The sequence below is a fragment of the Gemmatimonadota bacterium genome (assembly GCA_026702745.1).
Classification (GTDB): Bacteria; JAAXHH01; JAAXHH01; order JAAXHH01; family JAAXHH01; genus JAAXHH01.
This window is the reverse complement of sequence record JAPPBT010000068.1, coordinates 1-57,671: the sequence shown is the minus strand read 5'-3', so window position 1 is coordinate 57,671 and position 57,671 is coordinate 1. Positions and strand designations below refer to the sequence as shown.

The following is a 57,671-nucleotide window of genomic DNA, read 5'->3' as shown; positions in this document are numbered from 1 at the left end:
GCCCATCGTGGCGCCTTATCCTTACAACGCGCTGTACGATCCCGCCGACTCCCCCGCCCCGAACCGGTCTCCGGAGGAACTGGAGCGTCCCCATCCCTTCCACGTCCCCTTCCGGATCGAACGGGGCGGCGTGGCCTACGACGACGAAGACGTGTGGCGGCAGCGAAGGGCGACCTACTACGGATTGATCACGGAGATCGACGACCACCTGGGCAGGCTGTTCGGTTTCATGAAGGACCGGGGTCTCTGGGAGGACACGCTGATCGTCTTCACCTCCGACCACGGCGAATACGTGGGCGACCACTGGATGTTCGAGAAGGAACTCTTCTACGACGAAGCATACAACGTGCCCTTCATCGTCCGCGATCCCCGGTCCTGCGCGGACGCCACGCGCGGGAGGGTGATGGACGAGTTCGTCGAGTCCCTGGACGTCCTGCCGACCTGCCTGGAGGTCTGTGGAATTGGCGGACCGGACGGCGCCGGTGGATGGGACGGTGCCGGCGGATCCAGCGAACCGGGCGGGTCCAGCGCACCTGGCGGATCCAGCGCACCGGGTGGGTCCAGAGCAACGGGCGGGTCCAGCGCAACGGGCGGATCCAGCGCACCGGGCGGATCGGGCATGCCGCCCGCTCTGCAGGGCCGGTCCCTCGTTCCCTTCCTGAGGGGCGAACGCCCGGCCGACTGGCGCGAAGCGGTCTTCGCGGACTGGGATTTCCGGTTCTACTGGACGCCGAAGAAGCTCGGCATCCCGCCGGAGAAGTGCCGGGGATGGATGGTACGGGACGATCGGTTCAAGTACTGGCATTTCAACGGCATGCCGGACGTGCTCTTCGACCTGGAAAGGGATCCCGGTGAACTTCGTAATGTGGCCGGAGATCCGCGTTATGCTGACGCGGTCCGGGACCTCCGTGTGAGACTGCTTGACTGGCGCATGTCCAACGAGGACGTGAGCCGGGTCGCGTGGACCTATGCGCGCCGCCCCGGATTCGGGCGCGATCCCTTCACGGCGTAGGCGGTCGGCCTGGTCCGCCTGGTCCGCGAGGCCCGACCGATCCGCCTGATAAGGTAACGGAGCTGATATGAGCCGGTTGTTCTTCCTCGCCAGAAGATTCGTCGCGGGAGAATCCCTCGAGGCCGCGGTCGAAGTCGTCCGGTCGTTAAACGACGACGGGCTCGACGTGACCCTGAACATGCTCGGCGAAGCGACCCGTGAACGGGAAGAGGCGGACGAGGCCGTCAGCCAGTATCTCGTCATGCTGGACCTGATCCGGGACGGCGCGCTCCAGGCCAATATCTCCGTCAAGCTCACCCACCTGGGACTGGATATAGACGAGGCGTACTGCGTAGACAATCTGGGACGGATCCTGGAAGCCGCGAAGGAACGGGACATCTTTGTCCGGCTGGACATGGAGGGCTCGCCCTACACGCAGCAGACCCTGGATACCTTTTATAGCCTGTACGAAAGTCACAAAAACTCCGGCGTGGTGATCCAGGCCATGCTGCTGCGCAGTCCTCACGACATCTTCGTGCTCAACAAGATCGGGGCCCGCGTTCGGCTGTGCAAGGGATCCTACCGGGAACCCTCCGACCTGGCACTTCAGCGGATGCCCAACATCCGCGGCGCGTTTCTTTCTATGGCTGAACAGCTTCTGCGAGACGGCCATTTTCCCGCTTTCGCGACGCACGACGATTACCTGATCGAGGGCGTGATACGGTACGCCGAGCAACTGGAGGTCCCGCGGGATGGATTCGAGTTCCAGATGCTCTACGGTCTGCGTCAGGGGTTCCAGAAGGAAATGCGAGGAAGGGGATTCCGCATGCGCGTCTACGTGCCCTTCGGAACGGAGTGGATGCCCTACTTCTACCGGAGGCTCAGGGAACGCAAGGAAAACGTATGGTTCGTCCTGCGCAACCTGGTCCGAAGCTGAGACCGGTCCCGCGAGACGATTCGGGTCTGCCTTCCCGCGGCTCACTGTGGCCCGTGCGCCATTTCCGCCGTATAATCATTGACAACGTCGCGTCCGTGATACCATAATTTGTAAACAATTCGCGGCAGTTTCATATTTCGCGGCGATCGTGTACAAGGCCTGGGCGCGCACCAGTCCGGTATGAGGATTTAACTTCCGCATCGACAACGGCGACATCCGTTTCGGCAGACCACGGCGCAGTCTCAGAAGTGAGCCGATCGAGGGGCCATGCACATCCTCGGAATCGATACCTCCTGTGATGAAACCGCGGCCGCCGTCGTACGCGATGAAACGACCGTCCTGTCCAACGTGATCTCCTCGCAGGGCATACACGTCGAATACGGGGGCGTCGTGCCGGAATTGGCCTCCCGGGCCCACCTGGCCCTTCTGCTGCCCGCGATCGAATCGGCCTTGCAACAGGCCTCCTGCGAACCCGACGGCCTGGACGCCATCGCCGTGACCTATGGCCCCGGTCTGGCGGGCTGTCTGCTGATCGGACTTTCCACGGTCAAATCCATCGCGATGGCCATGGGGAAACCCCTGGTCGGCGTAAACCACATCGAGGGCCACGTGTTCGCGGGGCGTCTGGCCGACGGGGAACTCGCCCCGCCCTTCATCGCGCTCGTCGTATCCGGCGGACACACGCAACTGGTGCTCGTCGAGGACTGGGGCCGGTATCGCATCCTGGGCAACACGCGCGATGACGCGGCCGGCGAGGCCTTCGACAAGGTCGCCAGGCTGATGCGGATCGGGTATCCCGGCGGCCCCGTCATCGACCGGTTGTCGCGCGACGGAGACCCCGGGTTCCTGGACTTTCCCCGGACCTATCTGGATCCGGACGGTTTCGAGTTCAGTTTCAGCGGCCTGAAGAACGCCATACGCATGTATCTTTCGGGACAGACCGAAGCGGAGATCGACCGCGACCGCGCCCACATCGCCGCGTCCTTCCAGGAAGCCGTCGTAGACGTGCTGGTCGACAAGGCCGTGGCCGCCGCCTCGGCCGCCGGCGTAGACGCCATTCTGATCACGGGAGGCGTGGCGTGCAACAGCCGGCTGCGCGAGCGGATGACGGAAAAAGGCGCCGAATCGGGGCTCCGGGTGGTCTATCCCCCGCCCATTCTGTGCACGGACAACGGCGCCATGATCGCGGCGGCCGGGGCCTACCGGTTTCGCAACGGGCAGCGGGACGGACTCTCGATTTCCGTCCAGCCCCGCGCGCGCCTGGCGGATGTAAACGGCGCAGGGCCGAACGGTGGGACAGGGCGGCCATGAACCGTATCGCGACATTCTTCAGGTTCGACGAACACAACACGGACTGGCGGACCGAGGCCACCGGCGGCCTGACCACCTTCATGGCGATGGCCTACATCGTGGCGGTAAACCCCGCCATGCTGTCGGAGGCGATAGGCCAGGACTTGTTCGGAGAACTCCTGTTCGCCACGTGCGCGTCCGCCGCCATCGGCACGCTTTTGATGGCGCTGCTGGCGAACTACCCCTTCGCCCTCGCGCCCGGCATGGGGCTCAATGCCTTTTTCACCTATACCATCGTGCTGGGCATGGGGGTGGACTGGCGCATCGCGCTCGCCGTGGTGCTGGCGTCGGGTCTCCTTTTCCTGTTGTTGACCGTACTGCGCGTGAGGGAAGCCATCATCACGGCGGTGCCCGAACCCCTCAAGCGCGCGACGGCGGCCGGTATCGGGCTGTTCATCGCGTTCATCGGTCTCAGGAACGCCGGCATCATCGTGGACGATCCGGTCACCCTGGTCGACCTGGGGGCCGTGCGTTCCTGGCCGTTCGTGCTTACGCTCGTCGGTCTGGCGGGTATCGGCGTCATGCTCGCCCGGGGCATTCGCGGCGCGATCCTGCTGGGTGTCGCCGGGGTCGCCATCCTGGCCATGGTCATCGGTGTGGTGCCCTGGCCTGCGGGCGTGCTCAGCCTGCCCGCCTGGCCGGCAACCCTCTTCGGGGAGGCGATCGTCCACCTGCCGTATACCCTGGACACGATGTTTCTCCATCTCGTCTTCGCCTTCCTGTTCGTGGACCTGTTCGATACCATGGGCACGCTGGTCGGCCTCTCGGAACGTTCAGGTTTCCTGGACCGACAGGGCCGGCTGCCCCGGGCCAACCGCGCGCTGCTTGCGGACTCCGTCGGGACGGTTTTCGGCAGTGTGCTGGGCTCATCGACCGTGACCACCTACATCGAGAGCGCTACCGGCATATCTTCCGGGGCGCGGACGGGATTCGCCAGCCTGGTCGTCGCCTTCCTGTTCCTCGGCACGTTGTTCGTGGCGCCCCTGGTCGAATCCATACCGGTTTTCGCCACCTCGCCGGCCCTGATCGTAACGGGCGTGCTGATGATGGCCGCGGCGGCGCGGGTGAACTGGAGCGACGCGACAGAAGCGGTCCCCGTATTCCTGACGTTGATTTCGATACCATTGACGTTCAGCATCGCCGACGGGCTGGCCGTGGGTTTCGTCGCCTATCCGGTCATCAAGAGACTGAGCGGCAGAGGCGCGGACGTGCATCCGCTCGTCGACGTCCTGGCGCTTGTCTTTATCGCACGTTACGTTTTTATGGAGTGATCTGAAGTTTACGGGCCTGTACCAGTGGCCTCCAATCACCATCAGCTACCGTGGGGAGGTATACATCATGCGCATTACGAGCGTGGTTCTGCTCTTGCTGTTCAGTGTATGGCCGGCGGCGGCCCAGGAAACCGGCAGCCTGGCCGGCAGAATCGCCGCCGATGACGGCATGGCGCTGTTCGGCGCCAATATCACTGTCGCAGGCGATGCGATCGAAGGATTGCGGGGAACGACGACCGACGGCGAAGGGGCGTTCCGCATCGACGGCCTGCCGCCCGGTGTCTATGAGGTGACCGCTTCCTTCCTCGGTTACGAATCCGTCACCACGGCCGGCGTGATGATCCGCGGCGGCCAGACCACCACGCTGGACGTCGGCCTTGCGGCTACGACGCTGATCGGCGAGCAGGTGGTGGTTTCCGCGTCGCGCAAGCAGGAGAAGCTGCTCGACGCGCCGGCCTCCATTTCCGTGGTGGAGCTGGACGAGATCATGAACCGGCCTTCCCTGTCGGTAACCGACTATATCAAGGACCTGGGCGGCGTGGACCAGGCCAAGGTCGGCGTTTCACAGAGCTCAACCGTGATCCGGGGATTCAACCGCACCTTCACCGGATCCCTTTTGCAGATGGTGGACAACCGGATCGCGCGCATCGCCTCGCTCCGGCTCAACATGGGCAGCGCCATTCCCTTGACGAGCGAGGACATCCAGCGCATCGAGGTCGTCCGCGGGCCGGGGTCCGCCCTCTACGGTCCCAACAGCGCGAACGGGGTGATGCACATCGTGACCCGCTCGCCCATCGGTTCGGAGGGCAACGCCGTCTCCCTTTACGGCGGCGAACGCAGCCTGCGCAAGGCGACCTTCCGACACGCCAGCAGCGTCGACGGCAAAATAGGATTCAAGGTCTCCGGCGAATACTCGAAGGCCCGGGAGTGGGAATACGAAGACGCCCTGGAAGTCATTCCCCGGGACAACGACAACGAACGCCTGCTCGGGGAAGTCCGGATCGACCTGCGTCCGACCGACGACTTGTCCATCATCGGGTCGGCGGGGTATTCCCGGATCAAGGCCATCCAGATGACCGGGCAGGGCGCGGCCCAGGCCGTCGACTGGTCCACCCGGTTCTTTCAGGCCCGCTCGCAGTACAAGGGATGGTTCGCGCAGATCTTTCTCAACATGAACGACGCGGGCGATACCAAGCTCCTCCGGACCACCCAGCCGATCGTGGACACCTCGAGGTTGACCGTGATGCAGCTTCAGCACAACCTCGCGCTGGGTGACAGGCAACAGTTCACCTATGGAGCCGACGTGCTGCTGACCCGGCCGAACACCGGGAACACGACCCACGGTCAGTTCGAAGACCGCGACAACCTGGACGAATACGGGCTGTACGTGCAGAGCGAAACGACCCTGAACGACCAGGTCAGCCTGATGCTGGCCGGCCGGCTGGACGAGCACAGCAAGATCGAGGACCCGGTGTTCTCGCCCCGGGCGGCTCTGGTTATCAAGCCTTCGCCGGAGAGTACGCTCAGGTTGACGTACAACCGGGCCTTCGGCACGCCCAGTTCCGTGCATTACTTCCTCGATCTGATCGCGGGTTCCGATCCGTTCGGCCTGGGCGCGAACTTCGCCGCCCTGGGCCTGGGGCCGGACCGCACCATCGATCTGCGCACACAGGGCGTCAACTCGCAGTTCACGTTCCGGCGCGGAGACAACGGCCTGCCCATGTACCGGTCGCCCTTCGCCCCCGTGGCGGGGCTGCCCGCGGACACCTATCTGCCCATGAACGATCCGGCCAGTACCAATCTCCTCTGGGGCGTGGCCCGTGGGGCCGTGCTGGCGCAGCTTACGCCGCAGCTCCAGGGGCTGGCGGTCCCCATCATCACGCAGTACCTGATTTCGCTCGGTCTTCCGGCACCGAACGCCGCGCAGCTCGCGGCCCAGCAGGCGGCAGGGCTGGCCGCCGCGTTCCCGGGCGTCATCCCGTCCGCCCTGCCGGGGCTCACGAATGCACTGGGCGTACTGGACACGGGGACGGGTACATTCAATCCCGTAGACCCGGCATCGGTCAGGGACGTAGACCCGATGAGACCGTCCATTACCGAGACGTTTGAAGTAGGTTACAAGGGCGTCGTCGGCAACAAGCTGGTGCTGACCGCGGATTTCTACCGGAACAAGATCCACGACTTCATCAGTTCCATACACATCGTGACCCCCAACGTGTTCCTGGATCCCGGTCCGCTGGCCTCGGCCCTGGGCGCCGGTATCGCGCAGCAACTGGCCCTGCCTGAGAACGCGCAGCTGGCCGGGGCGCTCGCGGTGCTCGATGATCCGGCCACCGGCGTGGGCGGCGACGGAAGCGGGTCGCCGGTAGACGAGCTGACCCGGATCTTCGTGAGTACGGCGGCCGCGATCCCCTACGGCACGGTGACCCCGGAGGAAGCCACCGACCCCAATGCCGTGATGCTGACCTACCGCAACTTCGGTGAAGTTTCGTACTACGGTACGGATCTCGGGTTCTCCTATTATCCCAACGATATCTGGAACCTGTCGGGCAGCTATTCCTTCATCAACGAGAACCTGTTCGAGAAAGTGGACGGCATCGACGACATTCCATTGAACGCGCCAAAGCACAAGCTGTCCCTTGCGCTCGGCCTGAAGCCGTCCGGCCTGCCGCTCAACCTCGGCGCCCGCATGCGTTACCGCGGCGCTTTTGAAATGGCCGACGGCGTCTACGTCGGCGACGTGGAATCCCATACCGTCGTGGACGTGAGCGCTTCCTATGATTTCTCGAAGGTTACGTTCAGCGTGGAGGCCAGCAATCTGCTCGACAAGCAGTACCAGGCCTTCGTCGGAGCGCCGATGATCGGGCGCCTGGTCATGGCAGGTCTCGCGGTGCGTTTCTGACCGCAATCGACCGATAAATCGCTTGACAAATCCGCGTATTTTCTTATTCTATAAGTAATTACGCACACAAGTAAAGACCGACCGCGCCGACGCGTAACGGTAGTTGAAACCGCATCGGCGCGGGGTCTATAATACCCCCGGCCCTTACCGGCAGGAAGGAACCGTTCCGATGCGACTGGCAGGCGTTATTCTGGCCGTGATCATGACGGCGATGACGGAGATCCCGGTGGCGGCGCAGGAAACGGGCAGCCTGACCGGCAGGATCGCTTCGGAGAACGGGGTGTCGCTTTTCGGCGCCAACGTCGTGGTCAAGAGCCCAACGATCGAAGGGCTGCGGGGATCGACGAGCGACAGCCGGGGCATGTACCGCATAGACGGACTTCCCGCCGGGGAGTACGAGGTCACCGTTACGTTCCTGGGTTACGTATCGGAAACCGCGACTGGGGTCATGGTGCAAGGCGGCGCGCGCACGGAACGGGATTTCGTCCTGGCCGCTACGGCGCTCGTGGGCCAGGAGGTCGTGGTCTCGGCTTCCCGCAAGCAGGAAAAAGCGCTGGACGCCCCGGCATCCGTCGAAGTGGTCGAGATGAAGGATATCCGGGATTCGCAAGCGCTGTCCTTCGACGAGCACATCAAGAACCTGAGCGGCGTGGATCATGCGAAGACGGGCATCGTACAGGCCAGCACGGTGATCCGCGGCTTCAACAAAACGCTGTCGGGCCTCCTGCTCACCATGGTGGACAACAGGCTCGCACGGATCCCGTCGCTGCGGATCAATTCCTTCCACATCATTCCCATCACCAGCGAGGACATCGAACGGATAGAAATCGTCCGCGGTCCCGGTTCGGCGCTCTACGGTCCCAACAGCTCCAACGGTGTGATGCACATCATATCCCGGTCCCCCATCGGTTCGGAAGGCAACTACGTGTCCCTCTCCGGGGGCGAACGAAACCTGCGGAAGGCGTCCTTCCGCCATGCCAGCAGCGTAAACGACATGATCGGTCTCAAGATCTCGGGGAAGTACCTGAAGGCACGGGACTGGGAACACCACGATCCTGCCGAGGTCGTGCCGCGCAATCTCGACGTCGGGGGCCAGTACGGAGAGATCAGGGTCGACATCCGTCCATCGGAGGAACTGACGTTCATCGGTTCGGCGGGGTATTCCAAAAGCTCCAGCATCCAGATGACGGGCCAGGGATCGGCCCAGGGCAAGGACTGGGTGTACAGCTATTACCAGGGCCGCATGCAGTACAGGGGCTGGTTCGGCCAGTTCTTCTACAACAAGAGCGACGCGGGGGCTACCGAATTGCTGCGCACCGGCGACGGCGTGGTGGACAAGTCGTCGTTGACCGTGATGCAACTGCAGAACACCTCGGATATCGGCCTTCGACAGCAGTTCATCTACGGCGTGGACCTGCTGCTTACCCGACCACAGACCGAAGGGACCATCCACGGAGCCTACGAGGACGATGACGACACCGACGAATTCGGGGCCTACCTCCAGAGCGAGACCCGGTTCACCGACCAGGTGAGCCTGATGCTCGCCGGCCGCCTCGACCGGCACAGCAGACTGGACAACCCGGTATTCTCGCCGCGCGCGGCCGTAGTGATGAAGCCCAATCCGGAGAACACGTTCAGGGTCACCTACAACCGGGCGTTCAACACGCCGACAGTGACCACGATGTCGCTGGACATCAGGGCGGTTGTCGACGCGTTCGAATTCGGCGATTATTTCGGAGGACTGGGCCTGGGTCCGGACAACTCCATCGACATCCGGTCGTACGGCGCGCGCAATCCCTTTACCTTCCGCCGCGACGAGAGCGGCCTGCCCATGTACCGGTCGCCCTTCGCCATCACGGCCGGGCTTTCAAGGGATACCTACCTGCGGCTCGACGATCCGGAAGCCAACAACCTGCTGTGGAGCGCGGCAAGGGAACTCGTGGTCGAGGAGTTGATCCAGCAGCTGGGTAACGACAGTGGCGGCCTGGTCACCCCCGAGCTGGCTGCCCAGTTCACCGGCGTGATACCCGAGCGGCTCCACGGCCTGACGAACAGCCTGCAACTGCTCAACCCCGAAACGCAGGGATTCGATCCATACGACGTCTCGGAGGTCCAGGACATCGACAAGATCCGGCCGACCATCTCGCAGACCCTCGAGTTCGGGTACAAGGGCATTGTCCGGAACAAGCTGGTGCTCGCGGCCGATTTCTATCGCACGCAGATGAACGACTACACCTTGCCGCTCTGGATCTTCACGCCCTCGGTGTTTCTCGACGAAGGTTCCCTCCGAAGTGCCTTGAACCAGGGCATCGCCGACTACCTGGCGGACCCCGCGAACGTACAACTGGCCGGCCTGATCCGGTTTCTCGACACGGCCGCTTTCGGCGGCAACGGGAATGGCGACTACACGGACGAGATCGACCGGTACATCGACCAGATCGCGGACGGCGCCGCGTTGATTCCCTTCGGTACCGTTACGCCGGAGCAGGCGTCCGACCCGACGGCGGTCGCCCTGACCTACCGGAATTTCGGCGACGTCACGGTCTACGGCGCCGACCTGGGGTTATCCTGGTTCCCCAACCGGTCATGGCACATTACGGGCAGTTATTCGTATATACACCGGAATCTGTTCGAGAACGTGGAGAACCTCGGCGACGTTCCCTTGAATTCCCCGAAGCACAAGTTCAGCGGAGGCATTACGTACCGCCCCTCCGGGATGCCGCTGACCCTGGGCGGCAAGATCAGCTACCGCGGTTCCTTCCCGATGCTGGACGGCGTCTACGCCGGTCCTGTTGACGCCTACGCCGTGGTGGACGCCAACGCCGCCTACCAGTTTTCCGCGATCACCTTCAGCGTGGAAGCCAGCAACCTGCTGAACACGAAGTACCGTGCCTTCGTCGGCGCCCCGGAAATCGGCCGGCTGCTTTCCGCGGGCGTGGCCGTGCGGTTCTGACGGACCTCACTTGCACCGGCGGCCGCTTTTCGGGTTTCCGCGCGGCGCGCATGCCGAAGCGCTTCCATTAAATCGAAACTATATCCGTGGTATTTCGTGCAATCCAATATGGACGCGTACGCGTAAATGGACGCGCGCGGAATGGGCTCCCTCCTGCGTGCGGGACGCGGGACCCGGTCCAATATTGGCTTGACACGGAGTGCGGCCGACCGTATGATGTGTCCATCCTCAAGGAGACCTGAAATGCCTCATCGGTTGCGGTTTATACTGGCGATTCTGTGCCTGCTGGCCACTCCTGCGGCCGTGCTCGCCCAGGGAGAGTACTTCGGCCGGAACAAGGTCCAGTACCGCGACTTCCAGTGGGAAATCATCTCCACGCCCCACTTCGAAATCTACTACTACCAGGGAGAAGAAGAGGCCGCCTACGATGCCGCCAGGATGGCGGAACGTTCGTATAACCGCCTGAGCCGCATCCTGCAGCACCGGTTCAGCGACAAGGTTCCGATCATCCTGTACGCGTCCCATACCGATTTCCAGCAGACCAACGTCCTGCCCGGATTTATCAGCGAGGGCACCGGCGGCGTGACGGAATTCAACAAGAACCGCATACTGCTGCCCTTCACGGGATCCTACGCGGAACTGGAACACGTACTCACCCACGAACTCGTTCACGCCTTCCAGGGAGACGTGATCTACGGCGCTGGACCAGGGGTCTCCATCCTCAATCCCATGGCCTTCGTCGCTCCGCTGTGGTTCATGGAGGGCATGGCCGAATACCTGTCGCTCGGGCGCATCGACGCCTATACCCACATGTGGCTGCGCGATGCGGCGCTGCAGGGCTATCTGCCCCCGTCCATCCCCGCCATGGACTACAGTTTCGGCGTCTACCGGTTCGGCCAGGCGCTGTTCGCCTACATCGGCGACCGGTACGGAGATCGGAAGATCGGCGAGATACTCCGAAAGACGGCCCGCATGCGAAACGTGAACGAAGCCTTCCGCTCGTCCATCGGCAAGGACATCGAGCGGCTGTCCGACGAGTGGAACGAGCACGTGCGCAAGACCTACCTGCCACAGATCGAGGACTACGAAAAGCCGCAGGCCTTCGCCCGGCAACTGACCGACGTCCGGGAATCCAGGGCGGGCCTGCACCTCGCCCCGGCGATTTCGCCGCGGGGCGACAAGCTGGTCTTCATATCCAACCGAAGCCTGTACAACGATATATACCTGGCCTCCGCCATCAACGGCGAGGTCATCTCCAAGCTGGTCGAAGGCGAACGCTCGGCCGACTTCGAGTCCCTCCGGTTCTTTTCCACGTCCATATCCTGGTCGCCCGATGAGCAGTACATCGCCTTCCCGGCCAAGGTGGGGGCGCGGGACGCCCTGTATATCATGGACGTCAGAAAGAAAAAGGTGATCCGGCGCATCAGGGTCAATCTCGACGGCGCCACGTCACCGAGCTGGTCGCCGGACGGCGAAAAGCTGGTCTTCGTCGGTCTCCAGGGAGGGCAGTCCGACCTGTACGTGGTGGATTCCGCGGGCGGGAACCTGAAGGCCCTTACCCGGGACCGGTACACGGACCGGGACCCCGTATGGTCGCCGGACGGCAAGACAATCGCCTTTTCCACGGACCGGGGCGACGTGACCGATTTCCGTACGCTCACCTTTGGATACCAGCAGCTCGCGCTGTACGATCTGGAAACGGGAGAGGTCGAGAAGGTCCCGGATCAGATCGGCAAGAGCATTTCGCCGCAGTGGTCGGCGGACGGCAGCAAAATCGCGTTCATTTCCAATCGCACCGGCGTGTCCAACATATTCATCCGGGACATGGAGAACGGCGAGACCTACCAGATTACCAACGTACTGACCGGGGTGACCAACGTAACGGCCGCCGGACCCGCCATCAGCTGGGCGCAGAAGTCGAACCGCATGGTCTTCTCCGCCCTGTCCTGGGGGGGATTCGACCTGTTTTCCATCAGCGACCCCGAGTCGTTGATGAAGGAGCCCTATGATCACGAAAAAGCGGCGACGCCCGGTGCGTCGCCCGATGCGCAGCAACTGGCGCCGCCCCTGAGAACCGAACCACCGGATGTACCCCTTGCCTCCGGGGATGCGGAAGGATCATCGGAAGAATCGGCCGCCGGGGTCGCGGAGGGATCATCGGAAGAAACAGCCTCCGGGGACGTGGCAGGTACTTCGCCGGCGGCGACGGTGGACACCGCGCCGACCACTTCGCCGGACACCGCCTCTGAGGCGGGACCACCGTCCGGGACCCCGGAACGGGAAAAGGTGACCACGATCCAGACCGTGCTTACCACGCCGCCGGACACGACGTCCGCCACGGAGTCGGCCGCGCCCGGAGAGTTGCCCGAATCGTATACGGGTTCGGGCCTCCTGGAGACGCCGCAGTTCCCCTTCGGACCCATAGCCGGGGGCATCGGTCCCGGGGGTGAGTTGCCGGATACCACCGCCTGGACCGACGGCACGTTCAAGAAGCGGAAATACTCCCCCCGTTTCGGACTGGACTACCTGGGGGGAAATGCCGGCTATTCAACACACGTCGGACTCGTGGGCAGTTCCGTCCTTTCCTTCAGCGACATACTGAACAACCACAAGATACTCGTCGGCGCCAACGTTTTCGGGTCCCTGACGGACGCGAACCTGCTGCTCCAGTATACCAATCTGACGCGGCGCATCAACTGGAGCGTGGCGGCGTTCCAGTACAGCTACGACCTGTTCCGCGCTTACCAGAGTCCCTGGATTTCCCAGGTGACCACCCAGATCAACCGCGGCGTCCAGTTCTACCTGAGCCGTCCTTTCAGCAAGTTCAACCGGTTCGAACTGGGGATCCAGGGCGTCAATCGTTCCCGTGAACTGGTGGACATCAGTTTCAATTACTTCGGCATCCGGCGGAACAGGCGCGGAAGCCTTGGAAGCGTCAACTTCATCCAGCCCACCGCCGCCCTGGTCACGGATCACACGCTGTACGGGCCAACCGGTCCGATCGCCGGCGCCCGCGGCCGCATCGAAGTGACGCCGACGTTCGGTGAGCTGCAGTTCACGCGGACCATCGCGGACTACCGCGTCTACTACAACGTCCTGCAGCGTTACGCCTTCGCCTTTCGCCTGTACGGACTGAGCAGCGACGGGCGGGACCAGGAACTGTATCCTTTCGGCGGTCCCTTCAACTTCCGTGGGGCGGACCACTGGTCCGTCTGGGGGAGCAAGGTCGCGCTGGTCAACGCAGAGTTCCGGTTTCCCCTGATCGAGGTCCTCGCCTTCGGCTGGCCGCTGCCGCTGGCCTTCCAGCAGATCCGCGGATCGCTGTTCGTGGACGCGGGCGCCGCCTGGGACCAGACCACCAGTTCGACCCAGGCCAACCAGTATGCCGGCTATCCCAACGTGGGTCAATTCGTCGACGGCACCCTGGTGCGGGACAACGGCCTGGGGCCGCGCACGATGGAAGAGCTGTCGGGCGGACCGCTCGCGGTGGCCTATGGCATCGGCATGCGCTCGCGTGTCGGCTTCCTGATCCTGAAGTTCGATATCGCCCGCCAATTCGACCTGGGAAGGCGGCCTGCATGGTACAACAACGAAAACGTGGCCAACGTCCCCCGGGGGCTCGAGTCCGAGTTCCCCGGCACGCGTTCGTACCGGCTGAGGCATGCGCTGAACGATACCCAGTTCTTCTTTACGATCGGAGCCGATTTCTAGGACGCTCCCCGCAAACCGGCCGGCCGGCCGGTTTAATCCCTCGTTGGTTCACCTTTGCCTGAACGCGGAGATACGGCAGGTATACATGCTTACGTCAGAAGAGATCAGGGCCTTAAGGGAGCAACACTATAACGCCACGCTGACTGAAATCCAGGAACTGAATCCCGAACTCTGGATCATCCGGGTGAAACCGGACGAAGAACTTCCGCCGTACAAGCCCGGTCAGTACACCACGCTCGGCCTGGGTGACTGGGAACCCACCAACGATCCCGAACACAACGAGGACGTTAACGAGAACCTCAAGACGAAACTCGTCCGCCGCGCCTACTCCATGTCTTTTCCCATGTACGAGGACGATCCCCGCCAACTGATGGATCCGGCGGACATGGACTACTACGAGTTCTACATCACGCTCGTGGCCCGCGACGGCGAAGAAGGCCAGGACCCCTCCCTCACGCCGAGGCTGTGGATGCTGAAGGAAGGCGACCGCCTTTGGATGGGGCCGAAGGTGACCGGCCACTACACGCTGGAACACGTTGGTCCGGACGACCAGGTCATCTTCGCCGCGACCGGCACCGGCGAAGCGCCCCACAACTGCATGATCGCCGAACTGATGCGCAACGGCCACAAGCCGGAGATTATTTCGGTGGTGTGCGTGCGATACGCCCGGGACCTGGGTTACCAGTCCACCAACGAGCGCCTGGAACACCTTCATCCGAACTACCATTACATCACGCTGACCACCCGGGAAGCCCACAACCTAAACCGCAAGGTGTATATACAGGATCTGGTCAGCACCGGGGAGTTGGAGGATCATACCGGGATCGCCCTGGATCCTGAAAGGACCCACGTGTACATCTGCGGAAACCCCGACATGATCGGCGTGCCCAACTATACCAGGGAGGGCGACAAGTCGTACCCCTCGCCCACCGGCATGGTGGAATTGCTGGAATCCCGTGGATTCAAGGCGGATCATCGCAGGGACAAGGGCAACATTCACTTCGAGGAATACTGGTAGTCCACGGTCCGGCTCGTCGGGTCGCATCCTGAATGACGAAGAGGACGAAGAGGCCGCCATGCAAACACTGACGCTGGATGCGGAGGGCAAACCCGAGGTATCCAGCGGACCCGTACCCGCCTGCAACGACGAGGACGTACTGGTCAAGGTGCGGGCATGCGTGCTGTCGCGCCGGAGTGCCGTGGATAGCGGGGCCGATCCGTCATCCACCGCCAACGGCGCCCACGGAGCCATCAGCCGGAGCTTCACGGGCATTATCGAGTCCACCGGTCGGCTTGTGGATATGCCCGGCGGGCGCGTGGATTCACTCGGCCGGGGCGACCGGGTCGTTGCCTGTCACACCGACGGCGGCTTTTCGGAGTATCGCAGCGTGCCGGCGAACCAGGCCGTAAAGTTGCCGCAGGGCGTCAGTTACGAAGAAGGCGCCATCGCCGGCCTTATGCCGACGGTGCTCAAGGGCATGGAACGGGCCGGGGTGGAGGGCAGCACCGTTTTCGTAAGCGGCGCTGGGACCACCGGGTTGCTGGGCACGCAGGTGGCGTCCATATCGGGCGCCGCGGCCGTGATCGTGTCGGACCTGCACGCGAAACGTCTGCAGCGGGCGGCGGATACCGGCGCGGACACCCTGATCAATGCCTCCACGGAGGACGTCCATCGGCGTGTCATGGACCGGACCGCCGGCCAGGGTGCGGACGTCAGCCTTGAATGTGCCGGCAACGGGACGTCCTTTGCCCAGTGCGCGGACGTGCTGCGGCCGGGCGGGAAGCTCGTCGTCCTGAAAGCCGATACCCACACCGTATCCATCGACATGCGGGAATGGTCGGAGCGATCCCTGCAGCTGATCATGGGCCGCGAACAGCCCTTCGAAACCCCCTACCTGGTGGACCGGGGGCTGAAACTCGTGGGCATCGGCGCCGTCAGGCTGCGTCCCCTGCTGACCCACGTATTCCCCGCACACCGCGCCGCCGAAGCCCTCGAACTGATCAACGGCCATCCTGACCTGGTGGTCGAAGTCGCGCTGATTTGGGGGTAGGGACCGACCGGGTCCAGCGGCCTGTAGTGCTTGACACGCACGCTTCCGTGTTCCAACTTCAAGCCGCCGGTAATGGACCATGAGATCTGCCGAAAGGATTTGAACGCACTTTGTCATCGGAAATCAGTATCCTGAATCTGATTCTGGATTCGGGCGCCGTCGCCAAGACCGTCATTGTCGTTCTCCTGATGTTCTCCATCGTTACGTGGGCGATCATGGCGGAGCGCTGGCGGTACTTTCGCCGGGCCCAGGCGCAGTCGGGGGAATTCCTCGCGTTCTTCCGGTCGGAGCGCAACTACAACCAGGTTTACACCGCCGCCTCGAAGTGGCCGTTCAGTCCCGCCGCCGCGGTGTACCGCGAGGTATACGAGAAGCACGCGCCGGCGTTTCCGCTTCCGGCCGGTCAGGAAGACCAGACGGACCGGTCGAATGTAGTCGACCAGGACCTGGTGGAATCCGTCTATCGCGATCTGCGGCTGGCCGCCCACCGGGAACTGGCCCGGTTCGAACAACGGCTTCCCCTGCTGGCCACCGCCGGAAGCGTGTGCCCGTTTCTCGGCCTGTTCGGAACGGTGTGGGGCGTCATGACCGCCTTTCTGGACATCAGTACCCAGGGATCCACCAACATCGTGGTCGTGGCGCCCGGGATCGCGGAAGCCCTGATTACGACGATCGCGGGCCTGGCCGTGGCGATCCCGGCCATGGTGGCGTACAACTACTTCGTGCAGCGGTCGCGGGTACTGGGCCTGGAACTCGAGGACCTGGCCACCGCGGTCCTGAACATCCTCCAGTTGCGGAACTTCGCGGGGAGGCCATGAATTCCTTTGATTTCAACGGCGCGGGTTCGCCCCGCGTCCTTTCGGAAATCAGGGTCACGGCGCTGGTCGACGTCATGACCGTGCTCCTGATCATCTTCATGATCACCACGCCGATGATCCAGAGCGGCGTCCAGGTGGATCTGCCCCGGTCGAGCGCGGCCGCGCCGGATCTCGGGGAGGGCCTCGTCATCACGATAACGAGCGAAGGGTCGCTCTACCTTGAAGACCGGCTGCTTTCAATCGCCCAGTTCGACGGGGTGTTCGGGGAGATTTTCGAGGATCAGCAGCACAAGCCGGTGTTTATCCGCGGAGACGAACAGGTGCCCTACGGCGCCGTCATTGGCGTACTGGATAAACTCAAGCAGCACGGCGTAACGCAGATTGGCCTGGCGACCAGTCTGAGGCCTTCACGATAATGGCGCGCATGATCTGGGCTTCCGGATTCCTGCATATCGCGGTGATCGCCGGGTTGATCGGTGTGAATACCTGGTGGTCCCCGCAGGCGTCGTCGCTGGACCAGCAGGTCTACCGGGTCGATCTCGTAACGCTGAACGAAAGCCCGCCGGTCCAACGTCCGCCCGCGGTCGACGAGGCGTATGAAGTCGTCTCGAAGAAGGAGGCCGCCGCGCCACAGGAGGAGGCGAACCTGGCGTTGGAACGGACGCCGCGCCTGGTCTCCGAAGAACCGGACCCCGCACCGGAAGCGCCGCAGACCTTCGAGACCGATTCCCCGGAAATCCGCCTGGACGAGAGGAACTTCGAATACCCGTACTACCTGGGCATGATGCAGCGGAAGATCCAGCAGCATTTCAACGTGCCCAGGATGCTCGGTGTCACCCAACTCGAGACGGTCATCTATTTCCGCGTAGTGCGGTCCGGCCGGATTACCGGCGTCGTCATGGAGCGTTCGTCTTCTAACGCGGTCTTCGACCTGGCGGCGCAACGGGCGCTGAACGCGGCCGATCCGCTGCCGCCGCTGCCGGAAGGCTACAGGAAGGCCTACCTGGGCGTGCACTTCGCCTTCCAGTACGCGTTGTAAACATGCAACGAACGCACTGTGAAGCAGCAACGAACGCACTGTGAAGCAGCAACGAACGCACTGTGAACCCGGGGACATGATCGGATCACAGCTTGGAAGGCCTGAAATGAGAAAAAAGCGATGTGGCTGGCCGATGAGGATCCTGCTGGCGGCCTGCGTCCTGCCCCTGCTCGGCGTGCAGCCGGCGTCGGGTCAGGACGAGGTCAATCTCAGCGTGCAGGCCCGCGTCTCCCCCCGCATACCGATCGCCTTCAAGCCCTTTGTCCCCCGGGACGGAACGGCCTTCGCCGCCGCCGTGCAGGACACCGTCAACCAGGTGCTCATGCGGGACCTGTCGTTCTCCGGCGTATTCGCCGTGCGGGACCTTTCCATCCCCGCCAGGGTAGGAACGGACGAAGACGCCCCGGTGCTGACGGGCAGCGCCGGCGACACCACCTACGTGTTCATGGACGCCGCCGGAGAAGTGGACCTCGAGCTGCTGCGTAAGCTGTCCGTGCAGGTCATGGTGTCGGGGACGTACGAAGTAACGGGATCCCGGGTGGAAATGTCCTTGCGTCTTACCGACCTGGGCACCCGGCGGACGATCATGGAAAAGGGGTACGCCGCCTTCGACCTGACCCTGAGAAGAATCGTGCATCTCATGGCCGACGACATCGTGTTCCAGCTGACCGGGGACCGGGGCACCGCCCAGACCCGCGTCGTCTTTGTTTCCCAGCGCAGCGGCGCCCCGGAACTGTACATATCGGATTACGACGGTTTCAACCTCCGACAACTGACCCGGGACGGCGCACGGAAATACTCGCCGAACTGGTCGCCGGACGGCACCAGGATCGCCTACACGTCCTACCGGGACGGCCCCCACGAACTGTATATCCTCGACCTGCGGAGCGGGGAAACCCGCAAGATCCCCTTCGGCGGGAGAACGGTGCTTTCGCCGCGCTGGTCGCCGGCCGGCCGCCACCTGATCCTGAGCCTGGTCACGGAGGGAGTTTCCAGGCTGTACATCAGCACGCTGAACGGGAGCCGGCTGGTACCGCTGGCGACCGGTTACGGGATCAACGTTTCACCGTCCTGGTCACCGCGGGGCGACCAGGTGGTATACATGTCGGACCGATTGACTCAAAAGCACCTGTACGTTATAAATATAGATGGCTCGAACGACCATCGCATCACCTTCGAGGGCGGATATAACGGATCGCCGGCGTGGTCCCCCCGGGGCGACCGTATCGCCTTTGTGGGCGGTGATCTGGCGACGGGTAGGCGGGGAGGACCCCGGCGGGTCTTCAATATCTACACCTGCGACGTCAACGGCAGCAACCTGGTGAAACTCACGGGCGTCCGCGGGCCGGAAGGAGACAACGTGAACCCGACCTGGTCCCCGGACGGACTGCACATTCTCTTCAGTTCGGACCGCGCCCGCAGCGGCGAGTACCATATCTACCGGATGTCCTGGAACGGAGGCGACGTCCATCCCGTTATCACAGAAGGCAACAACCGGCAACCCGGCTGGGGACCCAGGCCCGAATGAACCGGCAACCGGGCCGGGGACCCAGGCCCGAATGAAATCGGAGCGGATCGAGCGGAAATGAAAGGCAGAAACCTGAAACCCCACGGCCGGTGCCTGGTGCCGGTGATCTTCTTCCTGGTCGTTACCGGCGCATGCGGCGTCCAGTCCGACCTGACCAACCTGAAGAACGACACGACGCACCTGCGAGCCCAGATGCAGGTCATGCGCGAGGAGATCGCCCTTCAGGAGGACATCGACTCCCTGAAAGTGCACATCGTGCGCCTGGAAGCCCTCGTGCGGGACCAGACGGACGAGTTGCTGCGCATGCGGGCGGACATGGGACAGCGGGTCGGCGCCCTCGAAAACCAGTTGCAGGTCCTGACCACGCGCATCACGGAAAGCGACCGGCAGTTTTCGGCCCTGGTGCGCAGGATGGAAAGCCTGCAAGTCCAGCTGAGCGCGCCGGCAGGTCCGGACACGTCCGCGGCTCAGACCGGGTCCTTCGATCCGGGTGAACTGTACGACCTGGCGCTGAGGGACTACCAGCAAGGCAACTACGACGTGGCGGTCCGGCAGTTTACCCTGTACATCGAGTACTTCCCGGATTCGGACCTGGCCGACGACGCGCGGTTCTATATCGGCGACTGCTACTATACCCAGAGCCTCTACACCCAGGCGCTCGATGCCTACGAGATGCTGTTGGACGAGTATCCGGACGGCAACAAGGTGCCGGCTACCCTGTTGAAGATCGCCTTCATAAAGGTGGCCCGGAAGGAACCTTCCGAGGCCCGGTCCTTCCTGGAACGGGTAATCGGTGAGTTTCCCGATTCGGAGGAGGCCCAGCTCGCGAGGATGAGACTGGACCTGATGCCGGAAGACTGAGGAAGACGGACTTTTTGCTTTACTTTCTCAACCAAATGGGGATTTTAAGTGTGGATGTGCCGGTTTGACCCCGCATCGAAAACACGGTGAGGTCGAGAAGGTGTCCACACACCTGCCAATCAGTGATGGATGAGTAACGCACCCATGTGAAAGGAGTGCTTTTATGAAAAGATGGCGTAGCACGTATTCGATCCTGGCGCTCTGTGTGATGGTCACCGCTCCCGCGTGGATGGGTGCCGCCTGTGCCAGGGGCCCGTCCGCGGAGGAACTGGCCGCGATGGAGGCCGCTCGTCAACAGGCCATAGCGGATTCGCTCAGAGCGGTACGCGCTGAGGAAGAAGCCCGCCTCGCAGCTGAGGAAGAAGCCCGTCGCCTGGCCGAAGAGCAAGCCCGTCTGGCGGCCGAGGAAGAAGCCCGTCGCCTGGCCGAAGAGGAAGCCCGCAGGGCTGCCGAGGCCCGGCACCAGGAGATGATGTCCCTGTCCACCGTCTACTTCGACTACGACATGTCGAACATCCGGGAAGACCAGCGTACGGCCCTGGACGAGAACGCCCGCAAGTTGCGGGAGTACCAGCCCGAAGACAGCGTGGTGGTCGAGGGCCACTGCGATGAACGGGGTACGATCGAATACAACCTGGCGCTGGGCGAGCAGCGTGCCCAGGCGGTCAAGACCTACCTCTCCGATGCCGGCGTGGCTGAAGACCGGATCGAAACCGTCAGTTACGGTGAAGAACAGCCGGCGGTCATGGGTGGCGACGAAAGTGCCTGGTCGCAGAACCGGCGCGCAGAGTTGAAGCGCAACTAGGCGTTTTTGGTATCACCCGTACCGATAGAGGACTGGGGCGGCCGCAAGGTCGCCCCTTTTTCGTTTGACCCCGGGAAATGGATTCCGGTTTTCATAAATCAGGTGGATGTACGGGCCAGACCGGCTTACTGTAAAAAAACATTGAAAGATGAAGCGGAAATCAATATACTTTGCCGCTCAGGATGAAACAGATGTTAAGCGTAAAAGGGCCAGACCGGCCGGATCCATACAGGATGTAAACGCCAACTTATGGGGAAGGAGTTCTGCATGAAGCGATGGAGCAATACGGCATCGGTACTGGCGCTCTGTGTGCTGGTCGCCGCTCCCGTGTGGATGGGCGCTTGCTGCGCCGTTACCCGGGGACCTTCCGCGGAGGAACTGGCCGCGATGGAGGCGGCGCGTCAACAGGCGATCGCGGATTCGATCAGGGCGGTACAGGCTGAAGAGGAAGCCCGCCTGGCGGCCGAGGCGGAAGCCCGGCGCATAGCCGAAGAGGAAGCCCGTCTGGCGGCCGAGGAAGAAGCCCGGCGCATGGCCGAAGAGGAAGCCCGAAGGGCGGCCGAGGCCGAGGCCCTGCACCAGGAGATGATGTCCCTGGCTACCATCTACTTCGACTACGACCGGTCGGACGTCCGGGAGGACCAGCGTTCGGTCCTGGATGAGAACGCCCGCAAGCTGCGGGAGTACCAACCGGAAGACAGGGTGGTGGTCGAAGGCCATACCGATGAACGGGGCACGATCGAATACAACCTGGCGCTGGGTGAACGTCGCGCCGAGGCGGTCAAGGCGTACCTCGTGGATGCCGGCGTGGCGGAAGACCGCATCGAGACTGTCAGTTACGGTGAAGAGCGGCAGTCGGTCACGGGCAGTGATGAAAGCGCGCTGGCGCAGAACCGGCGCGTGGATCTGAGGCGCCAGTAGGTTTCCCGCATCACCCGTACCATTACAGGAAAGGGGCGGCCATAGAGGTCGCCCCTGTTTTTTTTAGGGCTCCCCGAGAAACGGTTTCCAGTTTTCATAAATCATGTTGTGGATGGCCTCTTCCGGAAATACGGGCAGGGACGTGTTCCGTACGACGTCGTTCACCTTCCACTGGCCCGCTATGACCTGCGCCGGCGTGGCGGAAGGAAAGTCGGAACCGAAGATCAGCTTGTGCTCCACGCCGTACTCCAGGGCGGACATGAAGGCCATGTAATGGCGAAGCGGACGGTAGTGCAGGGCCGATATGTCCGCGTATAGATTCGGATGCTTCCGGATCAGCACCACGCATTCGTCCTCCCACGGGTGCCCCATGTGGGCGATCATCATCCGAAGGTCCGGGCAGGCCACCGCGATGTCCTCCAGCTGGATCGGATTGGCCCACTTGAGGGGTCCCGGCCGCACGAAGGAAGTGCCCTGGTGCCAGATCACGGGGATGTCCAACGCTTCCGCCTTCTTGAACAGGGGAAGATGGACCGGGTCCTGCGGGTCGAAGTGCTGGTAGATCGGCGCGACCTTCAGCCCGCGCAGGCCGAGTACGTCGACGTTGTATTCGAGCTGTTCGACGGCGTCTTCGTCGTTCGGGTCGACGGAACACCAGCCGATGAACCGGTCCGCGTGTTCCGCCACGAAGCCGGCCACGAGCTCCTGGGGCACGTCCATCCCGCAGTAGGGCGCCTTCAGCCCGAACACCACCACCTTGTCGCAGTCTTCGGTTGCCTTCAGCAGCGTTTCGGGCGTGGAATCGAAAGCATTCTTGTACCGGTCCTCGTGGCCGGCGAAGTAGACGTCCTCGGACAGCCTCATCTTGGCCTTCTTGGCGGCGTAGGCGAATTCCACGAACTCATCGGACATATGGTCAGGATACCACATCAGGTTGGTATGGATGTCGACTAGCATGGATGGCCTTCCCCGGGGGTGGCGTGAAAGTTGTCGTCGAATACGCTCGCGCGGATCATGTCCGCGGCTTCTTCCAGGTCGAAACAGGCGGGATCGACGGGGATCCCGGCATCGTCGACCGCGGCCAGCAGGTCGCACAGCCCGGGCCGTCCCTGCTGACCTGACGCTCCGGACCGCCCGGACCGTCCCCGAGGCCGCGCGTTGTCGCCGTCCTTTCGGGCGAACAGGCGGACCGGCGTGGTATCCGCCGTGATACCGCCGTTTTCCATGACCAGGATCCGGTCCGCCAGCCGGGAGATCAGGTCCATGTCATGAGTGATCAGGAAGAGGGTCGTCCCCTTCGACTTGCAGTCCCTGAAAATCGCCTCGACCTGGCGTATACTTTGCGGATCGAGTCCGGACGTGGGCTCGTCGAGCGCGAGGACGGAAGGCGCCATGGACAGGATCCCGGCGATGGCAGCCCGGCGTTTCTCACCGCCGCTCAGCGACAGGGGATGCCGGTGTGAAAACCGGCCGGGGTCCAGGCCGACTTGTTCGAGCGCCCGGTTGACCAGTTCCGGGATTTCTGATGCCGAAACACCCGTCTGCCGGGGACCGAAGGCCACGTCATCGAACACGGTTTCCTCGAACAACTGGGCCTCGGGAAACTGGAAAACCAGTCCCACCTTCTGACGCAGCTTCCGCAGGTCGGTCTCCGCTGACGACACATCCTCCCCCTCGACGCGAACCGTACCCGAATCCGCCTTCAACAGGCGGTTGAGGTGCTGAATCATCGTGGATTTTCCCGATCCGTTCGGCCCGGTCAGCGCGACGCACTCCCCGGGAAGCACCTGTACGTTCACTTCGCGCAACGCGGGGATCTCCAGGTTCGTGCCGGGAGAGTAGGTATGGCTCACCCGGTCGAATGCGATGGTGGGCGGCGTGGACGGTGACATAGCGGGATTCGCATTCGGCGCCGACAATGCCGGACGGACATCGCCCGGTAGCGAGCCGTCCTGCCGGAGGGTCGCCGGCGACTCGGGCCCTCCGGGCGAATCGAGCGCACTGTGCGACCCGGGCGCCCTGTCGGCAAGCCACTGCACCAGGGGCGCCGTATGGACGATGCTGGCCGGCACCGCAACGCCGCGCGTGCGCAGGGCGTCCGCCAGCCGTTTGGCCAGCGGCGCGTCGAGCCCGTGCGCCGCGAGCCGGTCGGATTCCCGGTATACCTCCTCCGGCGTTCCCTCGACGGCGACGTTCCCGTCCACCACCAGCGCGATACGGTCCATCCGGACGGCTTCCTCCGGCGACTGCGAAATGAAGACCACGCTTAACCGATATTCCTCGACGATCGACAGGAGCAGGTCGAGAATGTCCTGCCGGTCGCCCGGGTCCAGTGACGAGGTGGGCTCGTCGCAAATGAGGTATCGGGGCCGCATGGACGCCACGGCGGCGATAGCCAGACGTTGTTTCTCGCCGCCGGACAGCCTGTGGGGAGGATATCGGCGGTACTTCTCCAGGTTGAATCGGCTTAAGGCCCACCCGACGCGGTCGTGGATCTCCGGGGAAGGCAGACCGAGGTTCTCCAGGCCGAAGGCCAATTCCCGTTCCACCGTGGTGGAGACCAGTTGATTGTCCGGGTTCTGGAAGATCATGCCGGCCCGTTGGTGGACCGGCCATTTGTTCACCGGATCCGCCGTGTCCAGACCGTCCACAAGGACCCGGCCGGACCGGGGCACGATCAACCCGTTGAGGCAACGGGCGAGTGTGCTCTTGCCCGAACCGTTGGGTCCGATCACGGCCAGGCTTCCGGAATCGCCGATCTCCAGGGACAGGCCCCTCAGCGTGGGAACCTCGTCCCCCGACGGGAGATGGTAGCTGAAGGATACGTCCTCGGCGACGATCACAGGAGATCGTCCAGGTCCATGCGTCCGGCGGCATCGTGGACGGCCGCGTATACCACGGCGAGCGGGACCCCCGCCTTCAACGCGGCCTGATGGCAGTCCTCGTACTCGGGGGTGTAACGCGTGGCGTCCCCCTGCCAAACGACTTTGATCCGGATCGCGCCGAAGGAGGTCTCTATCCTGGTCTCGCGACGAGGCAACACGCTCCGGGAGACGGGGTAGCTCCTGAGGCCGATTGTTGTCGTTTCCGAGAAAATCACCTCGGTCAGCCGGCCAGCCAGTGCAGCGGGCGCCAGCACGGTGAGCAGCGCGCCCGGTCTGCCCTTCTTCATGATCACGGGCGTGAGAAAGGCGTCCAGCGCGCCGGCGTCGAGCAGCAGGTCCAGGACATGGCCGTAGAACTGCGGATTCATATCGTCGATCTGTGTTTCCAGGACCTGCACGGACTCCCCGTCGCCGACCTGGGCGACTTCCCCCATGTGGGCGACTTCCCCCATGTGGGTGACTTCCCCCAGGCACAGCCGCACCCTGTTTCCATCACCACGGTCGTCGTCGTTGCCGCTACAGCCCACCGACCGCAGCGTGAAACCGGACTTTTTCATCGATCCCGCGGAAAGCGCGGTCAAAACGGCGCATCCCGCCAGATCGACGGGGGCGTGGTCTACCGGCCGCACGGTTGCGCCCCGCATCAGGGCGGCGAGCAGTGGAGGCGTAGCATCGATGCCCGTGGCAAAGGGGAGCGCCTCGTGGAAGAGGGTATCGATCCCGAGAAGATGAAGGGCGTTGCAGAGGGCGAGGATACGCATTGCCGCGTTGCGGCCGCCCAGTGCTTCCACCGACGGCGCGTGTCCAGGAGCGTGTTCCGGCGTGTGGTCCTGTGCCTGGTCCTGTGCCCCCCAGAGATCATTCACGTTCTGCTCGAGATGGTCCGTAACCCGGCCGATGAGCGCGCCGGCCGGCGTCCCCGCTCCCCCGTCCGGGATGGCCCGGTAGGTCTCGGGAACGGAAGTTTCGTCGCAGGACAGGGAGGCGAAAGTCACCCTCGTCCCGTCTACCCGCTCCGTGGCGACGTTGATCTCACAGTCCACGCCATGGTGGCGTTTCAAGGCCGCTGCGATCTCCTCGCGGTCCGATCCCGCGTCGATCAGCGCCCCGAGCAGCATGTCCGCCGTAAAGCCGGATAACTGGTCGAAATACCCCGCCACCGCCATTGGACCCGCCGTTCTATTCGTGCTTCCGGTTGATGAGGCCCGCCGCGTACCCGGCGTTGAACCCGCCATCGATGTTCACCACCGTGACACCCGAGGCACAGCTGTTCAGCATGGCCAGGAGGGCCGCCAGCCCGTTGAAACTGGCGCCATACCCCACACTGGTCGGCACGGCGATCACCGGCCTGGAGACCATCCCCCCGACCACACTGGGCAGGGCGCCTTCCATACCCGCCACGACGATAAGCACCGACGCGTTCATGATGGCCTCGCGATGGGCAAACAGGCGGTGGATGCCGGCCACGCCCACGTCGAAAACGCGTTCGACCCGGTTGCCCAGGACCCGGGCGGTTACCGCGGCCTCTTCGGCCACGGAAATATCGCTCGTACCCGCCGAAACGACCAGGACATCGCCGATGCCCTGGTCCTGCCAGTCATCCTGGACCACGATCGCCCGGGCCGCCTCGTGGTACACGGCCGAAGGACACCGCGCCGTCACGGCTTCGTGCATGGCCGGGGTCGCCCGCGTGGCGAGCAGGTCGTTTCCCGAGGCGACGATGCGCTCCGCGATCGAGGCCACCTGTTCCGCGGTCTTCCCCGTACAGAAGATCACCTCGGGGAACCCGCACCGCAGCGCCCTGTGATGGTCCACCCGCGCGAACCCGAGGTCTTCGAAAGGCATGGATCGAAGCCGCGTGGAAGCCTCGTCCACCGGCAGTTCCCCCGAACGGACCTGTTCGAGCAACGATTTGATCTGCGATTCGTTCACGGGCTATTCACCGTCCAGGACTTCGATGCGCGCGCCCGAAGCATGGCGCTCCTGCTGCAGGCGGGCCGCCACTGCCTCCGCGTCGCGCATCACGCGCAGCACGTTGCCTCCGAGGATCTTCATGATGTCTTCGTCCGCGTATCCCCGCCGGACCAGTTCGACCGTCAAATTGGGATAGGTGGAGACGTCCTCCAGTCCCACCGGGACCGTGGTAATGCCGTCGTAGTCCCCGCCGATCCCGATGTAGTCTATGCCGATCACCTGCCGGATGTGGTCGATATGGTCGGCCACCTGGGCGACGGTGGCGCGGGGCGTGGGATTGGCCTCGTTCCAGGCGGCTATGCCTTCCGCCACCGATTCATCCGTACTGCCCGGCATCGCCGCGAGCGCCTCGCGTTCCTCGTTGCGTTTCACGCCGTGCAGGCGGGTTTCTTCCGAGATGTAGCCCGGTACGAAGGTGACCATGATCACGCCGCCGTTTTCGGCCAGGCGCGCCAGGACATCGTCAGGGACATTGCGCACGTGATTGCACATGGCGTAGGACGAGGAATGGGTGAAGATGACCGGGGCCACGGTCACGTCCAGGACGTCCCCCATGGTCGCCAGGGAAACGTGGGACAGGTCCGCCAGCATGCCCAGGCGGTTCATCTCCCTGATCACCTCTTTCCCGAATTCAGAAAGGCCGCCGACCCCCACGGTGTCCGTGGCCGAATCAGCCCAAGGTATGTTGCGGCTGTGGGTCAGGGTCATGTACCGGACGCCCAGCTTGTGGAACATGCGAAGCGCACCGAGGGACGAATCGATGGAATGGCCCCCTTCGATGCCTATCATGGACGCGATCCTGCCCGCCGCGAAGGCTGCTTCCACTTCATCGGCCGTAGTGGCCAACTGAAACGTGTCCGGGTACCGCTCGATCATCTCGTACACGATGTCTATGGCTTCCATGGTAGCCCGCGTCGCCTCCCTGCCCTGCATGGAAACAGGTACGTAGACCGACCAGAACTGCGCGCCCACCATGCCCTCGCGCAGGCGAGGGATGTCGGTATGGAAATCGGGCTGGGGCCGATCGAGATCGATGGACCACACGTCCCGGTTCGCCTTCCTGCGGATCTGCCAGGGCAGGTCGTTGTGGCCGTCGATCAGCGGGACTTTTGCATGCAATGCCTTCGCGCGTTCGACCGGATCCTCAGGCAGAGGTTCTTCCGCCGGCGTGCACGCGGCGGTCACCGCGATGAAACAGAGACTGGTCAGCAGCAGGGCGAGTGAGTGCATGGTTCCTCCGGGGTGAAGCCATGAATGTTAGGTGTCTGTCCGTATCAGGAGGCGGGTTGGATTCCCGTGGTGGCAGGCAATAACACCTATAAAAGCGGATCCTGTCCTCATTTAGCCAATCACATCTAAAATTAACGATATTCGGGTCAGGGCAAGGGATATTTAGGCGTTCCGGCCAGGGGAATCCCGCAGGTTGCAGGGTCCGCGATGACCTGTCCGGACGGAATCGGATCCGCATCGAATCACCATCGAACCTCCATCGAATTCTCATATTGCCAATCCCGCCGCCCCGGTTTACTTTTCTCTGGTCGCAATCACCCGATATCCCCATCCGAAGGAGTCCGCATGGCTGGTTTTACTATCCTCGCGCCCGGTAATCCAGATAACCCCGGCCCCAATCAATATATACGTGATGAACTGAAAACCATTGGCGCCGAGCTCAAGATCCGGCCCTACAGCACGCTCAAGGAAATGCTCGAGGACGCCCGGGAAGTGGACGGGTTCACCCAGGGCGGTCTCACGTACAATAGAGAAGTCGTCGAAGCGCTGCCCGAACGCATCCGTGTGGTCGGCGCGGGCGGGATCGGCGTGGATTTCATCGACGTGGAAGCGGCCACGGAACGGGGCATCATCGTCTACAACATCCAGCGGGTATTCGAACGGGAAGTCGCCCAGCACGCCATGATGCTGCTGCTCGCCTGCGCCCGGCGGCTGATGATCATCAACCGGTCCATGATGGAAGGCACCCCCGTCAGCCGCGGTACGATACAGCCGATCTATGAGCAGACGCTGGGCCTGGTTTCCTTCGGGAACATCGGCCGGGCCATGGCGAAGATCGCCGACGGATTCGATCTCCGCGTCATCGCCTGCGACCCCTTCGTCACGCAGGCCGATGCCGACCCCTGGGGCGTGACCATGGTGGACCAGGAAACGCTGTTCAGGGAGTCGGACTTCGTTTCCTGCCACGTGCCCCTGGGACCGGGAACCCACCATCTCATCGGGGAGCAGGACTTCCGAAACATGAAGCCTTCCGCCTACTTCATCAATACGGGCCGGGGCAAGGTCGTGGACGAGCAGGCGCTGATCCGGGCCCTGCGGGAAGGCTGGCTCGCCGGCGCGGGGCTGGACGTGCAGGAGCAGGAGCCGCCCGCCCCGGACAACCCGCTGCGGTCGATGGAACAGGTGGTCCTCACGCCGCACTACGCTTCGGCTTCAGTGCGGGGCGGCATCGAGCGTTTCAAGAAAGCCGGCCGGCAACTGGTCAGCATCCTCAGCGGCCGCTGGCCCGAAGACGGTCTCGTAAACCCCGCCGTGAAGCCGCTCGCCGCCGAAAAGTGGGGCATGCCCGCGGAATAAGCGGGTGAACGGCGGCGGAAACGCCATGGGGCCAGGATTCGGATTTTCGGATTCGCCATGTTCTACGATACCGTGATCTTCGACGCGGCGGGTACGCTGATCGGCCGGGATTCCCCCGATTTTTTCGAGGAGTTCTTCGTTGTCGCGGCGGGTGAGCTCGGAGCCGCGATCACGCTCGACCAGGTGAAGGCGGCGCTTTCGAAGTCCATGGAGGAACCCCGGTTCCACAAGCGCGACGGCCGCATGAGCACGCCGGAGCAGACGCGGCGGTACTTTGTCGATCTCTACGCCCATGTCTTCGAAACGGCGGGTATCGGGGGCGACCTGGTGCCCGGATTGCAGCAGTACTACGACCGGTTTCAGGACGGCAGGTATCTCGAGGTGTACGAGGACGTCCGGCCCACGCTGGAAAAACTGAAGGACCGTGGCTTGCGCCTCGGCGTGCTGTCGAACTGGTCAGAACACCTCTCCCACGTGCTCAAGCGGCACGACCTCGACAGGTATTTCTCCTTTCTCGTGGTTTCCGCCGAAGCGGGTTGTGAAAAACCCGACGAGCGGATATTCCGCATGGCCATAGATCGCGCGGAAGCGCCGGTCGACCGGATTCTTTACATCGGGGACTATCCGGAGGAGGACATCCTGCCGGCCGAGCGCGTCGGCCTGGACGCCCTGCTCATCGACCGGTACGAGAAGTACGGCCGCTATCGTCTGCCTTCCATCCGGCAGCTGACGGACGTCCCCGGGCTTCTGGGCATAGCATGAATGACGCATCGTGAATGACACGTCGTGAACGAGGACGAACCATGAGCAACCAACCGATCCGCGTCGGCGTGGTGGGTGTGGGACGCGGGAAGAGCTTCGCACAGAGCGCGTCCGGCGCCGTGGGCATGGAACTCGTCGCACTGTGCGATATCTGGGAGGAGCGGTTGCGCGAGTTGGCCGGCGAACTTTCCGTCGCCGCGTACACCGATTACGACGCGTTCCTCGCCCACGACATGGACGCCGTGGTCCTGGCCAACTACTTCCACGAACACGCGCCGTTCGCCATAAAGGCCCTGCGGGCCGGCAAGCACGTCATGAGCGAGACCGCCTGCAACGGCACGCTCGCCGAAGGGGTTGCCCTCTGCCGCGCGGTGGAGGCGTCCGGCCGGATCTACATGCTGGCCGAGAACTATCCCTATACCGTGTTTAACCAGGAAATGCACCGGCTCTACCGCGAGGGAGAGATCGGCGAAGTCACCTACGCCGAGGGAGAGTACAACCACCCCATGTCCCGGGACGCGAGCCTGCGCATATCGCCGGGATTCGACCACTGGCGGGCGTGGATTCCCTCAACTTATTACTGCACCCACGCCCTCGCGCCCCTGGTATATATCACCGACACGCGGCCGGTCGGTGTGAACGCCCTGGCCATCGCCCGGCCCGAGCGCACCCTCACCCTCAGGAGGGGTGATCCGGGGTCCGTCATCCTCTGCCGCATGGACAACGGCGCGGTCTTCCGGCTCTTCGGACTCGGCCTGCCTGGCCACAGCAACTGGTACCGCCTGCACGGCGAACGCGGCGCCATGGAGATCACCAGGGGACCGGGGTACTTCGGACCGGGAGAGGTGCGGGTGTGGCATGAGCCGTGGCACCTGGAGCCCGGGGAGGAGGCGGAACGGGTCTACCAGCCGGACTGGCCGGAGCACGGCGACCTCGCCCGCAAGGCCGGCCACGGCGGAGGCGATTTCTGGACCAGTTTCCATTTCGCCCGGGCCATCCGTTCGGGCGAGCAGCCCTTCCTGGACGTATACCGCGGCGTGGCCATGTCGTCGGTGGGCATCCTGGCCTGGAAGAGCGCGCTGGAAGAAGGCCGTCCCTTCGACGTGCCCGATTTCAGGGACGAGGCCGCCCGGAAAACCTGGGAGAACGACCACTGGTCGCCCTGGCCCGAACATGCCGGTCCGGGACAGCCACCGCCCAGCATTCTGGGCCGTCGCGAGCCGGATCCGGAGCACATCCCATACGCCCGCCGCATATGGAAGGATACGGGTTACGAAGGGTAAAAAAGGCTTGCGTTTCGAGGGTCCGTCCGGTATTTTACGACGGCTTTGGAGGAACGCGACCCCATCGTCTAGCCTGGCCAAGGACACCGCCCTTTCACGGCGGCAACACGGGTTCAAATCCCGTTGGGGTCATATCACTTAAACGGAAGTGGCAGAGGGGGTTGCGTGCATGCGCAGTCCCCTTTTTTGCATTATGTGCTGACCGGTTCATGCATTCCGTGCCGTCCGGTTCATGCATTCCGTGCCGTCCGGCAGCCGGTTTAATGGTCGAAGGGAACGACCCGGATGACTTCGATGGTCCCGGCCGGGGTGAATTGCCAGACCGCGACGAAACCCGTGGCAAGATCGCCGTTCTCGTCCCAGTCCAAGGGCATGGCCGCGCCTTCGTAGTTGATTGCGCCGCCTTCTCCCAGGACGCGCAACCCGTTCGCGATGCTGCTCACCTCGGCAATCACGAGTTCGCCGGGCGGTTTCCCGATCGTTCGCAGCTGGTCCCGGATGGCCGCGCCCTCCAGCCTGCCTGCCGCCTGGGTCGCCAATGCCAGCGCCACGGTCGCGTCATAGGTCTGTTTTACGTAGGGGAAAGGCGGAGGGTTGCTGCCGAAAGCGCTTTTATACCCGTCCTCCCAGGCGATCGCCGAAGGCGTGTCCTGCGCGGAACCGGGCGATGTACCGATCATTCCGGCAAGGTGCTCGGGACCGATGGATCGGATCAGGTCCAGGCTGCGACCAGTGGGGCCGAAGACAAAAACATCGTAGAGGCCGAGGTCCAGCGCTTCGCGCACGATGGTTTCCTGCTGAGGTTGAAAGGCAAGGACGATCAGTGCCTGCGTGTCTTCAAGGACGCCCTTGCTTTCTCTAAGCTCCTCCACGAGGGTCGTCTTTTCGGGATCCGCCGCGACCCGGATGAGCTTGCCTTCCCAGGCATTCTCGAATGCGTCCGCGATGCCCCGGCCCCAGACGTCGTCCCGGTAAATCATGCCCACGTTTCCGTATCCCAATTCCAGTGTGATCTTCGCGAGGACCGGCCCCTGGTCGAGGTCGGACAGGGTGGTGCGAAACAGGAAATCGTTGTCCGCGGCATTCGTGAGCATGGGAGAAGAAGAGGCTGGAGAGATCATTGGAATGCCGGCATCCGCGACCACTTCGTCCACGATGGCAAGCGTCGAGGAACTCGCCCAGGCGCCTACGATCGCGTGGACGCCCTCCTTTTCGATAAGGTCCATCGCCTCGGATACCGCGGTTTCGGCGTCCAACTCCGTATCGGCCACCAGGCCCTCGACCGGTTCCCCGAGCACACCTACCTCGTTGACATGCTCGATCGCCATTTCGAATCCCTGACGCATAAGGACGCCGTGTTCCGAACCACCTTCAGACAGATCGATCAACAGCCCGATTTTCAGCGCGGGCTGATCGACCGGCTCCGGCGGTTCCGGCGGCTCGGGCGATACCGGGTCGTCACTGCCGCACGACGACAGGAAGGTGATCATCAGGACGATCGAAAGCCAGGGCCCCCAGGAGAAGATCGATCCTCGCATTCCACGCATCTTCATGCCTCCCGCGCATTCTAGCGCATTCCATCGGGTATTCCCATGTCCGGTTGCGGGTTTCGAATCCGTGACAATGTAGATATACTGCGTACCGTTTACGCTGTCATCCCTTTTCTTATCTTTCGCACCATCAACAATTTGAGTAGCATCGGACACCGGCTTAATTGCCTTGCCGGTTCGCCGCCGGCGGAATACATTCAAACCCATGCCCGACCATACCGCCGATTCCCCGAAACCGGCTGACAACGAGGTCCCGCCTGCCCAGGTCCTCCGTCACGTCTGGGCCATTGCCTGGCCCGTCGTTGTCGCATCGCTGATCGACGCCACAGAAGGTCTTGTAGACATCTACTTCGTGGGATTCCTGGGTCCCGCGGCGATTTCCGCCATCGGCATGAGCCGGCAGATCGTATTCATCGTCATGGTCATGGCCATTTCGATCACCGGGGGGACGCGGACGCTGGTGGCCCAGTACTACGGGGCGGGCAGGCACGGCGATGTAAGCCGGACCGGCCAGCAGGCGATCCTGATGGGCACTTACATGGCCGTGGGTCTTGCGGCCATAAGTATCGTGCTCACGCGCCCCGCGCTGGTCCTGCTCGGTGCCCCGGAAGAGGTCGTTACCCATGGCATCTTCTTCCTGAGACTCTACTTCGCCGGCATGCTCTTCATGATTCTCAACTACGTGATGAGCGCCATCTTCGGCGGCGTGGGCGACACCCGCACACCGCTGAAGATCTCCGTCATCGTCATCATTGTGAAATGCGTGACCTCCTACGCGTTCATCTTCGGCGCCGGGATAGTTCCCGCACTCGGCGTGGCCGGCGCGGCCGTGGGCATGATCATCTCCCGGCTGGCGGGATGCGTCATCGGCCTGGCGATCCTGGTCCGGGGCAACGACCAGGTGCGTCTCTCGAGGAACTGGCGTATCAAACCGGACTGGAACATCATGTCGCGCATGCTCGACATCGGCCTGCCCTCCGGTGCGTCCGGCTTCTTCCGCAACGGCGCGCGCGTGCTACTGTACCGCGTCATATCGGGCGTAAGCCGTCCCACGGCCGCCATTGCGGCCCTGACGGTGGGTTTCCAGATACGCCTCTTCGCGATTATGCCCGCCCTGGCCTTCTCGGTCGCGGCGAACTCCCTGGTCGGACAGCGGCTTGGAGGCCGGCAGATCCGGTCGGCCGAGCAATACGGCGGGCAGACGATCCTGCTCTGCATGATCGTGATCGGGGCCGGTTCGGCCATGATCTGGATTTTCGCCCAGGGGATCGCGGCTGTATTCACGGCTGACGAGACGGTCCTGGGCATCAGTTCGGTCATGTTGCGTTTCTTCGCCATCGCCCAGATCTTTTCCGCCCTGTCCATCGTGGCCAGCGGCGTGCTGGCCGGCGGCGGCGAGACCCGTCCGTCCCTGTACTACACGCTCTTCTCCCAGTGGGGCATCATGCTCGTGTTTTCATACGTCCTCGCCTTCCCGCTCGGACTGGACGTAACGGGCATCTGGATCGCCTGGTTGGCCGCAGCCATATTGCAGGGCCTGCTCACGCTCAGGCGCTTCTTCAAGGGGACCTGGAAAAGGGCAGTGGTCTGAGGGTAATGCGGAAGGTAAGTCTTAGCCGCGCAGCGTCCTGATGCCTTCGGCGGCGCCGTCCGGATGCTTGAACACGGCCGTGGCGGCCACCAGGACGTTCGCACCCGCCGACACCACGTCCGGCGCGGTATCGGCGTTCACGCCGCCGTCCACCTCCAGGTCGCACGCGATCTCCCGGTCCGTCAGGGTCCTTCGAATCTCACGGATCTTCGGCAGGACGGACGGGATGAACCGCTGTCCCGAAAACCCCGGGTTGACGGACATGACCAGGACGAGATCGAGTTCGTCGATGATCCCGTCGAGGGCCTGGGCGGGCGTGGCCGGGTTCAGGGCGACCCCGGCCTGTTTGCCACGCTCCCGGACAGACTGAACCACGCGGTGCAGGTGGGCCGTATTCTCCTGGTGCACGATGATCACGTCGGCCCCGGCTTCCATGAAGGCGTCGATGTACCGGTCAGGTTCCTCGATCATCAGGTGGGCTTCCAGCGGCAGCTCCGTCAGCGAGTCGATGGCCTCCACGATAAAGGGTCCCATGGAGATATTCGGGACGAACCGGCCGTCCATGACGTCGATGTGAATCCGGTCCGCGCCCGCGCGCTCCACGGTCCGCACCTCATCGGCCAGGCGGGTGAAATCCGCCGACAGGATGGATGGAGCGATCTGGATCATGGCCCTCCCCCGGTTTTCTGCTGCTCCACGTGGCCGCCGAACTGGTGGCGCAGGGCGGAAAGCACCCGCATGGCGTAGGATTGCTCCTGCCGCGACTGGAACCGCGTGAAGAGCGAAGCCGTGAGCACGTGGGCGGGCACGTCTTCCTCGATGGCCGTCTGCACCGTCCACCGGCCCTCCCCGGAGTCCTGCACGTAACCGGAGTAAGCGGACAGGTCACGGTCTTCCCGCAACGCGATCTCCAGGAGGTCGAGCAGCCAGGAACTGACCACGCTTCCGTGGCGCCAGACTTCGGCGATGTCGTGCAGGTCCAGATCGTACCGATGGCGCGGGTCCACGCGGTCGGAACCCGACTCGCGCAGGATTTCCAGCCCCTCGGCAAAGGCCTGCATCATGCCGTATTCGATACCGTTGTGGATCATCTTGACGAAGTGCCCGGCGCCGGCAGGTCCCACGTGCACGTAGCCCCTGCGGGCCGTGGATGGGGGCGTGCCGGTAGAATCCGGTGCGCCGGTTGGATCCGACGCGGCGCCGGCGTCCTGCCCGGCGTCCTGTCCGGAACCTTGCCCGGTGTCCGGTCCGGGGCCGGGCGCCAGCGTATCGAACAGCGGGTCGAGACGCTCGACGATCTCCGCAGGTCCCCCGATAGTCATGCAATACCCCCGCTCGAGACCCCAGACGCCGCCGCTCGTACCCACGTCGACATAGTGCAGGCCCCTGGCGGACAGCCGCTCCGCGCGGGCCACGTCGTCTTTGAAGTAGGTGTTCCCGCCGTCGATGACGGTATCGCCCGGAGACAACAGTCCGGACAGTTCGTCGACGGCCCGTTCCGTGGCGTCGCCGGCCGGGACCATGACCCAGACCGACCGCGGCGGGCGGAGCGCGGTTACGAGACCGTGGAGCGTCGAAGCGCCCGAGGCGCCGGCTTGCTCCGCCAGGCCGACCGCTTCGCTGCTGTGGTCGTACACGACGACTTCGTGACCGCCGCGCAACAGCCGCCGCGTCATGTTGCCGCCCATCCGGCCAAGTCCGACCATGCCCAGTTGCATGCGATGCTCCCCGGACCCGGAGAAAGTGCGGTCCGCCCGGTCCGGCCCACCCTGGAAAGTCCGTATGTCCGTCTCGACCGGTCCGCCGGTCAGGTCACGCAAGGCGGACCGGCTGCGGCCGTTTCCGTTCGATGGCGCCGATCAGCTTCACGAAGGGATCCACGAATTTCCGCACCCCTTCTTCGACGAGTTGCTCCGCGACCCGCTCCATCGAAATCCCGGTTTTCTCCACACCGGCCATGATCGACCGGGCTTCGTCAATATCGGCCTCGAGTGTATCGGCCAGGCGCCCGTGATCGCGGAAAGCACCGAGCGTTTCATCGGGCAGGGTATTGATGGTGTTCTCCCCGATCAGTTCCTCGACGTACAGCACGTCCCGGTAATCGGGGTTCTTGGTGCTCGTGCTGGCCCACAGCAGCCGCTGCTTCCTCGCGCCCCGTTCGGCCAGCGCGGACCAGCGCTGTGACGCGAAAATCGTCTTGTACCGCTGGTAGGTCGTCTTGCCGTTTGCGATGGCGGTCTTGCCGGTCAGGTCCAGGATCGCGGCACGTACACCGGGATCGCCGGCCCGTTCCGCCCGTTCGGCCAGCAACGTGTCGACGAGTGTGTCGATTCGGCTGATGAAGAAGCTGGATACGCTCGCTATGCCGCTGATGTCTCCGCCCGCGGCAAGACGGTCCTCCAACCCGCTGATATAGGCGTCGGCCACGGCCTCGTAAACTGCCCGCGAGAACATCAGCGTCACGTTGATGTTCAACCCCTCGCCGATCAGTTGACGCACGGCCGGTACGCCGGCCTCCGTAGCCGGCACCTTGATCATGACGTTCGGGCGGTCCACGGCCTTCCACAGCCGCCTGGCCTCCTCGATCGTACCCGCGGTGTCGTCCGCCAGTTCCGGGGACACTTCCAGGCTCACGAAGCCGTCGGCGCCGCCGGTCGCTTCGTATACGCCGGCCAGGTGGTCGGCAGCTTCCCGGATGTCCGATATGGCCAGGGCCTCGTAGATCTCAAGGGCGGTCCGGCTCGCCGCCGCAAGCCGCTCGATATCGGCGTCGTAGTCCGTACTTCCCGCGATGGCCTTCTCGAAGATGGCCGGGTTCGAGGTCATGCCTTTCAGGCCGTCTTCCTCGATCAGTTTCCTCAACCGGCCGGAGTACATCAGTTCCCGGCTGATGCTGTCCAGCCAGAAACTCTGGCCGTGACGTTCGAGCTGGAGAAGCGGATTTGCCATGTCGGATTCCTTTACCAACCGCGGACTCAGGGGATCAGTACGATCTTGCCATAGGCGCCGGGTTCCATGACGGCGGTATGGCCCTGCGCCGCGTCTTCGAGCGGGAATTCCTTACCGACCACCGGCTTGAGCGTACCGTTTTGCAGTCCGGCGTACAATCCGGCGTGGATACCGACCAGATCCTCAGGAGACGCCAGCAGCAGGACCATGCCGAGGATACTGGCGTCCCGCGCCATGGCGTCCCGCGGATTGATTTCGATGACGCCCCGGTTGCCGATGACCACGACCCGGCCGCCATAGGCCAGCATGTTCAGGTCCTTGTCCAGGTTGACGTTGGCCAGCATTTCCATGATCACTTCGACCCCCAGGCCGCCGGTGAGTTCCATGATCTTGTCCGTATAGCCGGGAACGTTGTGGTCCACCACGTGATGGGCGCCCTGTTCCTCCACCAGCGCGGCGCCCTGTTCAGATCCGGCGGTACCGATGACGGTCATGCCCGCGGCCCGGGCCATCTGTACGGCCGCGATCCCTACGCCTCCGCTCGCGCCGTGCACCAGGACGGTCTCGCCCGGCTTTCCCCCGGCGCGCTGGAACAGCCCTCGCCACGCCGTCGCGTAGGGGACGTAGATCCCCGCGCCCTGCATGAAGGAAACATTGCCTGGCAGTGGATACACCTGGTCGGGCGAGCACAGGGCCTGCGACGCATAGGAACCGGTAAGAGTACCGGCCAGGTACACCCGGTCTCCGACGGAAACATGGGCCGCGTCGTCGCCCACTTCGGCTACCGTTCCGGCGCCGTCCATGCCCGGCGTGAAGGGAAGGTCGGGTTTCATGGCATAGGTGCCCGCCCGGATATAGGTGTCGACCGGGTTCACGCCGGCGGCCCGTATGTCGACCAGGATCTGTCCGGGGCCAGCCTGCAGATCCGTGCCGGTTTCGACATTCATTACCTCGGGACCGCCGAATTCGTGAATGCGTATCGCTTCCATTTGCGTCTCCTTGATGCTGATATCAGCCGCAGAGTTTTTCGATGACTTCGTAGAGAATCCTCGGACCCCGTTCCATGTTCTCCAGGGAGATCCGTTCGTCGTTGCCGTGGATACGTCTGAGCTCTTCGTCGATTAACAGAAAGGGCATGAAGCCATAGCAGTGGATCCCCAGGTCGCGGAAGTAGTGGCTGTCCGTGAAGCCGGACAGAATGTTCGGCACGACCTCCGCGCGATCGTGGTGCCTGGAAACGACCTCGCGCACCGCCTCGACCAGGGACGAATCGAAGGGCGACGACGTGTTCCCGAAGTTCAGTATGGTCTCTATCTCGATCCCGTCGTCGCCGACCACCTGTTTCAGCTCCTGGACGAAATCTTCGGGCTTTTCCCCCGGAAGCAGCCGGCAGTCCAGTTCGGCCGTCGCAGCCTGAGGTATGATATTGATTTTATCGCTGCCCTGCAACATGGTTATCGAGATGGTATTACGCAGAATCGCGGCGTGATGCTGATTGCGGAGCAGGTCCGCCAGGAAACGGCGGTCCCGGACGGACTCCCGGATATTCGCGAATCGCCGGCGGTATCCGTCTTTCTGCAGGTGGGCAATGCCTTCGAAGTACCGTTCGGCCGCGTCTGTCACCTTGATCGGAGGCGTGTAGGCCATGATAGCGCTCAAGGCGCGGATGAGCCGGTTAACGGCGGAATGAGGCTTGGGGCGAGAGCCGTGACCGGGCTCGCCGCGGGCGACCAGCCGGACCCAGCAGGGCGACTTCTCGGTGATGTCGATGGAATAGACGGCCCTGCCGTTCTCCAGGCGTCCCTTGCCGCTCTCGTTGATCAGGAATTCCGCGTCAGAGACGAGTTCCGGGCGGTTCCGTGTAATCCACCGGGCGCCGGCCGATCCGCCGGCCTCTTCGTCGGCGGTGACGAGAAAGATCACGTCCCGCTTCAATGGAAAGCGGTTCCGGTGCAGCGCGAGGAAGACCACAAGCTCCGCGATGCCCAGGTTCTTCATGTCGAGGGCGCCGCGACCCCATATGTAGCCGTCCCTGACCTCGCCGCCGAAGGGGTCGACGGACCAGTAACGGCGGTCGGCGGGAACCACGTCGCTGTGACTCAGCAGCACCACGGCCCGCTTCGAACCGTCCCCTTCCAGCCGCGCGTAGAGATTGGAGCGTCCCGGTGCGGACTCGTAAACCTGGCAGTCGATGCCTTCTTCGGAGAGGATGCGGCTGAGAAAGGCGGTCGCGCGATCCTCGTTCCCGGGGGGATTCGTCGTGTCGATGCGCAGGTACTCGCCCAGCAGTTGTACGGCTTCCCGTCCCATCGCGTTCCAGTCCAATGCGCTACATGCTCCCTTCGGATTGAACCGCCTGCCGGATCACGGCAATGGCGGCGAGATCGCCCACTTCGTCTCCCAGTCCTGCGGGTAAAACCTGCACCGTGTCATAAACACGCGGCCATGTTTCGCGCCGGAGGTACGCGCGGATGGGTTCCAGTAACAGGTCCTGCGACTTGACCAGGATGGTGCCGATGACGATGACCTCCGGGTTCAGGATATTCACGATGTTCCCCAGTCCGACAGCCATGTAACGCGCCGTCTCGTCCACGATTTCCCGGGCGGCGGGATCATCCTGCCTGGCCGCGTCCATGACCGTCTCCGCCGTGATGCGTGCCGGGTCGCCGCCGGCCAGGTCGACCATGCGCGAGCCGGGTTCCGCCTGTGCCTTCTCCCGGGCCCGCCTGGCGATCGATGGCCCCGAACACAGGGCTTCCAGGCAGCCGCGCTTACCGCAACCGCAGGGCGGACCGTTTTCGACGATGGTCATGTGCCCCACTTCGCCGGCCGTGTCGTTGGGACCGCGGTAAAGCCGGCCATCGAGTATGATCCCGCCGCCGATACCGGTGCTCATGGTCATGTACACCATGTGCCGGCATCCCCGGCCGGCCCCGAAGGACCACTCCGCCAGGGCACTGGCGTTGGCATCGTTCTCGACGAAAACCGGCAGCGAAAGCGCGCTTTCCAACCACGCCTTCAGCGGGACCTCGTCCCAGCCCGGCAGATTGGGCGGCGCGTAGACCACCCCGGTTTCCGTATCCAGGGGACCGCCGCAGCTGACGCCGACACCGGCCAGGTCCTCCGGGGCGAGCCCGGCGCGCGCCATGGCTTCGCGGGACATGTCCACCAGTGACGCCACCACGGCCCGCGGGCCCCTTTCGGCTTCGGTCGGCCGCCGGATCTTGTGCAGGATCTTCCCGTTCCGGTCGGCGACGGTCACGGCGAGCTTGGTGCCGCCGATGTCATGACCCAGGAGGTACGGGGCGTTCCGATCTGGCTGGGACATAATCGCGGGTCGAAGCGTTAATCCTGGCTGGGCATAATCGCGGGTCGGCGCATGAATCCCGGGGCTTCGCAGGCGCTTTCCGGCTATCCGAAAATCATGCAGTTATTATAGTCCGCGGATGGGTAGTGTCAACTGCTTTCAGCCGGGTCGCGATGCCGCTTCGTGCCGCCAAAAACTGATTGACAGCGACCGTCCGGCCCGGGCATTTTTCAGGAGTCGGACGGTCGCATCCCGTCATGAGCGGCCCTGAGTATTGAGGCGCGCGGTTCCTATAGGCCGTCCCATGGCCGGCCGGAAGAAGAGGAGGAGGACGGCATATGTTGGATACCAAAATTCTGTGGATGTGGCTGCACGTACTGGGCGTCGTACTGTGGGCGGGCGGTTTCTTCTACGTCCTGGTCGCACTCACCCCGGTGCTCCGGTCGGGCAGGGCGTCGGAGGAACGCGTGGAGATCATGCGCCGGACCGGCGCCATATTCCGCCGGGTATCCTGGACGGCGATCGTCATCCTGGTCGTGAGCGGTTCGTTCAGCCTGTACAACCGGATCATGGACGGGGTGGCCGCCCGGGCGATGTCGTCCCAGCCCGAGCTGTACCCGCTGCTTCCGCCGGGGTACGAAGCCCTGATGACCGTCAAGCTCCTGATCGTGATCGCGTTGATCGTGCACCATGCGGTCCGGCTCCTGGAACCCCGGGTCCTCGAAGACGGCAGCATCGGGTTCAAGTCCAGGGCTTCGGGCATCGTGGGCGCCGTGCTCTTCGCGGCGGCGGTGCTGCTGGGCCTGATCCTGCTGACCATGAACGTCTCTGTCTGATTCGGCTTCATGAAGGACTTCATCGCCCTTACCAAGCCCGGCCTGGTCATCATGCTGGTGCTGACCACCTGCGTCGGGTTCTACCTGGGGTCCGACGGACCGGTGGACTGGATGCGCCTGCTGCACACGCTGGCCGGGACCGCCCTGGCGGCAGGGGGCACGCTCGCCCTGAACCAGTTCATGGAGCGAGACCGGGACGCCATGATGCACCGGACCCGGAAGCGTCCGCTCCCCGCCGGAAAGCTGCGGCCCGCGCAGGCCCTCGGGTTCGGCGCGGCCATCACGGCGGCGGGCCTTTTGTACCTGGCGCTGTTGATTAACGTCCTGAGCTGCGTGGTCACCGCGCTGATCACCGCCACTTACCTGTTTCTCTACACGCCGCTCAAGCACCGGACCACGCTTTCGACCGTGTTCGGCGCCGTCCCGGGCGCGTTGCCCCCGGTGACCGGCTGGGCGGCCGCCCGAAACGAACTGGGGCTGGAGGCCGGCGTCCTGTTCGCCATCCTCTTTCTCTGGCAGATGCCCCACGCCCTCGCGCTGGCCTGGCTCTTCCGCGAAGACTACGCCCGCGCCGGGTTTCAGCTGCTGCCCGCCGTCGATCCGGACGGCCGGTTCACGAGCGTGCAGATCCTGATCAACTGCCTCGCCCTGACCGCCTTCAGCCTGGTCCCGACCATACTGGGCATATCGGGGGTCGTCTATTTCTACGCGGCGCTCGCGGCCGGACTGGGACTGCTCGCTTTCGCCATCCACCTGACCGCGACCCGGACCCTGGCGTCGGCGAGGAACCTGTTTATCGCGTCGCTGGTGTTCCTGCTGGTCCAGTTCTCCGTGATGGCCTACGACAAGGTGTAAAGCATGCTGGAGATCACAGACCTGCCCCTGGTGAACGCCTGCCTGAATACAACCAGTGCGGCTTTTCTGGTCGCGGGCTACATCAACATCCGGAAACGTAACATCGCCGCGCACAGGACGTGCATGCTGGGTGCGGTCGCCGCGTCCGTACTGTTTCTCACCACCTATCTGATTTACCATTTCAACCACGGAAGCACGCCCTTCACCGGCGAGGGATGGACCCGTTACGTCTATTTCACCATCCTCATCAGCCACACGATCCTGGCCACGGCCATCGTGCCCATGGTCGTGCTGACGCTGCGCCACGCGCTGAAGGGGCGTTTCGAACGCCATGCGCCGCTGGCCCGTTGGACCCTGCCGATCTGGCTGTACGTGTCCGTTACCGGTGTGCTGGTGTACCTGATGCTGTACCAATGGCAAGGTTAGGTGAAATGGCAAGGACAGGTTCCTGATATGGCCGCTGTTCCGGTACGCAAGTTGACGCTGGCCGCGCTCTCGATCGCGCTTGTGACGCTGGCGACCTTTGTCATACGCATCCCCAATCCGGCCACGCAGGGATACATCAATCTCGGCGATGGGCTGCTGTTCACCCTCGCCCTCGTCTTCGGATGGCGCATCGGCGGTCTCGCGGGCGGGGTCGGTTCCGCCCTGGCCGACGCGCTGGGCGGCTACTTCATCTGGGCGCCCTGGACGCTCGTCATCAAGGGGATCGAGGGGATCCTGGTCGGATCGATCGCGTTCTGGGGCACCGGGGGCGGTCACCATCCCGGCCGGTTCGCGGCCTTCGCAGCCGTGCTGATTGGCGGCGCCTGGATGGTTACCGGTTACTACCTGGCCGGGTCGGTCCTGTTCGGCGGCATCGCCGCGCTGACGGAGATACCGGGCAACCTGGTGCAGGGCGGCGTGGCGGTCGTGGTGGCCCTGCCCCTGTCCGTCCTGTTGAGAAACGCCTTGAAACGGAGTGATTATGGACCTCTCGCACCTCGATGAAAAAGGACGCGTCCGCATGGTGGACGTGACGGAGAAACCGGTTACGGAAAGGCGCGCGGTGGCCTACGGGGAAGTCCGATCCGCGACGGAGACGATCCGGAAGATCTCCGCCGACGAGATGGGCAAAGGGGACGTGCTGACCACGGCGAAGATCGCGGGCATCTCGGCGGCCAAGAAGACGGGCGACCTCATCCCCATGTGTCACCCCATTCCATTGACCCACGTGGAGATCGACATCACCCTGAACGAGGACGCGGGCAGGATCGGCCTCCTGGCCACGGCCGTCGCGTCCGGCAAGACCGGCGTCGAAATGGAGGCCCTGACGGCCGTCTCCGTGGCTGCCCTGACCCTCTACGACATGTGCAAGGCCGTGGACCGGACCATGGAGATCGCATCCATCCTGCTCGTGGAGAAGGAGGGCGGGAGGTCCGGGGCGTTCAGGCGGCCCGGGTGGGAACGTCCGGGGTAGTCCGGACTACCCTGAGACGCTCCAACACCATCTGAACGATTGACATCGCATCGGTAGTTCCTGCAAGTTCTGGTACTTCATCCCAGTTTCATTCCATTGCAACCTTATCCGCTTTCGTAGGACTTAGATTCCGGTAGCCAGTACCGATCCGGTTGCCGTGTTTACGTATGTATATATATTGTGTATACATATGTATTCGATTCTACGAAATATCGCCCGTGCTTCCGCTTGTGTCAGTGCATCGCGCGTAACTTGCAAGACCCGGATGACGTGGGTTACCTGCATGCTGTTGGTGCTGTGCCAGGTATCGTTTGCCGTTGTCGCAGAAGCCCACGGAGGGCGTAAAGACAAACATGGCGGCCATAACAACCGCAGCCAGGGCAATTACCATTTTCATGAAGGACCACTCGCCGGCAGGACCTTCGACTCCAAGGCCGAAGCGCTCGAAGCGCTGGCCGGTCTGACGGAAGGAGACCACGCCGCTCACCGGACAGCACCAACAGCGCCAACGGCACCAGGGAAGATACATCCCGAGCTGGGTGTTGTCGTCGCGCCCGATGTACGACATACAGCGTACGAACGAAGCGATTATTCCTATCCGGTGTCCATCGAACAGCAGATCGTAGTACGGCAAGGTGGTGTTTTCTCACCCTATTCGATGCGTTGTTTCAGCGATGTGGGGGCAACAGATATCGAGCACATCGTGGCCAACTCAGAAGCCCACGACAGTGGAATGGGGTTGAGGACGCGAGCGGAACGACAGCAGTACGCATCGGACCTGGACAACCTGACACTGGCGGCGCCTCGACTGAATCGTTACGAGAAAAGGGACAAGGATCCCGCAAACTGGTTGCCGGAGAACAACCGATGCTGGTACGTGGGGAAATACCTGGAAATAAAGCGGAAATACGGCTTGTCCATGGATCAGGCCGAAGCCGACGCCGTGCTCGCCGTATACCGGTCCTGTACTTCTTTTGAAGTCAAGCGTCCAACCTGTTCACGTGAGTAATCCGACGAAATCTCAGGTAGCCCATCTGATCATCAGGACGAAGGCTACACCACTACATCATGCCATTTGGCGTGGTGATCCGCCATACCGGTTGACGGGACAAACGAATTCGATTCCGGTACATTCCACCCGCGATCGGCTCTCCCGATCGCCTCCCCCGAATCTCTCCGACCTACACATCCACGTTTTGTTGACTGAAACTTGACCTGCCGGTCTTTTTTCTTGACGGCAAGCAATCTGACCATATATTGTAGTGCGTTTATTGGAATAATTATGCACATAATCACATATTTATTTAATCAAATATGAACGCCAAGCACCAGCGCCAGGGCACCATACGATCACTCATCGAGCGGGGGCACTTCCATACGCACAAGGAGGTGATCGCGGCCCTGCACACGGAAGGGATCGACGTCAACCAGGGCACGCTGTCCAAGGATTTCAAGGAACTGCACGTCATCAAGACGCGTCTCGCGGACGGGCAGTACAAGTATGTGCTGCCGCGTTACTACTCGGTGGAGACCCAGGACGAACTGGTCGAACGGGAAATCCGGGATTTCGTCGTCAGTGCGGACGACGCGATGAACCAGGTCGTCCTGCAGACCTCCGCCGGCCATGCGTCGGGAGTGTGCGAGGCGATCGACCAGGCGGAATGGCCGGAGATCGTGGGCAGTGTCGCGGGCGAGAACACGATTCTGCTGATTACCAAGTCGACCGCGCAGGCCGCAAAAACGATGCGGCGCGTCAAGGCCATTATGAAGCAGAAGCGGTGAAGCAGAAGAGGGAAGGCACATGATCAGACTGGGGATCATCGGCGCGACGGGATACACGGGCATGGAACTGTACCGGTTGGCGTCACGACATTCCGGCATCGAGATCGCCTTCGCCACTTCGGAACAGTACACCGGCCATAAACTCGGCGAGGTCTTTCCCCGGGTCGATCCGGACCGGGACATTACGCTGAGGTCCCTGGACGACATTGGGGACGAACCCGCTGACGTGGTCTGTTTCTGCACGCCGGATGGGGTGGCCATGGACCGGGTCGGCGCCTTCCTGGACCGGGGCGTGCGCGTCGTGGACGTCAGTTCCGATTTCCGTTTCGACGATCCGGAGGTATACACGTCCTGGTACAACCGCCCGCACACCGCCCCATCGCTCCTCGATGACGCGGTGTACGGTATTCCCGAATTGAACCGGGACCGCATACGAACGGCCGATCTCGTGGGCAACCCCGGCTGCTATCCCACCGGCGTTATCCTCGGCCTGGCCCCGCTGCTCGAAGAAGGCGTGATCGACGCCGGGCAGATCATCGTGGACGCCAAGTCAGGCGTCAGCGGCGCCGGCCGGGGCCTGAAGCTGCGCAATCTCTACGTGGAGGTGAACGACAGCATCACGCCGTACAACATCGGTCACTCGCATCGCCACGTGGGGGAAATCGAGCAGGAACTGTCCAGGTTCTCCGATGCGCGGCCCTACGTGGTTTTTTCGCCTCACCTGACGCCCATGAGCCGGGGCATCCTGGCGACGACCTACGTACGTGTGAAGAACGGCGCGACCCAAGGTGACCTGGCGGCCCTGTACGAGCAGCGCTACGAAGGAGAGCCCTTCATCCGGCTGTCGCAGTCCGGCTATCCCGAGACGCGGTTCGTGACCTGGACGAACTACTGTGACCTGCGCGTCGACCGGGTGGACGGTTCGGACCTGGCCATCGTCACGTCCGCCATCGACAACCTGGTCAAGGGCGCCGCCGGCCAGGCGCTGCAGAACGTGAACGTCATGAGCGGCCTGGACGAAACGACGGGGCTGATCTAGCATGGCACAAAACATCGTGGTAAAACTGGGCGGCGCGACGATCGAGCAGGACGGCGTGATCGAGGAGCTGGCCGCCGACCTTCGGGACCTGCCGGACGTTTTCCCGATCATCGTCCACGGCGGCGGTGCGGAGATCGGCCGGTACCTTGAACTTCTCGGTAAGGAGTTCACCTTCGTGAACGGTCTTCGCGTCACGGACGGCGACATGGTCGAGATCGTGGAGATGGTCCTGTCGGGCAAGGTCAACAAGGAACTGGTCTCGCGCTTTCAGCACAGCGGAGTGAACGCCCTCGGCGTAAGCGGGAAGGACATGGGCCTGCTGCGGGCGGAGAAGTACCGGGAGGACGGCGTGGACATCGGCTTCGTGGGAGAGATCGTCGAGGTGAATACCACCCTCTTCGATCTCTGCGCGTCGAACCACGTCACGCCTGTGGTCTCCCCCATTTCGGGGGGCGTCAACGGGGAGACCTACAACGTCAACGCGGACCACGCCGCGCTGGACATCGCCCGGGCCGTGGCCTGCGACGACATCGTGTTCATATCGGACGTGGCCGGCATCCATCGGTCCGACGGTCGGCCCGTCCGCAAGTTGACCCCCGAACTGGCCGACGCGCTGATCGAAGCGGGTGAGATCACGGGCGGGATGATTCCCAAGGTCCGCTCCGCCCTCGAGTGCCTGTCCTACGGCGTCCGCCGCGCCCGCATCATCGCGTGGCAGGGGGCCGGAACGCTGCGGAAGGAACTGGCGTCGGAAGAAAGTGTTTTCGGAACGGTAGTGACCACGGGATAGCGCCGTATTGCTATCGGTCGAGGCGAAGCAGTCGGCAGTAACCACCGAATGAAAGGATCAAGCATGACTACCGAAGAGATCATCGCCCTGGAGGAACAGTACATCGCGCCGACCTACGTGCGTCCGCCCGTCGTGTTCGACCGGGGCAGCGGCGCCTACGTCTACGACCTCGAGGGCAGGCGGTATCTCGATTTCCTCGGCGGCATCGCGGTGAATTCCCTGGGCCACGGGGTACCGGAGATCATCGGCGCCGTGGCGCAGCAGACCGCGAAGCTGATGCACATCTCCAACTTGTACCACACGGAACCCCACGTGAAGCTCGCGAAGCTGCTGGTGGAAAACGCCTTCCCGGCCAGGGTCTTCTTCTGCAACAGCGGATCGGAGTCCATCGAGGCGGCCCTCAAGTTCACGCGCCGGTGGGCGTCCGAAGCGGGCGGCGAGGCCAAGCACGAGATCGTGACCTTCGAGAACGCCTTTCACGGCCGCACGTACGGCGCCGTCAGCGCCACGGCCCAGCCCAAGTACCACGAGGGCTTCAAGCCCATGCTCCCGGGCATGGTCTACCTGCCCCTGAACGAGATCGAGCCTCTCGAAGAGGCCATATCGGCGGAGCGTACCGCGGCCGTGATGGTCGAGCCGGTCCAGGGCGAGGGCGGCGTGAACCCGGCGCACGTGGAGTTCCTGCGCCATCTGCGCAAGCTGTGCGACGAACGCAAAGTCGCCCTGATCTTCGACGAGATCCAGTGCGGCCTGTGCCGCACGGGCAAGCTCTTCGCCTACCAGCACCACGGCATCGAGCCGGACGTCATGACCCTGGCCAAGCCGCTGGCCGGCGGCCTGCCCATCGGCGCCGTCATGATGAAGTCCCACATCGCCGAGGTCCTCAAGCCGGGCATGCACGGTTCCACCTTCGGGGCGAACCCGGTGGCCTGTCACGTGGCCCACGCCGTCGTCAGCAAGATGATCGACGAGGGGCTGGCGGACCGGGCCCTGGAAATGGGCGGCAAACTGACCGCCGGTCTGAATGCCCTCGCCGGAACCCATACGGATATCAAGGAAGTCCGGGGTGCGGGCCTGTTGATCGGCGTGGAATTCGAAGACAAGGTGGGTGACGTAGTAAGCGCGTGCCGGGACGAGGGCCTGATCGTGGGAACGGCCGGGGACAACGTGCTCCGCTGCGCGCCGCCCCTGGTGATCGAGCAGCGGCACGTGGACGAGGCGCTCAAGATCATCGGCGGGGTGCTGGACGCGCGGTGAGCAGATAGGGAGCATCATGACCGACAGCCGAGACGAATCACTCAAACAGTTGATGGATGATTTCCACGCGTCCATCGACGCGGACCGCCGCCTGTTTCGCGTGGACATCCGGGGCAGCATCGCCTATGCCCGAGGGCTGGTCCGCATCGGTGTGCTCACCGCCGATGAAGGCCGGGTTATCGAAGAGGCGCTGGGCGAGATCGAAGGCGAGATCGAAAGCGGCGCCTATGCGCTGACCCGGGACCTGGAAGACATCCACATGGCCGTGGAGAAACGCCTGATCGAGAAAGTGGGCTCCGTGGGCGGAAAACTCCACACGGGCCGCAGCCGCAACGACCAGAACGCTACGGACGAGCGGATGTATCTCCGCGAGGTGGTAGACGACGTCTCCGGGCGGATCCGGGATTGCCAGGCGGCGCTGCTGGGGCTGGCCGAACGCACGGTGGACACCGTCTTCCCCGGGTATACCCACCTGCAGCAGGCCCAGCCGATCCGGTTCGCCCACTACGCCCTTTCGCTCCTGTTCGGGCTCCAGCGGGACCGGGAGCGACTGGCGGACTGCCGGAAACGGATCAACGTCATGCCCCTCGGCGCCGGGGCGATGGCGGGCAGCGCCTTCCCGATCGACCGCGCGTTCCTGGCCGAAGAACTGGGTTTCGACGGCATCTCGCCCAACAGCATCGACGCGGTGAGCGACCGCGATTTCAACGTCGAGTTCCTCGCCGCATGCACGACGCTGATGATCCGTATCAGCCGGGCCTGCGAGGACCTGGTCATCTGGTCGTCCACGGAATTCGGGTACGTCAAGCAGCATCCCCGGCTGGCCACGGGCAGCAGCATCATGCCGCAGAAGAAGAACCCGGACGCCGCCGAACTGCTGAGGGGCAAGACCGGCCGCGTCGTGGGCAGCCTGGTCTCCCTCGTCACCATACTCAAGGGACTGCCCCACACATACAACAAGGATATGCAGGATGAAAAGGAACCGCTCTTCGATGCGATCGACACGGTGACCGTCGCGCTGACGGTCTTCACGGCGATCTGGGAGACGCTGGAGGTTAGCGGCGATCGGGTTGAAGAAAGCATGGACGACACCATGCTGGCCACGGACCTGGCGGACTACCTGACCCGGTGCGGCGTGCCGTTCCGGGAAGGACACGGCATCGTGGCCGCGCTCGTGGACGAGGCTTTAAGCCGAGGCTGCAGCCTGCGGGACCTTCCGCTCGAGCTGTACCAGCAGTATTCAGCGCATTTCGACGAAGCTACAATCGGGCAGCTCAGCTTCGACGACAGCGCCGACAAGCGGGCCCTGCCCGGCGGCACCGGTCGAAGAGCGATCGAGCAGCAGTTGGAACAGGCCCGTGAGATCCTTGCGCGCGGTTAAGCAGATGGAAACGGCCCGCGAGCTCAGCGCGCAGGATGCAGAGGAGCAGGACGGTCATGAATAAAACGGACAAAATCAGGTCGCAGGCATCGAACGGAAGCGAAACCGTCATCCGCCCGGCCGTGATCGGGGACGTTCCCGAGATCATGGAGATTCTCCAGCCCTATATCGAGGAGGACATCCTCCTTCCGGTGTCGGTATACCGCTTGTTCGAGCACATCCGGTACTTCGTCGTAGGCGAGCGTGACGGCCAGGTGATCGGCTGCGGTTCCCTCGTGATCGTCTGGCACGACCTGGCCGAGGTCCGGTCCCTGGCCGTCCGGAGGGGATGCCGGGGCGGCGGCATCGGCGGGCGGATCGTCGACGTACTCATCGCGGAGGCGGAGGAACTGGGTGTCGCCCGGGTCTTCGCCCTGACTTACGAGACCAGCTTTTTCGGCCGCCACGGGTTCGAGGTGGTCGACCGCGAGACTCTGCCGCACAAGGTCTGGAAGGACTGTACCACCTGCGCCCGTTTCACCCACTGCGACGAGATCGCGGTAGCCCGGACGCTGATCCCCGAAGACCAGCGGAAACCGGAACCCGCCCTGCCGGACATGCAGCAGGACCCCACGCTGATCATGCCTTCTCCCGCTCCTCGGTAACCCTTCTAACGCGCACTGGTGATTGCCACTCGCTCACCGGTGATTCGCCACTCGCCCCCGTTGACTCCCTTTGACTGGCAAAAAAACGTGCTTAAACGATCCCCCCTATCGAACCCTGTGGAGGAAGCGGCGACACAGCTCGGATGGTGGCTGCGGCTTCCCCCGACCAACCTGATAGATCGCGGCGATCACGTCCGATTCAGGTACGCCCTCTACCTGATCATCCACCAGACCGCTACCGTGCTCTATGGGATGAACGGGCTACCGGAAATTATGTACTATCCGTCGCGGCTCGAAGGTGCGCGCAACCGGTTGAACGGGTTGTCCAGGGCGCCGGAAAATGCGGGCGATGCCCTGTGGACGCTGGCGACCGAACGGGTACCTGAAAAGGCGTGGGCGGCCGCGTCCCGGCTGATGCGGGATTTCCTGGAGTTGCTGTATGAATCCGGTGGCGATCATGGCGCGTTGGATGGGGAAATCGAGGTAGGATCCTTCAAGCCGGATAAGTCCCGGGATCCTGGCGAGTTATACGCCCTGGCCGCCGAGATCGTGGAAAGGATCCGGCTTCTCGAGGGAGTGAGCGCCGTGGCGCTGGGTGGATCCCTGGGAAGAGGTTATGCCGATCGCCAGTCGGACATCGACCTGCTCGTTTTCGGCCCGGTCATTCCCCGAGAGGCCGATCGCCAGCGGTTGATCGCCGAATGGCCGGACATACGGCACGGGCCCCTGATTGAGCCGGCCTGCGACAGCGTGGTGCTCGACGGGGCGATGGTCCACATCCGTTACTGGACCAGGCAGACCGTGGAAGATATGCTGGCGGCGTTTCCCAGCCCGCCCTGGCCGCCCGAGCAACGGATCCTTGCCGAGGAGTTGCAGAACTGCCACTCACTGGTCGATTCGGATGGGCGGCTGAGGGTGTGGAAAGAGGTGCTCGGGCACCTGCCCGATGAACTGGTGAAGTCAGTGATTGCTGAAGCACAGCATCGGCTGCCCCTGTTTCGGGACCAGTGGCGAAAGGCGCAGGACGCCGATGACCGGATCCATCTCTACTGCCTGGCCAACCAGGCTGTGAACGATTTTCTGATCGCGCTGTACATGCGGAACGGGCGGTTTCTGAGTATGCCGCGATGGATCCACAAGGATATCAAAGTGTTTGATAACTTGCCAGCGGACTCGGGGACGGATCTCTCTCGGCTCGTAGATGGGATTTTAGACGGGGAAGAGATGGTGGCCAGATGGACGGTACTGGAGGCTTTGTGGGACAAGTCTGAATTCCTGTAAACCACAGTGGAGTGATGTCTCATCCATGATTACCTGCGAGTTATACCTGTAGACTACGACTATTAACTATGACTGTTCTAATTGACATTTTCAACACAATTAATATGTTGTGTAATGATACCTGTTTTCGACAGTTCCGGCAACCTTCCTCCAGGTGTTTACTGGTCAGACTGGGAAGAGGTGTCGACTAGATTTGGGACAAATCCATGGAGACGGTTACTTCTTTCCGGTCTTCGAGAAGCGCTGTCAAATCTTAAACTGGCCGGTTGTCGAACGGTCTATCTAGACGGTAGCTTTGTTTCCAACAAGAACATGCCGAATGACTTCGATGCATGTTGGGATGAAAACGGAGTAGATCCGATTGTTCTCGATCCCATCCTGTTGACTTTCGATTCCGGCAGGGCTACCCAGAAAGCAAGGTACATGGGGGAATTGTTTCCTGCATCTGTTTCAGCGAGTACCGACGGACTGTCATTCTATGAATTCTTCCAGTCAGACAAACACACTGGAAACAAAAAAGGGATAATCGCACTGGATTTGGGAGATCTCAATTGATTAAGAACGAGAGGCAATATCTAATTACCAAAGCACAGGTATCACGATTCGTTCGTACCTTGGAAGGCCTGAGCGATGAGATGGGGGTACATCCGCTTATCTTGAAAGCGCAAAAAGAAGCAGTGCGTAGCCAGCTTTCCGATTTGGAAGCAGACTTACGTGAATATGAATCATTGAAGTCGGGCAAATTCAAGCTGGATCAGCTTAAAACCGTGAAAGAAATACCGACCATACTGATCAAAGCGAGAATTGCCCAAGGTTTGAGCCAGAAAGACCTGGCAGAGCGGCTCGGATTGAAAGAGCAGCAAATTCAACGGTACGAGGCGACTGATTATGCTTCAGCGCGTCTGTCTCGAATAAGAGAAGTTGCTGGAGCGCTGGGTGTAGGTGACTAAAACTACAGATCAACATGTAACATTCCCGCAGTCCGCCACCTGCACCCGCTAAATCCTCAATTCCAACTCATCTTCGGTCTGCCTCAAGCCCTCTAACACCACATCGTCGGAAATCCGGACGACTACGCCGGATCCCGAATCGCCGATGGGCTCGAACGATACGCCGAGATTCCCGTCCCTGCCACCGGCCTGCGTGATTTCGACCACGAGCCGGTTGCGATCGGATGAAAACGTATCGAGCAGGCCTACCGGCACGTCGACGTCATCCACGACGACGGCCAACCCCTCCGCGTCCCACGATTCGATCACCCCACCGAACCGGCTCAACGTCCATACGACCGGTTCGTTCTCCTTCGAATTGAGTGAGACGATCCGTTCGTCTTCCATCACGACGCCGATCCGCCCGCCGGCAACAAGCAGATGGGTGAGATCTTCCTTCGGTCCGCCGCATCCCATGGCGATCAGCAGTGCGGACAGAACGAAGTAACGCGTGCTTTTGTGGTACATGGTCGTCTCCCGGAAATAGCGCGCCGGAAGTATCGCGCCGGTTGTATTGCGGCACCTGGATTCGCGCCGGCTGTCTCGCGCCGCCTGAATTGCGCCGCCAAAAACCACACCGCAAGGATTCGCACGGATCCCGCCTGGATCCCGCCTGGATCACGCCTTCTCGATAAACCGTTCCACGTCCAAGAGGGCCCCTTCCCGGCGTGCCGAATACCATCCGGCCAGGATCGGCGCGAGCGACCGGAGGCCGTCGTGATAGTCGCTTTGAAGGAGTCCGGGGTCGTTTGACCGGATCGCCTCGACGAAGGCCTGGTCCTGGGCCAGCCAGGGGTCGAAGGGGTCGGCCTCGTAGACGACCTCGTCGTTCACTTCGATCCGTTCGTAACCGAATACCGCCAGCCTCCCGCCGTCGAAGTAGATTTTGAAGTAGGGTTCCTCGCCGGGACCGGTCGGATCGCACTCGATGAAGGTCAGCGTCGCCGTGGCGCCGTCCGACAATTGGTAATGAAAAGACGAAGAGAGCGGCGTATGGTATTCCTCCGGATGGTACAGGAAGGCCTGGGACTTGATTACGTTCTGCCCGGTCATGAACCGGGTGTAGTCCGTGGCGTGCACGCCCCAGTCGAAGAAGCGGACGCCGCCTTTCTCCACCTGCTGCGACCATGCGGTGCGGGCGGAGGCGGGCGGCTTCGGTCTATGCGCGATCTGCTGGAAGCGGACGTGCACGACACGCTTGTCCCGGAGCAGCCGCCGGGCTTCCCGGAATATGGGCCGGTACCGTTCGCGGAAGCCTACCGTGCTGATGACGCCGCCCTTACGCACCGCCGCGTCGATCCGCTTCGCCAGGGACATGTCCATGGCCTGGGGCTTCTCGCTGAAGAGCTGGATGCCGCGTTCGGCCGCCGTGATTTCCACGTCGGTGCGGGCGAAGGCCGGCACGATGGACCAGAGGGCGTCGGGTTTTTCGGCCTCCAGCATCGCGTGGGCGTCCGTGTAGGTGCGGTCGACGCCGAACTGCGCAGCCGCTTCGCGAAGCGCGTCTTCATCGATATCGCACAGCGCCGCGATCTCGACGCCGTCGATCCGGCTCAGGTTGGGCAGGTGGGTGGCCTGCGCAAACCGGCCGGTTCCGTAGACGGCTACGCGTACGGGTTTGTCGGGCATGGGATACTCCTGTGTGCTACCGTGTGCTACACACCCGGCATTTCCACGCCGAGTCCGGCCGCGGTTTCCGTGATCGTGGTCCAGGTCTTGTCCGGGATGTAAATGCCCTCAGCGAGCCGCTGTTGCCGCGTGACTTCTTCGATCTCTCCCGGTGCATATACCTTCTCGAATCCCGGCAGGGGTTTCGCCGAACCCACGTAGGCGACGTGGGCTTCGATTTCCGCCCTGTAGTCGGCCGGGTCCATGAAGGCCTCGATGTCCAACGCGGCGATCAGGATCCCGCCGCCGCCCTTGCCGCCTGTGCATCCGGCATTTGAAAGGGGGCCGATGATCATCTCGATCATCATGGCCAACCCGTGCCCCTTGTGGCCGAACTGCAGGCCGCCCAGGGGCAGTACGGCCACCTGGTCCGGCTCGGCGTGGTACCGGCTGCCGTCGTTCACGTAGCGGCCTTGCTGGTCGATCAGCCAGCCGTCCGGCATGGGCTCGCCGCGCTCTATTTTCTGCTCGACCTTGCCGCCGGCGACCACGCTGAGCGTCATGTCCAGCATGAGGGGCGGTCCTTTCTCCCGGGGCACGGCGAAGGCGATGGGTTCGGGCCGCAAGCGCCGGTCGGCGCTGCCGTAGGGCGCCACGAATTCTCCCCCGCCGTTGAGTCCCACCATGCCGATCATGCCCTGTTCGGCGATCCGCGGGGGGAAGTCGCCCAGCCGGCCGATGTGGGATACGTTCCGCAGGGCAACCAGGCCGATCGTGGCGCTGCGCGCCTTCTCCACCGCCAGGGCCAGGGCCTTCGTCACCGCCACGATGCCGTTGGCGCCGTTCCCGTCGATCTGCGCGAAACCGGGCCGGTCCGCCACCACGATATGGTCTTCCCAGGGCCGGTAACCTGACTGCAGGGACGGGACGTAGCGGGGCATGAACCACACCCCGTGGGAATCGTGCCCGAGCAGGTTGCTGGTCGTCAGGTGATCGGCGAGGATGTGGGCGTCTTCCGCCGGGATGCCGGTCGCCTCGAAGATGGCGCGGCTCAGGCTGTTGAGCTTGTCGAAGGGCACTACGGGCATGGAAAAGCTCCTGTGATTTCTGCTCCGATGATTTACATGTAGTTGCGTCTGATGGGCATTGGGGATCGGGCCGGACCGGCAGACGTGCCAGTCCGAACCTTCGGACCGGCCAGGCGGCCCAGAGGTAAAATATCACATCGCCGGTCATTGACAATCAGATTTGCAATTACCCTTGACACGCCATACCGGCATGGCTAAATTGGCCTGTTGCGTTATATTGGCAATGCCATAATGGCACTAGTTGGCGCATGTGACAGATTGGCAGAAAACCGGATAGCAAGGCGGCATCATCCGGCGTTTCTCAACTAAGTACATAACCCATTTATTAACAATAATTTAAGATGCAATTACCCAGTTATGCGGGCGGCTTTCTCCATCGTGGCACGGAAATTGCACGTAAGAAAGCGGACGAGATCATCATTCATTATCGTGCTGATTTCAAAATCAGCGTTCTTATCACCAGTGAAAGGAGCAGGAAGCAATGAACGTACAACCTTTGGGCGACCGGGTCCTGGTCAAACGCCTCGAGGAAGAAGAGGTACAGCGCGGCGGTATCATCATCCCCGATACGGCCAAGGAAAAGCCGCAGCAGGGCGAGGTCGTGGCGGCCGGTCCGGGGCGCGTCGGCGACAACGGCGACCGCGTGTCGCTGGAAGTCAAAGTCGGCGACAAGATCCTCTTTGGCAAGTACTCCGGCACGGAAGTCAATCTGGATGATTCCGAATACCTCATGATGCGGGAAGAGGACATCCTGGGTATCGTATCGTAGGTCATCGAGTGTCCGAACCGTAACCTGCAAGGTCCGGTTGCGGCTGAATCTGAGCGTATGCAAGGAGGGTTGAACCAGTGGCAAAGCAGTTGAAATTCAGGGATGAAGCGCGGCGCTCCGTGCTGAGCGGTGTGGAGACCCTGGCCAAGGCGGTGAAGGTCACCCTGGGTCCCAAGGGCCGGAACGTGGTGCTCGACAAGAAGTTCGGTTCGCCGACCGTCACGAAGGACGGCGTGTCGGTGGCCAAGGAAATCGAATTGCAGGACCCCTACGAGAACATGGGGGCCCAGATGGTCAAGGAAGTGGCTTCGAAGACCAGCGATATCGCCGGCGACGGGACCACGACGGCCACGGTGCTGGCAGAGGCCATCTACCGCGAGGGGCTGAAGAACGTGACCGCCGGTCACAATCCCATGGCCCTGAAGCGCGGTATCGAGAAGGCCGTGTCCGCGGTGGTGGACGAGATCGAAGGCATCAGCCAGCCGACGGCCGGCAAGACCGAGATCGCCCAGGTCGCAACGATTTCCGCCAATAACGACCCCGAGATCGGCGACCTGATCGCCAATGCCATGGAGAAGGTGGGCAAGGACGGGGTCATCACGGTGGAAGAGGCCAAGAGCATGGACACCATGCTCGACGTGGTCGAGGGCATGCAGTTCGACAAGGGGTACATTTCCCCCTATTTCGTGACGGACTCCGAGCGGATGGAATGCAGCCTGGACGATCCCTACATCCTGATCCACGAGAAGAAGATCAGCGCCATGAAGGATCTCCTGCCCATCCTCGAGAAGGTCGTGCAGCAGGGCAAGTCCATGCTGATCATCGCCGAGGACGTGGAGGGCGAGGCCCTGGCCACGCTGGTGGTCAA

Annotated in this window: 52 protein-coding genes and 1 tRNA gene (1 of these 53 running past the window's edge); 38 read left to right on the top strand and 15 right to left on the bottom strand. The window is 63.0% G+C overall.

Going from position 1 to position 57,671, the window contains the following annotated elements; translation table 11 throughout:
* The 16 genes from OXH56_11835 to pal (OXH56_11760) form a co-directional block, all read left to right on the top strand.
* Positions 1-1,012: the 3' portion of a sulfatase-like hydrolase/transferase gene (locus OXH56_11835; GenBank protein MCY3555995.1), read on the top strand. It extends 665 nt beyond the left edge of the window; 1,012 of the gene's 1,677 nt are visible here — the last part of the coding sequence; its start codon lies beyond the left edge, outside the window; it ends in the stop codon at positions 1,010-1,012.
* Positions 1,013-1,079: 67 nt separating this feature from the next.
* Positions 1,080-1,928: a proline dehydrogenase family protein gene (locus OXH56_11830; protein MCY3555994.1), complete on the top strand. Its 849-nt coding sequence runs from the start codon at positions 1,080-1,082 to the stop codon at positions 1,926-1,928.
* A gap of 267 nt (positions 1,929-2,195) precedes the next feature.
* Positions 2,196-3,239 (top strand): tRNA (adenosine(37)-N6)-threonylcarbamoyltransferase complex transferase subunit TsaD, encoded by a 1,044-nt coding sequence (gene tsaD / locus OXH56_11825; GenBank protein MCY3555993.1) that lies wholly within the window; start codon positions 2,196-2,198, stop codon positions 3,237-3,239.
* A complete protein-coding gene (locus OXH56_11820) occupies positions 3,236-4,549 on the top strand; it encodes an NCS2 family permease (GenBank protein MCY3555992.1) in 1,314 nt (437 codons plus the stop codon). The genes tsaD and OXH56_11820 overlap by 4 nt, the downstream gene beginning before the upstream one ends.
* Before the next feature lie 67 nt (positions 4,550-4,616).
* The gene (locus tag OXH56_11815) at positions 4,617-7,451 is read left to right on the top strand and encodes a TonB-dependent receptor (protein MCY3555991.1); all 2,835 of its coding nucleotides are present in this window, start codon (positions 4,617-4,619) and stop codon (positions 7,449-7,451) included.
* Positions 7,452-7,620: 169 nt separating this feature from the next.
* Positions 7,621-10,404, top strand: a complete 2,784-nt coding sequence (locus OXH56_11810) for a TonB-dependent receptor (GenBank protein MCY3555990.1) — start codon at positions 7,621-7,623, stop codon at positions 10,402-10,404.
* A 243-nt stretch (positions 10,405-10,647) separates the two neighbouring features.
* Complete coding sequence (locus OXH56_11805) at positions 10,648-14,115, top strand: DPP IV N-terminal domain-containing protein (GenBank protein ID MCY3555989.1); 3,468 nt, start codon at positions 10,648-10,650, stop codon at positions 14,113-14,115.
* Between the two features lie 85 nt (positions 14,116-14,200).
* Positions 14,201-15,133 carry a ferredoxin--NADP reductase gene (locus OXH56_11800; GenBank protein MCY3555988.1) on the top strand — a complete coding sequence of 311 codons (933 nt, stop codon included), beginning with the start codon at positions 14,201-14,203 and terminating at the stop codon, positions 15,131-15,133.
* 58 nt (positions 15,134-15,191) lie between these two features.
* Complete coding sequence (locus OXH56_11795) at positions 15,192-16,166, top strand: zinc-binding dehydrogenase (protein ID MCY3555987.1); 975 nt, start codon at positions 15,192-15,194, stop codon at positions 16,164-16,166.
* 110 nt (positions 16,167-16,276) lie between these two features.
* Entirely contained in the window at positions 16,277-16,984 is a 708-nt protein-coding gene (locus OXH56_11790; protein ID MCY3555986.1) for a MotA/TolQ/ExbB proton channel family protein, read from the top strand.
* Positions 16,981-17,400: a biopolymer transporter ExbD gene (locus tag OXH56_11785; GenBank protein ID MCY3555985.1), complete on the top strand. Its 420-nt coding sequence runs from the start codon at positions 16,981-16,983 to the stop codon at positions 17,398-17,400. Before OXH56_11790 ends, OXH56_11785 begins: the two co-directional genes overlap by 4 nt.
* Entirely contained in the window at positions 17,400-18,023 is a 624-nt protein-coding gene (locus OXH56_11780) for an energy transducer TonB (GenBank protein ID MCY3555984.1), read from the top strand. The genes OXH56_11785 and OXH56_11780 overlap by 1 nt, the downstream gene beginning before the upstream one ends.
* Positions 18,024-18,129: 106 nt before the next feature.
* Positions 18,130-19,551, top strand: coding sequence for a hypothetical protein (locus OXH56_11775; protein ID MCY3555983.1), 1,422 nt, complete (start codon positions 18,130-18,132; stop codon positions 19,549-19,551).
* 57 nt (positions 19,552-19,608) lie between these two features.
* Positions 19,609-20,412 carry a tol-pal system protein YbgF gene (gene ybgF, locus OXH56_11770; protein ID MCY3555982.1) on the top strand — a complete coding sequence of 268 codons (804 nt, stop codon included), beginning with the start codon at positions 19,609-19,611 and terminating at the stop codon, positions 20,410-20,412.
* Between the two features lie 163 nt (positions 20,413-20,575).
* Positions 20,576-21,217, top strand: a complete 642-nt coding sequence (pal, locus tag OXH56_11765; protein MCY3555981.1) for a peptidoglycan-associated lipoprotein Pal — start codon at positions 20,576-20,578, stop codon at positions 21,215-21,217.
* A gap of 267 nt (positions 21,218-21,484) precedes the next feature.
* Entirely contained in the window at positions 21,485-22,138 is a 654-nt protein-coding gene (gene pal, locus OXH56_11760) for a peptidoglycan-associated lipoprotein Pal (protein ID MCY3555980.1), read from the top strand.
* Between the two features lie 63 nt (positions 22,139-22,201).
* On the opposite strand, the gene OXH56_11755 is transcribed toward pal (OXH56_11760), so the two are convergent.
* The 5 genes from OXH56_11755 to OXH56_11735 are packed head-to-tail and all read right to left on the bottom strand — an operon-like array spanning position 22,202 to position 28,227.
* Positions 22,202-23,095 carry an amidohydrolase family protein gene (locus OXH56_11755; GenBank protein ID MCY3555979.1) on the bottom strand — a complete coding sequence of 298 codons (894 nt, stop codon included), beginning with the start codon at positions 23,093-23,095 and terminating at the stop codon, positions 22,202-22,204.
* On the bottom strand, positions 23,089-24,981 hold the full coding sequence (locus OXH56_11750) for an energy-coupling factor transporter ATPase (protein MCY3555978.1): 1,893 nt from the start codon (positions 24,979-24,981) through the stop codon (positions 23,089-23,091). Before OXH56_11750 ends, OXH56_11755 begins: the two co-directional genes overlap by 7 nt.
* Positions 24,978-26,189 carry a DUF111 family protein gene (locus OXH56_11745; protein ID MCY3555977.1) on the bottom strand — a complete coding sequence of 404 codons (1,212 nt, stop codon included), beginning with the start codon at positions 26,187-26,189 and terminating at the stop codon, positions 24,978-24,980. Before OXH56_11745 ends, OXH56_11750 begins: the two co-directional genes overlap by 4 nt.
* Before the next feature lie 13 nt (positions 26,190-26,202).
* Complete coding sequence (gene larB, locus OXH56_11740) at positions 26,203-26,955, bottom strand: nickel pincer cofactor biosynthesis protein LarB (protein ID MCY3555976.1); 753 nt, start codon at positions 26,953-26,955, stop codon at positions 26,203-26,205.
* A 3-nt stretch (positions 26,956-26,958) separates the two neighbouring features.
* On the bottom strand, positions 26,959-28,227 hold the full coding sequence (locus tag OXH56_11735; GenBank protein ID MCY3555975.1) for a dipeptidase: 1,269 nt from the start codon (positions 28,225-28,227) through the stop codon (positions 26,959-26,961).
* Between the two features lie 345 nt (positions 28,228-28,572).
* Here OXH56_11735 and OXH56_11730 point away from each other — a divergent pair, with 345 nt between their 5' ends.
* The 4 genes from OXH56_11730 (at position 28,573) to OXH56_11715 (ending at position 31,760) form a co-directional block, all read left to right on the top strand.
* On the top strand, positions 28,573-29,583 hold the full coding sequence (locus OXH56_11730; GenBank protein MCY3555974.1) for a C-terminal binding protein: 1,011 nt from the start codon (positions 28,573-28,575) through the stop codon (positions 29,581-29,583).
* Positions 29,584-29,640: 57 nt separating this feature from the next.
* Complete coding sequence (locus tag OXH56_11725) at positions 29,641-30,345, top strand: HAD-IA family hydrolase (protein ID MCY3555973.1); 705 nt, start codon at positions 29,641-29,643, stop codon at positions 30,343-30,345.
* Positions 30,346-30,386: 41 nt separating this feature from the next.
* Positions 30,387-31,628 carry a Gfo/Idh/MocA family oxidoreductase gene (locus OXH56_11720; protein MCY3555972.1) on the top strand — a complete coding sequence of 414 codons (1,242 nt, stop codon included), beginning with the start codon at positions 30,387-30,389 and terminating at the stop codon, positions 31,626-31,628.
* Between the two features lie 57 nt (positions 31,629-31,685).
* Positions 31,686-31,760, top strand: a tRNA-Glu gene (locus tag OXH56_11715).
* Positions 31,761-31,888: 128 nt separating this feature from the next.
* Here the strand turns inward: OXH56_11715 and OXH56_11710 are convergent.
* Positions 31,889-33,175, bottom strand: a complete 1,287-nt coding sequence (locus OXH56_11710; protein ID MCY3555971.1) for an ABC transporter substrate-binding protein — start codon at positions 33,173-33,175, stop codon at positions 31,889-31,891.
* A gap of 208 nt (positions 33,176-33,383) precedes the next feature.
* Between OXH56_11710 and OXH56_11705 the strand changes: the two genes are divergently transcribed.
* Positions 33,384-34,769, top strand: coding sequence for an MATE family efflux transporter (locus tag OXH56_11705; GenBank protein MCY3555970.1), 1,386 nt, complete (start codon positions 33,384-33,386; stop codon positions 34,767-34,769).
* Between the two features lie 21 nt (positions 34,770-34,790).
* On the opposite strand, the gene rpe is transcribed toward OXH56_11705, so the two are convergent.
* The 6 genes from rpe to OXH56_11675 all read right to left on the bottom strand — a co-directional run bounded on the left by rpe (position 34,791) and on the right by OXH56_11675 (position 41,046).
* On the bottom strand, positions 34,791-35,438 hold the full coding sequence (gene rpe / locus OXH56_11700) for a ribulose-phosphate 3-epimerase (protein ID MCY3555969.1): 648 nt from the start codon (positions 35,436-35,438) through the stop codon (positions 34,791-34,793).
* Complete coding sequence (gene gnd / locus OXH56_11695; GenBank protein ID MCY3555968.1) at positions 35,435-36,487, bottom strand: decarboxylating 6-phosphogluconate dehydrogenase; 1,053 nt, start codon at positions 36,485-36,487, stop codon at positions 35,435-35,437. Before gnd ends, rpe begins: the two co-directional genes overlap by 4 nt.
* Positions 36,488-36,581: 94 nt before the next feature.
* Positions 36,582-37,718, bottom strand: a complete 1,137-nt coding sequence (gene tal / locus OXH56_11690; GenBank protein MCY3555967.1) for a transaldolase — start codon at positions 37,716-37,718, stop codon at positions 36,582-36,584.
* A 26-nt stretch (positions 37,719-37,744) separates the two neighbouring features.
* On the bottom strand, positions 37,745-38,707 hold the full coding sequence (locus OXH56_11685; protein ID MCY3555966.1) for an NADPH:quinone reductase: 963 nt from the start codon (positions 38,705-38,707) through the stop codon (positions 37,745-37,747).
* A 22-nt stretch (positions 38,708-38,729) separates the two neighbouring features.
* Positions 38,730-40,043 (bottom strand): M20/M25/M40 family metallo-hydrolase, encoded by a 1,314-nt coding sequence (locus tag OXH56_11680; GenBank protein MCY3555965.1) that lies wholly within the window; start codon positions 40,041-40,043, stop codon positions 38,730-38,732.
* 4 nt (positions 40,044-40,047) lie between these two features.
* Positions 40,048-41,046: an ROK family protein gene (locus OXH56_11675; protein MCY3555964.1), complete on the bottom strand. Its 999-nt coding sequence runs from the start codon at positions 41,044-41,046 to the stop codon at positions 40,048-40,050.
* Positions 41,047-41,363: 317 nt separating this feature from the next.
* On the opposite strand from OXH56_11675, the gene OXH56_11670 reads away from it, so the two are divergent.
* The 15 genes from OXH56_11670 to OXH56_11600 all read left to right on the top strand — a co-directional run bounded on the left by OXH56_11670 (position 41,364) and on the right by OXH56_11600 (position 53,299).
* Entirely contained in the window at positions 41,364-41,861 is a 498-nt protein-coding gene (locus OXH56_11670) for a hypothetical protein (protein ID MCY3555963.1), read from the top strand.
* A 9-nt stretch (positions 41,862-41,870) separates the two neighbouring features.
* On the top strand, positions 41,871-42,716 hold the full coding sequence (cyoE, locus tag OXH56_11665) for a heme o synthase (protein ID MCY3555962.1): 846 nt from the start codon (positions 41,871-41,873) through the stop codon (positions 42,714-42,716).
* Between the two features lie 3 nt (positions 42,717-42,719).
* The gene (locus OXH56_11660) at positions 42,720-43,142 is read left to right on the top strand and encodes a DUF420 domain-containing protein (protein ID MCY3555961.1); all 423 of its coding nucleotides are present in this window, start codon (positions 42,720-42,722) and stop codon (positions 43,140-43,142) included.
* A 27-nt stretch (positions 43,143-43,169) separates the two neighbouring features.
* Entirely contained in the window at positions 43,170-43,706 is a 537-nt protein-coding gene (locus tag OXH56_11655) for an ECF transporter S component (protein MCY3555960.1), read from the top strand.
* On the top strand, positions 43,684-44,175 hold the full coding sequence (moaC, locus tag OXH56_11650; GenBank protein MCY3555959.1) for a cyclic pyranopterin monophosphate synthase MoaC: 492 nt from the start codon (positions 43,684-43,686) through the stop codon (positions 44,173-44,175). Before OXH56_11655 ends, moaC begins: the two co-directional genes overlap by 23 nt.
* A gap of 190 nt (positions 44,176-44,365) precedes the next feature.
* The gene (locus tag OXH56_11645; protein MCY3555958.1) at positions 44,366-45,184 is read left to right on the top strand and encodes a YHYH domain-containing protein; all 819 of its coding nucleotides are present in this window, start codon (positions 44,366-44,368) and stop codon (positions 45,182-45,184) included.
* A gap of 305 nt (positions 45,185-45,489) precedes the next feature.
* Positions 45,490-45,957: a hypothetical protein gene (locus OXH56_11640; protein MCY3555957.1), complete on the top strand. Its 468-nt coding sequence runs from the start codon at positions 45,490-45,492 to the stop codon at positions 45,955-45,957.
* A 19-nt stretch (positions 45,958-45,976) separates the two neighbouring features.
* The gene (gene argC / locus OXH56_11635; GenBank protein ID MCY3555956.1) at positions 45,977-46,996 is read left to right on the top strand and encodes an N-acetyl-gamma-glutamyl-phosphate reductase; all 1,020 of its coding nucleotides are present in this window, start codon (positions 45,977-45,979) and stop codon (positions 46,994-46,996) included.
* Position 46,997: 1 nt separating this feature from the next.
* Entirely contained in the window at positions 46,998-47,786 is a 789-nt protein-coding gene (argB, locus tag OXH56_11630) for an acetylglutamate kinase (protein MCY3555955.1), read from the top strand.
* A 63-nt stretch (positions 47,787-47,849) separates the two neighbouring features.
* The gene (locus tag OXH56_11625) at positions 47,850-49,043 is read left to right on the top strand and encodes an aspartate aminotransferase family protein (protein MCY3555954.1); all 1,194 of its coding nucleotides are present in this window, start codon (positions 47,850-47,852) and stop codon (positions 49,041-49,043) included.
* A 16-nt stretch (positions 49,044-49,059) separates the two neighbouring features.
* Positions 49,060-50,424: an argininosuccinate lyase gene (gene argH / locus OXH56_11620; GenBank protein ID MCY3555953.1), complete on the top strand. Its 1,365-nt coding sequence runs from the start codon at positions 49,060-49,062 to the stop codon at positions 50,422-50,424.
* Between the two features lie 56 nt (positions 50,425-50,480).
* On the top strand, positions 50,481-51,068 hold the full coding sequence (locus OXH56_11615; protein MCY3555952.1) for an N-acetyltransferase: 588 nt from the start codon (positions 50,481-50,483) through the stop codon (positions 51,066-51,068).
* An 87-nt stretch (positions 51,069-51,155) separates the two neighbouring features.
* A complete protein-coding gene (locus OXH56_11610) occupies positions 51,156-52,349 on the top strand; it encodes a nucleotidyltransferase domain-containing protein (GenBank protein ID MCY3555951.1) in 1,194 nt (397 codons plus the stop codon).
* A 114-nt stretch (positions 52,350-52,463) separates the two neighbouring features.
* On the top strand, positions 52,464-52,904 hold the full coding sequence (locus tag OXH56_11605; GenBank protein ID MCY3555950.1) for a hypothetical protein: 441 nt from the start codon (positions 52,464-52,466) through the stop codon (positions 52,902-52,904).
* Positions 52,901-53,299: a helix-turn-helix transcriptional regulator gene (locus OXH56_11600; protein ID MCY3555949.1), complete on the top strand. Its 399-nt coding sequence runs from the start codon at positions 52,901-52,903 to the stop codon at positions 53,297-53,299. Before OXH56_11605 ends, OXH56_11600 begins: the two co-directional genes overlap by 4 nt.
* Positions 53,300-53,347: 48 nt before the next feature.
* Here the strand turns inward: OXH56_11600 and OXH56_11595 are convergent, their stop codons facing one another.
* The 3 genes from OXH56_11595 to OXH56_11585 all read right to left on the bottom strand — a co-directional run bounded on the left by OXH56_11595 (position 53,348) and on the right by OXH56_11585 (position 56,034).
* A complete protein-coding gene (locus OXH56_11595; GenBank protein MCY3555948.1) occupies positions 53,348-53,806 on the bottom strand; it encodes a hypothetical protein in 459 nt (152 codons plus the stop codon).
* Between the two features lie 150 nt (positions 53,807-53,956).
* Complete coding sequence (locus tag OXH56_11590; protein ID MCY3555947.1) at positions 53,957-54,967, bottom strand: Gfo/Idh/MocA family oxidoreductase; 1,011 nt, start codon at positions 54,965-54,967, stop codon at positions 53,957-53,959.
* 26 nt (positions 54,968-54,993) lie between these two features.
* Positions 54,994-56,034 carry an Ldh family oxidoreductase gene (locus OXH56_11585; GenBank protein MCY3555946.1) on the bottom strand — a complete coding sequence of 347 codons (1,041 nt, stop codon included), beginning with the start codon at positions 56,032-56,034 and terminating at the stop codon, positions 54,994-54,996.
* A 481-nt stretch (positions 56,035-56,515) separates the two neighbouring features.
* Between OXH56_11585 and groES the strand changes: the two genes are divergently transcribed.
* Positions 56,516-56,803 (top strand): co-chaperone GroES, encoded by a 288-nt coding sequence (groES, locus tag OXH56_11580; GenBank protein ID MCY3555945.1) that lies wholly within the window; start codon positions 56,516-56,518, stop codon positions 56,801-56,803.
* A 77-nt stretch (positions 56,804-56,880) separates the two neighbouring features.
* Positions 56,881-57,671, top strand: a 791-nt coding sequence (gene groEL, locus OXH56_11575) for a chaperonin GroEL (GenBank protein MCY3555944.1), incomplete at its 3' end; no start/stop codon positions are given.

Coding starts and splice junctions, on each gene's coding strand:
- OXH56_11820 (MCY3555992.1), top strand. CDS start 3,236: ATGAACCGTATCGCGACATTCTTCAGGTTCGACGAACACAACACGGAC.
- OXH56_11735 (MCY3555975.1), bottom strand. CDS start 28,227: ATGCACTCACTCGCCCTGCTGCTGACCAGTCTCTGTTTCATCGCGGTG.
- pal (MCY3555980.1), top strand. CDS start 21,485: ATGAAGCGATGGAGCAATACGGCATCGGTACTGGCGCTCTGTGTGCTG.
- OXH56_11775 (MCY3555983.1), top strand. CDS start 18,130: ATGAGAAAAAAGCGATGTGGCTGGCCGATGAGGATCCTGCTGGCGGCC.
- OXH56_11800 (MCY3555988.1), top strand. CDS start 14,201: ATGCTTACGTCAGAAGAGATCAGGGCCTTAAGGGAGCAACACTATAAC.
- OXH56_11755 (MCY3555979.1), bottom strand. CDS start 23,095: ATGCTAGTCGACATCCATACCAACCTGATGTGGTATCCTGACCATATG.
- OXH56_11670 (MCY3555963.1), top strand. CDS start 41,364: ATGTTGGATACCAAAATTCTGTGGATGTGGCTGCACGTACTGGGCGTC.
- cyoE (MCY3555962.1), top strand. CDS start 41,871: ATGAAGGACTTCATCGCCCTTACCAAGCCCGGCCTGGTCATCATGCTG.
- rpe (MCY3555969.1), bottom strand. CDS start 35,438: ATGATCCAGATCGCTCCATCCATCCTGTCGGCGGATTTCACCCGCCTG.
- OXH56_11660 (MCY3555961.1), top strand. CDS start 42,720: ATGCTGGAGATCACAGACCTGCCCCTGGTGAACGCCTGCCTGAATACA.
- OXH56_11785 (MCY3555985.1), top strand. CDS start 16,981: ATGAATTCCTTTGATTTCAACGGCGCGGGTTCGCCCCGCGTCCTTTCG.
- OXH56_11705 (MCY3555970.1), top strand. CDS start 33,384: ATGCCCGACCATACCGCCGATTCCCCGAAACCGGCTGACAACGAGGTC.
- moaC (MCY3555959.1), top strand. CDS start 43,684: ATGGACCTCTCGCACCTCGATGAAAAAGGACGCGTCCGCATGGTGGAC.
- OXH56_11675 (MCY3555964.1), bottom strand. CDS start 41,046: ATGTCCCAGCCAGATCGGAACGCCCCGTACCTCCTGGGTCATGACATC.
- pal (MCY3555981.1), top strand. CDS start 20,576: ATGAAAAGATGGCGTAGCACGTATTCGATCCTGGCGCTCTGTGTGATG.
- OXH56_11585 (MCY3555946.1), bottom strand. CDS start 56,034: ATGCCCGTAGTGCCCTTCGACAAGCTCAACAGCCTGAGCCGCGCCATC.
- OXH56_11780 (MCY3555984.1), top strand. CDS start 17,400: ATGGCGCGCATGATCTGGGCTTCCGGATTCCTGCATATCGCGGTGATC.
- OXH56_11590 (MCY3555947.1), bottom strand. CDS start 54,967: ATGCCCGACAAACCCGTACGCGTAGCCGTCTACGGAACCGGCCGGTTT.
- gnd (MCY3555968.1), bottom strand. CDS start 36,487: ATGCAACTGGGCATGGTCGGACTTGGCCGGATGGGCGGCAACATGACG.
- OXH56_11720 (MCY3555972.1), top strand. CDS start 30,387: ATGAGCAACCAACCGATCCGCGTCGGCGTGGTGGGTGTGGGACGCGGG.
- OXH56_11805 (MCY3555989.1), top strand. CDS start 10,648: ATGCCTCATCGGTTGCGGTTTATACTGGCGATTCTGTGCCTGCTGGCC.
- OXH56_11640 (MCY3555957.1), top strand. CDS start 45,490: ATGAACGCCAAGCACCAGCGCCAGGGCACCATACGATCACTCATCGAG.
- argC (MCY3555956.1), top strand. CDS start 45,977: ATGATCAGACTGGGGATCATCGGCGCGACGGGATACACGGGCATGGAA.
- OXH56_11625 (MCY3555954.1), top strand. CDS start 47,850: ATGACTACCGAAGAGATCATCGCCCTGGAGGAACAGTACATCGCGCCG.
- ybgF (MCY3555982.1), top strand. CDS start 19,609: ATGAAAGGCAGAAACCTGAAACCCCACGGCCGGTGCCTGGTGCCGGTG.
- OXH56_11725 (MCY3555973.1), top strand. CDS start 29,641: ATGTTCTACGATACCGTGATCTTCGACGCGGCGGGTACGCTGATCGGC.
- OXH56_11595 (MCY3555948.1), bottom strand. CDS start 53,806: ATGTACCACAAAAGCACGCGTTACTTCGTTCTGTCCGCACTGCTGATC.
- OXH56_11810 (MCY3555990.1), top strand. CDS start 7,621: ATGCGACTGGCAGGCGTTATTCTGGCCGTGATCATGACGGCGATGACG.
- OXH56_11710 (MCY3555971.1), bottom strand. CDS start 33,175: ATGCGTGGAATGCGAGGATCGATCTTCTCCTGGGGGCCCTGGCTTTCG.
- tsaD (MCY3555993.1), top strand. CDS start 2,196: ATGCACATCCTCGGAATCGATACCTCCTGTGATGAAACCGCGGCCGCC.
- OXH56_11815 (MCY3555991.1), top strand. CDS start 4,617: ATGCGCATTACGAGCGTGGTTCTGCTCTTGCTGTTCAGTGTATGGCCG.
- OXH56_11830 (MCY3555994.1), top strand. CDS start 1,080: ATGAGCCGGTTGTTCTTCCTCGCCAGAAGATTCGTCGCGGGAGAATCC.
- OXH56_11605 (MCY3555950.1), top strand. CDS start 52,464: ATGATACCTGTTTTCGACAGTTCCGGCAACCTTCCTCCAGGTGTTTAC.
- argB (MCY3555955.1), top strand. CDS start 46,998: ATGGCACAAAACATCGTGGTAAAACTGGGCGGCGCGACGATCGAGCAG.
- OXH56_11730 (MCY3555974.1), top strand. CDS start 28,573: ATGGCTGGTTTTACTATCCTCGCGCCCGGTAATCCAGATAACCCCGGC.
- argH (MCY3555953.1), top strand. CDS start 49,060: ATGACCGACAGCCGAGACGAATCACTCAAACAGTTGATGGATGATTTC.
- OXH56_11615 (MCY3555952.1), top strand. CDS start 50,481: ATGAATAAAACGGACAAAATCAGGTCGCAGGCATCGAACGGAAGCGAA.
- OXH56_11685 (MCY3555966.1), bottom strand. CDS start 38,707: ATGGAAGCGATACGCATTCACGAATTCGGCGGTCCCGAGGTAATGAAT.
- tal (MCY3555967.1), bottom strand. CDS start 37,718: ATGGCAAATCCGCTTCTCCAGCTCGAACGTCACGGCCAGAGTTTCTGG.
- OXH56_11645 (MCY3555958.1), top strand. CDS start 44,366: ATGTATTCGATTCTACGAAATATCGCCCGTGCTTCCGCTTGTGTCAGT.
- groES (MCY3555945.1), top strand. CDS start 56,516: ATGAACGTACAACCTTTGGGCGACCGGGTCCTGGTCAAACGCCTCGAG.
- OXH56_11745 (MCY3555977.1), bottom strand. CDS start 26,189: ATGGCGGTGGCGGGGTATTTCGACCAGTTATCCGGCTTTACGGCGGAC.
- OXH56_11655 (MCY3555960.1), top strand. CDS start 43,170: ATGGCCGCTGTTCCGGTACGCAAGTTGACGCTGGCCGCGCTCTCGATC.
- OXH56_11795 (MCY3555987.1), top strand. CDS start 15,192: ATGCAAACACTGACGCTGGATGCGGAGGGCAAACCCGAGGTATCCAGC.